The organism is Leucobacter sp. (genome assembly GCF_053528595.1).
The window spans coordinates 1-56,827 of sequence record NZ_JAIVPF010000040.1 but is presented as its reverse complement, the minus strand read 5'-3'; the positions used below and the strand labels follow the sequence as shown (position 1 = coordinate 56,827).

52 protein-coding genes and 1 tRNA gene (1 of these 53 cut by a window edge) are annotated in these 56,827 nt (G+C 70.4%); 34 read left to right on the top strand and 19 right to left on the bottom strand.

Annotated features, from left to right (window positions below):
• The 6 genes from ACWKZU_RS08555 to ACWKZU_RS08530 form a co-directional block, all read left to right on the top strand.
• A protein-coding gene (locus tag ACWKZU_RS08555) for a hypothetical protein (protein WP_449281900.1) crosses the window boundary here: on the top strand, positions 1-1,316 show its 3' portion. The gene continues 1,234 nt to the left of window position 1, outside the view; the window shows 1,316 of its 2,550 coding nt (coding positions 1,235-2,550); its start codon lies off the left edge, out of view; its stop codon occupies positions 1,314-1,316.
• Positions 1,317-1,324: 8 nt separating this feature from the next.
• Entirely contained in the window at positions 1,325-2,311 is a 987-nt protein-coding gene (locus tag ACWKZU_RS08550; protein WP_449281899.1) for a dipeptidase, read from the top strand.
• Positions 2,312-2,332: 21 nt separating this feature from the next.
• Entirely contained in the window at positions 2,333-3,130 is a 798-nt protein-coding gene (locus tag ACWKZU_RS08545; protein WP_449281898.1) for an amino acid ABC transporter ATP-binding protein, read from the top strand.
• A gap of 1 nt (position 3,131) precedes the next feature.
• Entirely contained in the window at positions 3,132-3,776 is a 645-nt protein-coding gene (locus ACWKZU_RS08540) for an amino acid ABC transporter permease (protein WP_449281897.1), read from the top strand.
• Complete coding sequence (locus ACWKZU_RS08535; protein WP_449281896.1) at positions 3,773-4,510, top strand: amino acid ABC transporter permease; 738 nt, start codon at positions 3,773-3,775, stop codon at positions 4,508-4,510. The genes ACWKZU_RS08540 and ACWKZU_RS08535 overlap by 4 nt, the downstream gene beginning before the upstream one ends.
• A gap of 135 nt (positions 4,511-4,645) precedes the next feature.
• Complete coding sequence (locus tag ACWKZU_RS08530) at positions 4,646-5,503, top strand: substrate-binding periplasmic protein (protein WP_449281895.1); 858 nt, start codon at positions 4,646-4,648, stop codon at positions 5,501-5,503.
• Between the two features lie 75 nt (positions 5,504-5,578).
• On the opposite strand, the gene ACWKZU_RS08525 is transcribed toward ACWKZU_RS08530, so the two are convergent.
• Positions 5,579-6,718: an NADH:flavin oxidoreductase/NADH oxidase gene (locus ACWKZU_RS08525; RefSeq protein ID WP_449281894.1), complete on the bottom strand. Its 1,140-nt coding sequence runs from the start codon at positions 6,716-6,718 to the stop codon at positions 5,579-5,581.
• Positions 6,719-6,846: 128 nt separating this feature from the next.
• On the opposite strand from ACWKZU_RS08525, the gene ACWKZU_RS08520 reads away from it, so the two are divergent.
• The 11 genes from ACWKZU_RS08520 to ACWKZU_RS08470 all read left to right on the top strand — a co-directional run bounded on the left by ACWKZU_RS08520 (position 6,847) and on the right by ACWKZU_RS08470 (position 20,569).
• On the top strand, positions 6,847-8,691 hold the full coding sequence (locus tag ACWKZU_RS08520; RefSeq protein ID WP_449281893.1) for an ABC transporter ATP-binding protein: 1,845 nt from the start codon (positions 6,847-6,849) through the stop codon (positions 8,689-8,691).
• A gap of 113 nt (positions 8,692-8,804) precedes the next feature.
• Positions 8,805-10,217, top strand: a complete 1,413-nt coding sequence (locus ACWKZU_RS08515) for a DUF2130 domain-containing protein (protein ID WP_449281892.1) — start codon at positions 8,805-8,807, stop codon at positions 10,215-10,217.
• 20 nt (positions 10,218-10,237) lie between these two features.
• A complete protein-coding gene (locus ACWKZU_RS08510) occupies positions 10,238-12,859 on the top strand; it encodes a DEAD/DEAH box helicase (RefSeq protein ID WP_449281891.1) in 2,622 nt (873 codons plus the stop codon).
• A gap of 187 nt (positions 12,860-13,046) precedes the next feature.
• A complete protein-coding gene (wecB, locus tag ACWKZU_RS08505) occupies positions 13,047-14,462 on the top strand; it encodes a non-hydrolyzing UDP-N-acetylglucosamine 2-epimerase (protein ID WP_449281890.1) in 1,416 nt (471 codons plus the stop codon).
• Positions 14,455-15,903, top strand: coding sequence for a glycosyltransferase (locus tag ACWKZU_RS08500; RefSeq protein WP_449281889.1), 1,449 nt, complete (start codon positions 14,455-14,457; stop codon positions 15,901-15,903). The genes wecB and ACWKZU_RS08500 overlap by 8 nt, the downstream gene beginning before the upstream one ends.
• Positions 15,904-15,923: 20 nt before the next feature.
• Positions 15,924-16,511 carry a TetR/AcrR family transcriptional regulator gene (locus tag ACWKZU_RS08495; protein WP_449281888.1) on the top strand — a complete coding sequence of 196 codons (588 nt, stop codon included), beginning with the start codon at positions 15,924-15,926 and terminating at the stop codon, positions 16,509-16,511.
• 125 nt (positions 16,512-16,636) lie between these two features.
• Positions 16,637-17,563, top strand: a complete 927-nt coding sequence (locus ACWKZU_RS08490) for an ABC transporter ATP-binding protein (protein ID WP_449281887.1) — start codon at positions 16,637-16,639, stop codon at positions 17,561-17,563.
• Positions 17,560-18,294 (top strand): ABC transporter permease, encoded by a 735-nt coding sequence (locus tag ACWKZU_RS08485; protein WP_449281886.1) that lies wholly within the window; start codon positions 17,560-17,562, stop codon positions 18,292-18,294. Before ACWKZU_RS08490 ends, ACWKZU_RS08485 begins: the two co-directional genes overlap by 4 nt.
• Before the next feature lie 108 nt (positions 18,295-18,402).
• On the top strand, positions 18,403-18,774 hold the full coding sequence (locus ACWKZU_RS08480) for a nuclear transport factor 2 family protein (RefSeq protein ID WP_449281885.1): 372 nt from the start codon (positions 18,403-18,405) through the stop codon (positions 18,772-18,774).
• 63 nt (positions 18,775-18,837) lie between these two features.
• The gene (gene deoC / locus ACWKZU_RS08475) at positions 18,838-19,545 is read left to right on the top strand and encodes a deoxyribose-phosphate aldolase (RefSeq protein ID WP_449281884.1); all 708 of its coding nucleotides are present in this window, start codon (positions 18,838-18,840) and stop codon (positions 19,543-19,545) included.
• Between the two features lie 55 nt (positions 19,546-19,600).
• Positions 19,601-20,569: a Ppx/GppA phosphatase family protein gene (locus tag ACWKZU_RS08470; RefSeq protein ID WP_449281883.1), complete on the top strand. Its 969-nt coding sequence runs from the start codon at positions 19,601-19,603 to the stop codon at positions 20,567-20,569.
• A 40-nt stretch (positions 20,570-20,609) separates the two neighbouring features.
• Here ACWKZU_RS08470 and ACWKZU_RS08465 read toward each other — a convergent pair whose 3' ends face one another.
• Positions 20,610-21,530, bottom strand: a complete 921-nt coding sequence (locus tag ACWKZU_RS08465; RefSeq protein WP_449281882.1) for a LysR family transcriptional regulator — start codon at positions 21,528-21,530, stop codon at positions 20,610-20,612.
• 122 nt (positions 21,531-21,652) lie between these two features.
• Between ACWKZU_RS08465 and ACWKZU_RS08460 the strand changes: the two genes are divergently transcribed.
• From ACWKZU_RS08460 to ACWKZU_RS08430, 7 genes are all read left to right on the top strand, one after another.
• A complete protein-coding gene (locus ACWKZU_RS08460) occupies positions 21,653-23,299 on the top strand; it encodes an aminotransferase class I/II-fold pyridoxal phosphate-dependent enzyme (protein WP_449281881.1) in 1,647 nt (548 codons plus the stop codon).
• 104 nt (positions 23,300-23,403) lie between these two features.
• Entirely contained in the window at positions 23,404-24,969 is a 1,566-nt protein-coding gene (locus tag ACWKZU_RS08455; protein WP_449281880.1) for an amino acid permease, read from the top strand.
• Positions 24,966-25,895 (top strand): universal stress protein, encoded by a 930-nt coding sequence (locus tag ACWKZU_RS08450; protein ID WP_449281879.1) that lies wholly within the window; start codon positions 24,966-24,968, stop codon positions 25,893-25,895. Before ACWKZU_RS08455 ends, ACWKZU_RS08450 begins: the two co-directional genes overlap by 4 nt.
• A gap of 143 nt (positions 25,896-26,038) precedes the next feature.
• Positions 26,039-26,512, top strand: coding sequence for a hypothetical protein (locus ACWKZU_RS08445; RefSeq protein ID WP_449281878.1), 474 nt, complete (start codon positions 26,039-26,041; stop codon positions 26,510-26,512).
• A 58-nt stretch (positions 26,513-26,570) separates the two neighbouring features.
• Positions 26,571-26,801: a type II toxin-antitoxin system Phd/YefM family antitoxin gene (locus tag ACWKZU_RS08440; protein WP_449281877.1), complete on the top strand. Its 231-nt coding sequence runs from the start codon at positions 26,571-26,573 to the stop codon at positions 26,799-26,801.
• On the top strand, positions 26,798-27,187 hold the full coding sequence (locus ACWKZU_RS08435; protein ID WP_449281876.1) for a type II toxin-antitoxin system VapC family toxin: 390 nt from the start codon (positions 26,798-26,800) through the stop codon (positions 27,185-27,187). Before ACWKZU_RS08440 ends, ACWKZU_RS08435 begins: the two co-directional genes overlap by 4 nt.
• A gap of 147 nt (positions 27,188-27,334) precedes the next feature.
• Positions 27,335-27,409: transfer RNA gene (locus tag ACWKZU_RS08430), tRNA-Gln, on the top strand.
• Positions 27,410-27,461: 52 nt separating this feature from the next.
• Here the strand turns inward: ACWKZU_RS08430 and ACWKZU_RS08425 are convergent.
• Genes ACWKZU_RS08425 through ACWKZU_RS08405 form a run of 5 tightly spaced genes read right to left on the bottom strand, consistent with a single transcriptional unit; the run spans position 27,462 to position 32,339 of the window.
• Positions 27,462-28,361, bottom strand: a complete 900-nt coding sequence (locus ACWKZU_RS08425; protein WP_449281875.1) for a polysaccharide deacetylase family protein — start codon at positions 28,359-28,361, stop codon at positions 27,462-27,464.
• The gene (gene speB, locus ACWKZU_RS08420) at positions 28,358-29,311 is read right to left on the bottom strand and encodes an agmatinase (protein ID WP_449281874.1); all 954 of its coding nucleotides are present in this window, start codon (positions 29,309-29,311) and stop codon (positions 28,358-28,360) included. The genes ACWKZU_RS08425 and speB overlap by 4 nt, the downstream gene beginning before the upstream one ends.
• Positions 29,312-29,350: 39 nt before the next feature.
• On the bottom strand, positions 29,351-30,139 hold the full coding sequence (locus ACWKZU_RS08415; RefSeq protein WP_449281873.1) for an SDR family NAD(P)-dependent oxidoreductase: 789 nt from the start codon (positions 30,137-30,139) through the stop codon (positions 29,351-29,353).
• Positions 30,139-30,831 (bottom strand): SDR family NAD(P)-dependent oxidoreductase, encoded by a 693-nt coding sequence (locus tag ACWKZU_RS08410; protein WP_449281872.1) that lies wholly within the window; start codon positions 30,829-30,831, stop codon positions 30,139-30,141. Before ACWKZU_RS08410 ends, ACWKZU_RS08415 begins: the two co-directional genes overlap by 1 nt.
• Positions 30,828-32,339 (bottom strand): APC family permease, encoded by a 1,512-nt coding sequence (locus tag ACWKZU_RS08405; RefSeq protein ID WP_449281871.1) that lies wholly within the window; start codon positions 32,337-32,339, stop codon positions 30,828-30,830. Before ACWKZU_RS08405 ends, ACWKZU_RS08410 begins: the two co-directional genes overlap by 4 nt.
• Before the next feature lie 127 nt (positions 32,340-32,466).
• Between ACWKZU_RS08405 and ACWKZU_RS08400 the strand changes: the two genes are divergently transcribed.
• The gene (locus ACWKZU_RS08400) at positions 32,467-33,837 is read left to right on the top strand and encodes a PucR family transcriptional regulator (protein WP_449281870.1); all 1,371 of its coding nucleotides are present in this window, start codon (positions 32,467-32,469) and stop codon (positions 33,835-33,837) included.
• Positions 33,838-33,889: 52 nt separating this feature from the next.
• Here the strand turns inward: ACWKZU_RS08400 and ACWKZU_RS08395 are convergent, their stop codons facing one another.
• Positions 33,890-35,329: an LLM class flavin-dependent oxidoreductase gene (locus tag ACWKZU_RS08395; RefSeq protein WP_449281869.1), complete on the bottom strand. Its 1,440-nt coding sequence runs from the start codon at positions 35,327-35,329 to the stop codon at positions 33,890-33,892.
• A gap of 261 nt (positions 35,330-35,590) precedes the next feature.
• The gene (gene msrB, locus ACWKZU_RS08390) at positions 35,591-35,992 is read right to left on the bottom strand and encodes a peptide-methionine (R)-S-oxide reductase MsrB (protein ID WP_449281868.1); all 402 of its coding nucleotides are present in this window, start codon (positions 35,990-35,992) and stop codon (positions 35,591-35,593) included.
• A 123-nt stretch (positions 35,993-36,115) separates the two neighbouring features.
• Between msrB and ACWKZU_RS08385 the strand changes: the two genes are divergently transcribed.
• Positions 36,116-36,646 (top strand): 2-phosphosulfolactate phosphatase, encoded by a 531-nt coding sequence (locus ACWKZU_RS08385; RefSeq protein WP_449281867.1) that lies wholly within the window; start codon positions 36,116-36,118, stop codon positions 36,644-36,646.
• Between the two features lie 171 nt (positions 36,647-36,817).
• On the opposite strand, the gene ACWKZU_RS08380 is transcribed toward ACWKZU_RS08385, so the two are convergent.
• The 6 genes from ACWKZU_RS08380 to ACWKZU_RS08355 all read right to left on the bottom strand — a co-directional run bounded on the left by ACWKZU_RS08380 (position 36,818) and on the right by ACWKZU_RS08355 (position 43,658).
• A complete protein-coding gene (locus tag ACWKZU_RS08380) occupies positions 36,818-37,384 on the bottom strand; it encodes a CoA-binding protein (RefSeq protein ID WP_449281866.1) in 567 nt (188 codons plus the stop codon).
• Positions 37,381-38,715 (bottom strand): O-acetylhomoserine aminocarboxypropyltransferase/cysteine synthase family protein, encoded by a 1,335-nt coding sequence (locus ACWKZU_RS08375; RefSeq protein WP_449281865.1) that lies wholly within the window; start codon positions 38,713-38,715, stop codon positions 37,381-37,383. The genes ACWKZU_RS08380 and ACWKZU_RS08375 overlap by 4 nt, the downstream gene beginning before the upstream one ends.
• Positions 38,712-40,766, bottom strand: coding sequence for an acetate--CoA ligase (gene acs, locus ACWKZU_RS08370; protein ID WP_449281911.1), 2,055 nt, complete (start codon positions 40,764-40,766; stop codon positions 38,712-38,714). Before acs ends, ACWKZU_RS08375 begins: the two co-directional genes overlap by 4 nt.
• A gap of 83 nt (positions 40,767-40,849) precedes the next feature.
• Positions 40,850-41,689, bottom strand: coding sequence for an ABC transporter permease (locus ACWKZU_RS08365; RefSeq protein WP_449281864.1), 840 nt, complete (start codon positions 41,687-41,689; stop codon positions 40,850-40,852).
• Entirely contained in the window at positions 41,686-42,711 is a 1,026-nt protein-coding gene (locus ACWKZU_RS08360) for an aliphatic sulfonate ABC transporter substrate-binding protein (protein ID WP_449281863.1), read from the bottom strand. The genes ACWKZU_RS08365 and ACWKZU_RS08360 overlap by 4 nt, the downstream gene beginning before the upstream one ends.
• Positions 42,708-43,658: an ABC transporter ATP-binding protein gene (locus tag ACWKZU_RS08355; protein WP_449281862.1), complete on the bottom strand. Its 951-nt coding sequence runs from the start codon at positions 43,656-43,658 to the stop codon at positions 42,708-42,710. Before ACWKZU_RS08355 ends, ACWKZU_RS08360 begins: the two co-directional genes overlap by 4 nt.
• A gap of 304 nt (positions 43,659-43,962) precedes the next feature.
• On the opposite strand from ACWKZU_RS08355, the gene ACWKZU_RS08350 reads away from it, so the two are divergent.
• Positions 43,963-44,454, top strand: a complete 492-nt coding sequence (locus ACWKZU_RS08350; protein ID WP_449281861.1) for a DUF6389 family protein — start codon at positions 43,963-43,965, stop codon at positions 44,452-44,454.
• 25 nt (positions 44,455-44,479) lie between these two features.
• Here ACWKZU_RS08350 and ACWKZU_RS08345 read toward each other — a convergent pair whose 3' ends face one another.
• Complete coding sequence (locus tag ACWKZU_RS08345) at positions 44,480-45,163, bottom strand: hypothetical protein (RefSeq protein WP_449281860.1); 684 nt, start codon at positions 45,161-45,163, stop codon at positions 44,480-44,482.
• Positions 45,164-45,433: 270 nt separating this feature from the next.
• Between ACWKZU_RS08345 and ACWKZU_RS08340 the strand changes: the two genes are divergently transcribed.
• The 3 genes from ACWKZU_RS08340 to ACWKZU_RS08330 all read left to right on the top strand — a co-directional run bounded on the left by ACWKZU_RS08340 (position 45,434) and on the right by ACWKZU_RS08330 (position 47,175).
• Entirely contained in the window at positions 45,434-46,135 is a 702-nt protein-coding gene (locus tag ACWKZU_RS08340; RefSeq protein ID WP_449281859.1) for a DUF6498-containing protein, read from the top strand.
• 50 nt (positions 46,136-46,185) lie between these two features.
• On the top strand, positions 46,186-46,557 hold the full coding sequence (locus ACWKZU_RS08335) for a VOC family protein (RefSeq protein ID WP_449281858.1): 372 nt from the start codon (positions 46,186-46,188) through the stop codon (positions 46,555-46,557).
• A gap of 126 nt (positions 46,558-46,683) precedes the next feature.
• Positions 46,684-47,175 (top strand): hypothetical protein, encoded by a 492-nt coding sequence (locus ACWKZU_RS08330; protein WP_449281857.1) that lies wholly within the window; start codon positions 46,684-46,686, stop codon positions 47,173-47,175.
• A 97-nt stretch (positions 47,176-47,272) separates the two neighbouring features.
• On the opposite strand, the gene ACWKZU_RS08325 is transcribed toward ACWKZU_RS08330, so the two are convergent.
• From ACWKZU_RS08325 to ACWKZU_RS08315, 3 genes are all read right to left on the bottom strand, one after another.
• Positions 47,273-48,214 (bottom strand): DUF4031 domain-containing protein, encoded by a 942-nt coding sequence (locus ACWKZU_RS08325; RefSeq protein WP_449281856.1) that lies wholly within the window; start codon positions 48,212-48,214, stop codon positions 47,273-47,275.
• A 227-nt stretch (positions 48,215-48,441) separates the two neighbouring features.
• Entirely contained in the window at positions 48,442-48,912 is a 471-nt protein-coding gene (locus tag ACWKZU_RS08320; RefSeq protein ID WP_449281855.1) for a SixA phosphatase family protein, read from the bottom strand.
• Between the two features lie 123 nt (positions 48,913-49,035).
• Positions 49,036-50,076, bottom strand: coding sequence for a restriction endonuclease (locus tag ACWKZU_RS08315; protein ID WP_449281854.1), 1,041 nt, complete (start codon positions 50,074-50,076; stop codon positions 49,036-49,038).
• 314 nt (positions 50,077-50,390) lie between these two features.
• On the opposite strand from ACWKZU_RS08315, the gene ACWKZU_RS08310 reads away from it, so the two are divergent.
• The 4 genes from ACWKZU_RS08310 to ACWKZU_RS08295 all read left to right on the top strand — a co-directional run.
• Positions 50,391-50,582, top strand: a complete 192-nt coding sequence (locus ACWKZU_RS08310) for a helix-turn-helix transcriptional regulator (RefSeq protein ID WP_449281853.1) — start codon at positions 50,391-50,393, stop codon at positions 50,580-50,582.
• The gene (locus ACWKZU_RS08305; protein ID WP_449281852.1) at positions 50,575-51,819 is read left to right on the top strand and encodes a tyrosine-type recombinase/integrase; all 1,245 of its coding nucleotides are present in this window, start codon (positions 50,575-50,577) and stop codon (positions 51,817-51,819) included. Before ACWKZU_RS08310 ends, ACWKZU_RS08305 begins: the two co-directional genes overlap by 8 nt.
• 560 nt (positions 51,820-52,379) lie before the next feature.
• Entirely contained in the window at positions 52,380-55,817 is a 3,438-nt protein-coding gene (mobF, locus tag ACWKZU_RS08300; protein ID WP_449281851.1) for a MobF family relaxase, read from the top strand.
• A gap of 159 nt (positions 55,818-55,976) precedes the next feature.
• Positions 55,977-56,827: type I restriction-modification system subunit M (locus ACWKZU_RS08295; RefSeq protein ID WP_449281850.1), on the top strand; the 851-nt coding region annotated here is incomplete at its 3' end.

Sequence of the window (56,827 nt, the reverse complement as noted above, 5' to 3'; positions counted from 1 at the left end):
AGCTGCCGCTGAACGATCCCGACCACCGGGACCGCACCTGGTACCAGTCCCGCGCCGCCGAGGAGCCGCGGTCGGGCCCCGCCGAGGAGGTCCCGGGGGCGCACGAGGTGATCCCGAACTACCCGTCGCGCGCCCGCGAACTCCTCCGCGTCCTCGACGCGAGCGATCCGGACGCCCCGGTGGGGGCGATCCTCGCCGAGCACCCCCACCTCGAGCACATGGCGCGCTCCGCGCTCGCGCTGCGGGGCCTGCCGTACGCGGTGCCGTACGCCGACCCCCACGACATCGACTTCGTGCCGGTCTGGCTCGTGCGCCTCATGAACGCGTTCGTCCACGGGCTCGACCGCACCGAGGACTTCCTCAACCGGTCGGTGCTCGGCCTCATCTTCGACGGCGCGCCCTTCCGCGACGAGCTCGCGTCGGCCCACTCGGACACCTGGTGGTGGACCTACCGCGCGGCCGGATCGGCCGGGGCCGCGGCGCCGGCCGCAGGGGCCGGGGCGCGCGCGACGGCGCTGCCCGCACTCACCCCCAGGGAGAGCGCCATCGTCGCCCCGGAGCACCCCTCGGGCGAGCGGATCACGATGAAGTTCCGCGAGCTCCGCCTCGCCTCGGGCCGCGCGATGCAGGCCCTGGGCGTACCCGAGGGATCCTGGCACGGCGCGCGGGACTTCTTCGTCACCTCGCTGGTGGCGGATCATGCCGCGGCCCGCGGCTTCGGAGACGCGCTCGCCCGTTCGATCGCGCCCGACGGATCGGCGCCCGAGTGGCGCCCTCCGACGGTCGCGCCGTCGGAGGGGCTCGTCGTGCTCGCCTGCCACGGGCAGAGCCTGCACGTCGTCGGCCACGTCCTCGTGCACGCGATCGCCTCGGCCGCGACCGCGGCGGGCGTCGAGGTGCGGCTCGAGGACTTCGCACCGGACCACGCGGAGGCGGGGCTCGCTCTCGCGCTCGCGCGGGTCGGCGTCGAGCTCGAGCGGATCCACGAGGCCGGTCCCGGCGCCTACCGCGCCCGCGTCCCGGGGGACCCCGAGGCCACCCGCGCCCGCTACCGCACCGCCTTCCGCGCGCTGATCCTCGACGGCCTCGAGGTCCCCGCGCAGCAGTGGTGGAACGTCTACTACCCGGCCAACGCCGGTCTCTATCCGGACACGCCGCTGTCCCGGCAGCACACCGGCACCGTCAAGGACGTCTACGTGCCCGGCCAGCGCCTGACGCGGCTCTTCGACCCCGAGGAGGTCGAGCGCTCCGCCGACCCGAACCGCGATACCGACCACTTCATCCCACTGCACACCGACCACCCCGCATCCGTCTGAGGAGAATGATGATCTACGTCGACAGCCTGCTCTGCTCCCCGCTCGAGACCGAACGACCCGGCAACCGGCAGTACCTGGAGGAGGTCGCCGCGGGCGGGCTCGGCGCCATCACGGTCACGGTCGGATTCTGGGAGGACGCCACCGAGTCCATGGACCAGATCGTGAAGTGGCGCGACATGGCCGAGGACAACGCCGACCTCGTCGAGATCGCCTATCGCGCGAGCGACATCCGGCGCATCGCCGAGTCGGGTCGCACGGCCATCATCCTGGGATTCCAGAACGTGTCCTTCCTGCAGGGGCGCCTCGGCTACGTCGAGCTCTTCGCCCGCATGGGCACGCGCGTCGGCCAGCTGACCTACAACATCCAGAACGACCTCGGCGGCAGCTGCTACGAGCCGCACGACAGCGGCCTCTCCCGCTACGGCGCGTACGTGGTGCAGGAGATGAACCGCTGCGGGATGGCGATCGACCTCTCCCACGTCGGAGAGCGGACCACGCTCGACGCCATCGAGGCGTCGAGCCAGCCCGTCGCCATCACGCACGCGAACCCCGCCAGCCTGGCGCCGCACCCCCGCAACAAGTCGGACCGCGTGCTCGACGCGCTGCGCGACCGCCGCGGTGTCATCGGCGTCTCCGTCTACCGCAACCTGGTGGGGGAGTACACGACGCCGCAGCGGTGGTCCGAACTCGTCGCCTGGACCGTCGACCGGGTCGGGATCGAGCACGTCGGGATCGGCACCGACCTCGACCAGAACGGCGGCTTCGAGTACGTCGAGTGGATGCGGCAGGGCCGATGGGCCCGCGAGATCCAGTACGGCGCCTCGAGCGCGTCGAAGCCCGGTCCGACGCCGCCGCTCGACTGGTTCCGCTCGCCCGCGCAGTTCCCGAACGCCGAGCAGTGCCTCCGCGAGCGGGGGTTCGACGAGGGCGAGGTCGCCGCGATCATGGGCGAGAACTGGCTGCGCTTCTACGACGAAGTGTTCCGAGAGATCTAGGCCCGAACAGGAGAAGCACCCATGGCAATGATCGATACGTCAACGACGACGTACACCGGATCCACCCTGCGGCCGTTCCTCAACGCGGAGCGGATCGTCAAGCGCTTCGGCGCGCACCGCGCCATCGACGACGTGTCGCTGGCCGTCGGCCGGGGCGAGGTCATCTCGGTGATCGGCCCCTCCGGCGCCGGGAAGAGCACCTTCCTGCGCTGTCTGAACCTGCTCGAGATCCCCGACTCCGGGGTGCTCGCGATCGGCGACGACGAGCTCTCGTTCGGCGAGGCTCCTCCGAGGCGCGCGGAGGTCGCGCGGCTGCGCCGCCAGGCCGGCATGGTGTTCCAGTCGTTCAACCTCTTCCCGCACCTCACCGCCGCCGAGAACATCGAGCTCGCGCAGAAGCGCGTGCTCGGACGCACCCCGGCCGAGGCGAGGGATCGCGCTCGGGCGCTGCTCGAGCGGGTGGGGCTCGCGGCGAAGGCAGACGCGTACCCGAGCCAGTGCTCGGGGGGTCAGCAGCAGCGCATCGCGATCGCCCGAGCGCTCGCGATGGACCCGGAGCTCATGCTCTTCGACGAACCGACGTCCGGGCTGGACCCCGAGGTCGGCGCCGAGATCCTGAGCGTGATGCGGGAGCTCGCGGACTCGGGCATGACGATGCTCATCGCCACGCACGAGATGGAGTTCGCGCGGCACGTCTCGAACCGCGTCGTGGTGATGGTCGACGGCGCGATCGTGGAGCAGGGCCAGCCCGAGCAGATCATGACCGAGCCGAGGAGCGAGCGCGTCCAGCGCTTCCTCTCGGCGGTGCTGGGGCGATGACATGGGCGAAGCACTGCTCGCCATCGTCCTCGCGGCCGGCATGACCGTCCTCCTCACCGCGGTCTCGGGCGCGGTCGGGATCGTGCTCGGCGCACCCGTGATGCTGCTCTCCCGGAGCCGCTTCGCGCCCGTCCGCGCGTGCTACTGGGCGTTCGTGCACGTCGTGCGCGGCGTGCCCACGCTCGTGTGGCTCTTCATCGCCTTCTTCGGCATCACCCAGCTCGGCATCACGCTCACGGCCGTCGCGTCCGCGATGATCACGCTCAGCGTCATCGCGGTCGCGAGCATGGCCGAGATCTACCGCGGCGGACTGAACGCGATCACCCAGGGGCAGTGGGAGGCGAGCGCGGCGCTCGGGCTCGGGCCGTGGAGCACGGCCCGGGACGTCCTCTTCCCGCAGCTGTTCCGGGCCGTCTCGCCGACCGTCGCCACCTATCTCGTGGGGCTCATCAAGGAATCGGCTCTCGCCTCGACGATCGGCGTCGCCGAGATCACCTTCGTCGCGGGCCTGCAGGTGCAGTACTTCGGCGACGGCCTCACCTTCTTCGCCTTCGCGGGCCTGGTCTACCTGGCGCTCAGCGTGCCCCTCGGCGCGCTGTCGCGGGTGATCCACGCCCGCCTGACCCGGAGGTACGCGGTCCTGTGAACGACTTCTCCTGGCTCTGGGACTGGCCGACGCACGTCCCGAATCTCCTCCCCGGCCTGGCTGTGGCGATCCTCCTCACCGTCGCCTCCTGCGTCATCGGGTATCCGCTCGGGTTCTTCCTGGCGCTCCTCTCCGAGTCCCGCAACGCCTGGATCCGCTGGACCGCGATCGTGCTCGTGGAGACCGGGCGCGGCGTTCCGGCGCTCGTGCTGCTCTACCTCGTGTACCGCGGGCTCCCGCAGCTCGGCGTGCTGCTCGACGCCCTGCCGGCCGCCGTCGTGGCGCTCACCGTCACCGCGGCCGCGTACTCGGCCGAGATGATCCGCGCGAGCATCGCGGCGCTGCCGCCGGGGCAGACGGACGCGGCCGACGCGCTCGGCCTCGGGCCCGCGGACCGGTTCCGCTTCGTGATCCTGCCGCAGGCGGCGAGGATCTCGATCCCCCCGCTCGTCAACCTCACGATCACGATGTTCCACATCACGTCTCTCGCGAGCGTGATCACGGTCGCGGAGATCATGCACGCCGCGTATCTCAGCGGCGCGATCAGCTGGCGGTACATGTCCGTGTACATCGCCGCAGCCTTCGTGTACGCCGTCATCGCGATCCCGGGCGCGATCTTCGCCGGCCGCCTCGAGCGGAGGCTCTCGGGAGGGCGCCCCCGGGCTCGCGGGCGGCGCCGGCGCGCCGCGGTCGCCGCGGCCCCCGAGGTCCCGGCCGTCCCCGCGCGCGTCTAGGCGGCCGTCGCGCGCCGTTCGCGCCCGGCTCCTCGAGAGACCCGATCCGCAGGCACCGGCCGTTCCCGCCCGACCCATCGCATCACCCACCGACGCATCACCCACCACCCACCACACCGAACCCAGGAGGCATCAATGAAGAACCGACTGATCCAGGCCGCCGCGCTCAGCGCGGTCGCCGCGCTGCTGCTGTCGGGCTGCAGCGCCTCGTCCGAGCCCTCGAACGCGGCGAGCGAGAACTGCACGCCGGTGCACGAGGGCCTCGAGACGATCACGCCGGGCGTGCTCACCGTCGCCCACTACGACTACCCGCCGTTCGCGTACATGGAGGACGGCGAGTTCGTCGGGATCGAGGGCGAGATCATCAACCGCATCGCCGAGATGGAGTGCCTCGACGTGAAACTGGTCCCCGGGGACTCCTCGGCGATGATCACCTCCGTGCAGACCGGCCGCGCCGACACGACCCTCGGCAGCTGGTACCGCACCGCCGAGCGCGCGGAGGTCGTCCGCCTCAGCGCCCCCGTCGTCACCTCCCCGCTCTCGATCGTGTCGACGACGGGCATCAGCACGGTCGACGAGATCGCGGAGCTCGACGCCGTGGGCGCGGGGCAGGCGCTCGTCGGCATCGAGGAGCTGCAGGCGCTGCTCGGCAGCCGGCTCAAGCTGTACTCGACGAACGACGCCGAGTTCGCCGACTTCCAGTCGGGCCGGATCGACGGGGCCGTGCTCGGTCTCGGCGCCGCGGTCACGCTGCTGGGGCTCTACCCCGTCGAGGGGGCGACGGTGCAGCCGATCGAGCCGGATCCGCGGCTGTCGGCCACGGTCAACGTCGGGCAGACCAACTTCCCGGTGAATCTGGAGAACGACGGGCTCGGCGAGGCGATCGACGCGAACATCGCCGCGCTCCGGGAAGAGGGGTTCATCGCCGAGCTCGCCGAGAAGTACGGCTTCCCCGCCGAGATCGCGGATCCGGGCGAGCCCAACCTGCTGTGAGCGGCGCCGGTGCGGGCGGCGGGCGGCCGTCGCCCGCACCGGTCCTCCGCGACGACCTCCGTCGTCGCGACGGCCTCAGAACCGCGCGCGCCGGTACTGCGGCGGCACGAGCTCCACGGCGGAGGGCGCCCGCAGCTCGTGGGCCCAGCGGACGGGCAGGTGCGGATCGGCGAGCAGGGGACGCCCCAGCGAGACGACGTCGGCCTGGCCGGAGGCGAGGATCCCCTCCGCCTGCGCCGCCGAGGTGATGAGCCCGACGGCGCTCACCGGCAGCGGGCCGCGGCGCAGCCGCTCGGCGAGCGGCACCTGGTACGACGGTCCGACGGGGATGCTCGCGTCGGTCGTGTTGCCGCCGGAGGACGCGTCGACGAGGTCCGCGCCGTCCTCGGCGAGCCACTCCGCCACCGTCGCGGCCTCCTCGACGTGGAAGCCGCCCGCGGTCGCGAGCGCCCCCGGCCGTGCCGCCGGGGCGCCGCTCCCGTCGGGTCCGGCGCCCACCCACTCCGTGGCCGAGACGCGCACCACGATCGGCAGCGCCGGGTGCCGATCCCGGATCGCGCGCACGACCTCCCGCAGCAGGCGGGCGCGGCCCGCGAGATCCCCGCCGTAGCCGTCGTCGCGCCGGTTGGAGAGCGGCGAGAGGAACTCGTGGATGAGGTACCCGTGGGCGGCGTGCACCTCGACGACGTCGATCCCGGCCTCCACGGCGCGGTCGGCGGCCTCCGCGAAGTCCCGGAGCACCCGCTCGATGCCCGCCGCGTCGAGCGCCCGCGGCGTCGCCAGATCTCCGAACGGGATCGCCGAGGGCGCGACGGTCTCCCAGCCGCCCGCGCCGAGCGGCACCGATCCCTCGGGGAATCCCGGCAGCCACGGGTGGGTGGACGCCTTGCGGCCGGCGTGGGCCAGCTGCACGCCGAAGCGGGCGCCGTGCGCGTGCACGATGCCTGCGAGGCGCGCGAACGCGGCGGTCTGGTCCGCGTTCCACAGTCCGAGATCGCGAGGCGAGATGCGCCCCTCCGGCGCGACCGCCGTCGCCTCGGCCATCACCAGGCCCGCGCCGCCGCGGGCGAGGCCGCCGAGATGCTGCACGTGCCAGTCGCGCGGGATCCCGTCCTCCTCGGGCACCGAGTACTGGCACATGGGCGCCACCCACAGCCGGTTGCGCAGCTCGAGGTCTCGGAGGCGGATCGGGCGGAAGAGGTGCGGGTCGGCCATGGCTGGCGAGTCTACTCCTCCCGGCACCGGGGAAGAATCCGCGGCGCAGAACGTTGCACCCCGTGACGGCACCCCGTCGACCGCACCCGTCGGCCCACCCGGCACGACCGCACTGGAGGCACTCCGCATTGACCCCGCTCCTGCGCATCCTGAGGTTCACCCGATCCCTCACCCCCTACTACATCGGCATCATGATCGCCGCCGCGGTGGTGACCGCCGCGGGCCTCGCCGTGCCCTTCATCACGGGCCGCGCCACCGACGTGATCGTGAGCGCGGTGGGCTCCTCGACCTCCGGCGGCGAGGAGGCGCTGGCGGATGTCGCCGGTGAGGCGATCCGCCTCGTCGTGCTCCTGGCGATCGCGCTGCTGGCGGTGAGCCTGGTCGAGGCGGGCATCGGCAACGTGGGCGGCTACTGGGGCGACGTGATGAGCGCGAAGATGCGCACGATCCTCTCGACGCGATACTTCGAGCAGCTGCTCGCGCTGCCGCAGCGCTACTACGACAACGAGCTCACGGGCACCATCGTGGCGCGCCTGAACCGCTCGATCTCCGAGATCACGAACTTCATGAAGACGTTCTCCAACATGTTCGTGACGCTGCTGCTCACGACCATCTCGGTGCTGGTCATCAGCGCCTGGTACTACTGGCCGCTCGCGGTGCTGCTGATCATCGCCTACCCCGTCTACCTGTGGCTGACCGCGCTCACGAGCCGCAGATGGCAGCGCCTGGAGGGGGAGAAGAACGAGCACGTCGACGTCGCCTCGGGACGCTTCGCCGAGGTCGTGGGGCAGATGCGCGTGGTCAAGTCGTTCGTGCGCGAGCGCAGCGAGCTCGACGCGTTCAGCCGCCGCTTCTCGAGCACCGAGCACCTCACCGCGCAGCAGTCGCGCCACTGGCACACGATGGACGCGCTGCGTCAGGGCGTGCTGCATGCCATCTTCTTCGTGCTGTACGCGATCATCTTCGTGCGCACGGTCGGCGGGCACTTCACGCCGGGCGAGATGGTGATGCTGATCCAGCTCATGGCGATGGCGAGGCAGCCGGTCATGAGCCTCAGCTGGGTGGTCGACACCGCGCAGCGCGCGATCGCGGGATCGAAGTCGTACTTCGAGGTCATGGATCTCGACCCGATGCGGGTCGACGGCGGCGGGGAACGGCCCCGCGAGCCGCGGGCCTGCTTCAAGCCCGAGGCCGAGGGCGATCCGGATCGCCCGGCCGTGTCGTTCCGCGACGTGCGCTTCGGCTACGACGATGACGACGACGTGCTCTCGGGCATCTCCTTCGACGTGGCGCCGGGGGAGCGGATCGCGTTCGTCGGCGAGTCGGGCGGCGGCAAGACCACGATCACGAACCTGCTGATGGGGCTGTACGGGGTGCGCTCGGGCCGCATCGAGGTGGCCGGCGCGGGCGAGGACCTGGACGAGCTGCGCCGCAGCGTCGGCGTCGTGTTCCAGGAGCCGAACCTGTTCTCGGGCACGATCGCCGAGAACATCGCCTACGGGCGGCCGGAGGCGACGCGCGAGGAGATCGAGGCGGTGGCGCGGCGGGCGGCCGTCGACACGTTCGTGAGCCGCTTCCCGAACGGCTACGACACGCTGATCGGCGAGCGCGGCGTGAAGCTCTCGGGCGGGCAGAAGCAGCGGATCGCGGTGGCGCGGGCGATGCTGAAGGACGCGCCGATCCTGGTGCTCGACGAGGCGACCTCGGCCCTCGACACCAAGTCGGAGCGCCTGGTGCAGACCGGTCTCGAGGACCTGATGCGGGGGCGCACGAGCCTGATCATCGCGCACCGCCTCTCCACGATCGCCGAGGTGGACCGCATCGTCACGCTGCGCGAGGGCCGCATCGACGAGGTCGGCACCCCGGCGGAGCTCGCCGCGTCGGGCGGGATCTACGCCGAGCTGCTCGAGCTGCAGCACTCGACGGCGAAGGCCGACCGCAAGCGCATGCGCGAGTTCGAGGTGGTGGGGTAGGGGTTCCACCCGTTCCGCGGGTTCCCCAGCGGCGGCCGCCGGCTCCGCGAATGTCGGAGGTCTGTGCCAGGGTTGAAGGGTCCCACCGAACGCGAGACCCGAAGGAGGAGCCGATGCACGAGATCAAGTGCCCGCACTGCGGACGGGCGTTCACCGTCGACGAGGCCGGCTACGCCGATATCCTCAAGCAGGTCCGCGACGCCGAGTTCGAGCAGCAGCTGCACGAGCGTCTCGAGACAGCCGAGCGCGAGAAGCTGAGCGCGCTCGAGCTGGCGAGGGCCGAGGCGGCGACCGAGCTGCAGCGGGCGGCCGCCGCGAAGGACACCGAGATCCAGGGCCTGCGGGCGAGGCTCGAGGCGGAGGAGACGGGCCGGCGGCTCGCGGTGGCGGAGGCGCTCGGCGCGGTCGAGAAGGAGCGCGACGCGCTCGCGAGCGAGCTCGAGCAGGCGAAGCAGGAGACGCGGGCGGCGGTGGAGCTGGCCGAGGCGAAACTGGTGGCCGAGCTGCAGCGGGCGGCCGCGACGAAGGACTCGCAGATCCAGGAGCTGCGGGCGAAGCTCGAGGCCGTCGAGCTCTCGCAGGAGCTCGCCCTCTCCGAGGCCGTCGGGGCGGTCGAGCGGGAGCGGGACGAGCTGAAGAGCGGGCTCGAGCGGGCGGCGCTGGAGAAGCAGCTGGCCGAGCGCTCGATGCGGGAGCGCTACGAGGTGCAGCTGCGGGATCGCGAGGAGCAGATCGAGCGGCTCCGCGACATGAAGGCGCGCCTCTCCACGAAGATGATCGGCGAGACCCTCGAGCTGCACTGCGAGCACACCTTCAACCAGGTGCGCGCGATGGCCTTCCCGAACGCGTACTTCGAGAAGGACAACGACGCGCGGACGGGCAGCAAGGGCGACTACATCTTCCGCGACCGCGATCCCGCGGGCGTCGAGATCGTCTCGATCATGTTCGAGATGAAGAACGAGGCCGACGGCACGGCGACGAAGCACCGCAACGAGGACTTCCTCAGGGAGCTCGACAAGGATCGGCGCGAGAAGGGGTGCGAGTACGCGGTACTCGTGTCGCTGCTCGAGCCCGAGAGCGAGCTCTACAACAGCGGCATCGTCGACGTCTCGCACCGGTATCCGAAGATGTACGTGGTGCGCCCGCAGTTCTTCATCCCGCTCATCACGCTGCTGCGCAACGCCGCGCTGAACGCGCTGCAGTACAAGACCGAGCTCGAGCAGGTGCGCGCCCAGAACATCGATATCACGCACTTCGAGGAGCATCTCGACGCCTTCAAGGACGCCTTCGGGCGCAACTACGACCTCGCCTCGCGGCAGTTCCAGGAGGCGATCAAGCGGATCGACACCTCGATCGCCGAGATGCAGAAGGTGAAGGACAACCTGCTGAAGTCCGAGAACAACCTGCGCCTCGCGAACGACAAGGCGCAGGGCGTTACGATCAAGAGGCTCACCCGGGGCAACCCGACGATGCAGGCGAGGTTCGCCGAGCTCGAGAGCGGCGCCGGCACGACCGCCGGCGAGTGAACGGGACGGAACGCGCACGCATGAACCTGGGATCGATCCTCGACGCCGGCTCCTTCGCCGAGGCCGACGAGGCCTTCGCCGCCTTCGAGGAGTGGGCGTGGGAGGAGCGCGCGCTGCGGCTCTACCCCGCCCAGGAGGAGGCGATCCTCGGCATCGCGCTCGGCAGCAACGTGATCCTCGCGACCCCCACCGGCACCGGCAAATCGCTCGTGGCGATGGGCGCCCACTTCATCGCGCTCGCCGAGGGGCGCCGCACGGTCTACACCGCTCCCATCAAGGCGCTCGTGAGCGAGAAGTTCTTCGACCTGGTCGAGGTGTTCGGCGCCGAGAACGTGGGCATGGTCACCGGTGACACCTCCATCAACTCCGAGGCGCCGATCCTCTGCTGCACCGCCGAGATCCTCGCGAACCTCGCCATCCGCGACCGCGCGGCCGGCGGCATCACCCAGGTGGTGATGGACGAGTTCCACTTCTACGCCGAGCCCGAGCGGGGCTGGGCCTGGCAGGTGCCGCTGCTGCTCATGCACGACGCCCAGTTCCTGCTGATGTCGGCCACGCTCGGCGACGTCGCCGAGCTCGCGGCCGACCTCACCCGCCGCACCGGCCGCGACACCGCGCTCGTGACGGGCGTCGAGCGACCGGTGCCGCTCAGCTTCGGCTACGAGGCGGCCCCCGTGCACGAGGTCGTCGAACGGCTGATCGAGGATCGCGAGACCCCGGCCTATCTCGTGCACTTCAACCAGTCCCACGCCGTCGAGCAGGCGCAGGCGCTCGCGAGCATCCGCATCGTGGACCGCGCGGGCCGGGACGAGATCGCCGACGCCATCGGCGGCTTCCGCTTCTCCACAGGCTTCGGCACCACACTCTCGCGGCTCGTGCGCGCGGGCATCGGCGTGCACCACGCCGGCATGCTCCCGCGCTACCGGCGCCTCGTCGAGCAGCTCGCGCAGCGCGGTCTGCTGCGCGTCATCTGCGGCACCGACACCCTCGGCGTCGGCATCAACGTGCCCATCCGCACCGTCGTCATCACCGCGCTCACGAAGTTCGACGGCGAGAGGATGCGCCGCCTCTCGGCGCGCGAGTTCCACCAGATCGCCGGTCGCGCCGGCCGTGCGGGCTTCGACACCGAGGGCGACGTGATCGCGCTGGCCCCCGAGCACGAGATCGAGAACGCGAAGGCGGTCGCGAAGGCCGCGGCGAAGGCCGCGACCGGCAAGGGCGGCAAGTCGAAGCCCGTGAAGAAGAAGGCGCCGCCCCAGGGTTTCGTCGCCTGGAGCGAGCAGACCCTCGAGAAGCTCGTGGCCTCGCAGCCGGAACCGCTCGTCAGCCGCATGCGCGTGACCCACGCGATGGTGCTCGGGGTGATCGGCCGGGGCGAGGAGCACGAGGGCGAGGCGCTCGCCACCATGCGCACGCTCGTGTTCGACAGCCACGAGTCGCGCGCCGTGCAGTACGCCCACGCCCGCACCGCGATCGGCATCTTCCGGACGCTGCGCAGCGGCGGCATCGTCGAGGTGCACGAGGACGCGCGGGGCCACCGCCTCCTGCGTCTCACGGTCGAGCTGCAGGCCAACTTCGCGCTCAACCAGCCGCTCTCGCCCTTCGCGCTCGCGGCCATCGAACTGCTCGATCCCGGATCGGACGACTACCCGCTCGACGTGATCTCCATCATCGAGGCGACGCTCGAGGACCCGCGTGCGATCCTGCGCGCCCAGGAGCACCGCGCCCGGGGCGAGGCCGTCGCCGCCATGAAGGCGGAGGGCATCGAGTACGACGAGCGCATGGAGCTGCTCGAGGAGGTGACCCACCCGCAGCCGCTGAAACCGCTGCTCGACGAGGCGTTCCACGAGTACACGAAACACGTGCCCTGGGCGCGCGACTTCGAGCTGCGCCCCAAGTCGGTGGTGCGCGACATGGTGGAGCGCGCCTTCGGCTTCCGCGACCTCGTCTCCTTCTACCAGCTGGGACGTGCCGAGGGCACCGTGCTGCGCTACCTCAGCGACGCGTTCCGCGCGGTCGAGCGCACCGTTCCCGAACAGGCCAAGAGCCCCGAGCTCGAGGAGCTCATCGAGTGGCTCGGAGAGCTCGTGCGGCAGGTCGACTCGAGTCTCATCGACGAGTGGGAGGAGCTCGCCAATCCGGATCCCGAGGCTCACCGCAGGGCCCGGGAACTGCTCGGACTCGACGCCGATGGCGACTCCGTCGCGCCGCCCACCCGCTCCGTGCTCGCCAACCAGCGGGCCTTCCTGGTCATGCTGCGCAACGCCCTCTTCCGGCGGGTGCAGGCGGCGGCGTTCGAGCGCTACGACGAACTGGCGGAGCTCGACAGCGCCCACGCGGCGGCGCTCGGGGGCGTGGGATCGCAGGGCTTCGGCGAGCAGCGGTGGCGTGAGGCCCTCGCCGGCTACTACACGGAATACGACGAGATCCGCATCGACGCCGACGCGCGCGCCCCGGGGCTGCTCGAGCTCGACCGGGGAGCGGAGGCGACGGGTGCCGGGGTGTGGCGCTTCCGGCAGGTGCTGCTCGACCCCGAGGGCGATCGCGACTGGGGGATCGAGGGCGTCGTCGACCTCGCCGCGTCGGAGGCGGAGGGGGAGCCCGTCGTGCGCGTGGAACGGGTCGGACCGCTCGCCCCGTAGCGCTCGACGGCGCGGGCCGCTCGCCTCGCTGCGGGCGGCGGGCCGGCGGCCGCATGCTCCGATCCGGTGCGCGTCGGCGCCTCGATGCCCTCCGCCAGACCTCCGCCCCGCCCAGGACTCCGCTCAACCGGCGCGGCTCCGCGTAGGATCGAGGTATCCAAGGGGAAACAGGGGAGAGGGGATCGGCGTGATTCCATACGCTGAGCGCACGCGCGTGCTGGTCGTGATCGGGACGAGACCGGAAGCGATCAAGATGATCCCCGTGATCCGCGCGCTGCAGGAATCGGGGACCTTCCGACCCGTCGTCATCGCGACGGGGCAGCACACCGACCTCGTCGACGATCTGATCCATCAGGCAGGCATGCGCGTGGACGCGAACCTGCGCGTCTCCGAACCGCGCGACGGCGTGCGCCCCTCGCTCACCGAGATGTTCGCGAGTGTGATGGTGGGCATCGACCGCATCTGGTCGAGCCAGACGGTGCCCGAGGAGTACCGCGCCGACGGGCGCCGCGAGGTCGGCGGGGCGGTCGCCTGCCTGGTGCACGGCGACACCAGTTCGGCGGCGGCGGCGGCGCTCGCGTCCTTCAACCTCCGCATCCCCGTGGTGCACGTGGAGGCGGGGCTGCGCACCTCGAACCTGCTCGCCCCGTTCCCGGAGGAGGGCAACCGCCAGCTCATCTCGCGCATCGCGGCGCTGCACCTCGCCCCGACCACCACGAACAAGATGAACCTCGTGCGCGAGGGCGTCGACTACGACCGCGTGCTCGTCACGGGCAATACCTCGATCGACATGCTGCGGTGGGCGTCGGATCAGCAGGGCGGCTACGGACCGGGCCTCGAGGCGCTCGAGACCGACCCGGACGCCCGCATCGTGCTCGTCACGGCGCACCGCCGCGAGAACTGGGGAGCGGGGCTCGAGCGGATCGCCTCCGCCGTGCGCCGTCTCAGCGAGCGGTACCCGGAGACCAGTTTCGTGGTGCCGGTGCACCCGAACCCCGTCGCCCGGCAGCCGCTGTTCGACGCGCTGTCGGACCGCCCGAACGCACTGCTCGTCGAGCCGCGGGACTACGCCGACTTCGCCCGCCTGATGGGGGCCGCCCGGGTGATCATCACCGACTCCGGCGGCGTGCAGGAGGAGGCGCCCGCACTGGGCACCCCGGTGCTCGTCGCCCGCGAGACCACGGAGCGCGAGGAGGGCGTGCACGCGGGCACCCTCGTGCTCGTCGGCACCGATCCCGAGCGCATCGTGACCGAGGCGTCGCTGCTGCTCGACGACGACGCCGAACACGCGCGACGCGCGGCGAAGCGCAATCCGTACGGCGACGGCTACGCCTCGGAGCGGATCGTGCGGGCGCTCGACAACATCCTCCGCGACGGGCCGGCGCCCTCCGACCTGGCGAGCGACGGCCTGCGCGACGCCGTGCGGCGCCGTCTGGGCCTGGATCTCGAGGACGACCCGGCCGGGGGCGCCTCCCGCGCGGCGGCGCTCGCGGCGGCTCCGGCGCAGTCCCAGGAATCGGCTTCGGCCGCGGCCTTCGAGTTCGAGACCGAGGGCCTCCCCGACTTCGATCTCGTCTCCCTCGCGGCGCAGCGGCATGGCTGAGCCGGCTCAGGCGCAGCTCCCGTTCCTGCGATGGCTGGAGGAGGTGTTCGCCTATCTCTTCCACATGTACGACGGCACCCCCGCGTGGGCGATCCCGATCTTCTGGGTCGCGCTCGTGCTCATCCTGTGCACCTTCCTCTCGCTGACCGTGCTGATCTCGCGCGCCGCCGCGGTGCGCCGCCGCGAGCGCCGGGAGGGCCCGGGCACACGCGAGCGGTCCGGGGAGGACCGATTCCTCTGGGTGTTCATGGTCCCGGCGCTCAACGAGGAGGTGACGATCGCCGATTCCGTGGGCCGGCTGCTGGAGGTCGAGGTGACCCACAAGTCGATCCTCGTGATCGACGACGGCTCGGACGATCGCACGGGCGAGATCCTCGCCGGCCTCGACGCGCCCGAGCTGACGGTGCTCACGCGCGTGGCGCCGAACGCGCGGCAGGGGAAGTCGGAGGCGCTCAACGACGCCTGGCGGCACCTGCACCGCGATGTGCTGGGCGCCGGCCCCTACGCGGGGTGGGATCCGCAGCGCGTGATCGTGGCGATCGTGGACGCCGACGGCCGCCTCGACCGGGAGGCCTGGCGCGTGTCGCCGCAGTTCGCCGACGCGCGGGTGGGCGGCGTGCAGTCGCTCGTGCGCATCTACAATCGCCACGGATTCCTCACCTGGGCGCAGGATCTCGAGTTCGGCGTGTTCGGCTCGATCTTCCAGCTGGGCCGCATGGCCTGGGGCACCGCCAACATGGGCGGCAACGGCCAGTTCAACCGCCTGGCGGCGCTCGACAGCGTCGCCATCACCGACGACGCGGGGCGCAGGGGGCCGTGGAAGGCGGGCCGGCTGACCGAGGACCAGGACATCGGCCTGCGGCTCATCCACGAGGGCTGGCGCGGTGCGCAGACGAGTGCGGTCAGCATCCACCAGCAGGGGCTCAACTCGCTGTGGGCGCTGTACCGCCAGCGCACCCGCTGGGGCCAGGGCGCGTGGCAGGTGCTCGACCTGATCCCGGCGAGCGTGGGCAACCGCCGCCTCGGCTTCGCGGCGCGCTGCGACCAGTTCTGGTACCTGCTCACCCCCTTCGTGCAGGCCTGGGTCGGGCTGTCGGTGGTGCTGAGCATCGTGTTCCTGGCCATGGGGCTGGTGCAGCCGGAGTGGTCGCTGCTGATCCTCGTGCTGTTCTACCTGTTCTCGGCGGGCCCCGGGATCGCGGGGGTGCTCTTCGCGAGACCCCAGCGCGGTCTCAAGGACTTCGTGCTCAATCTGCTCCTCGCCCATCTCTACCTGATCTACTCGTGGCTCATCTACCCGGTCGTGTACCGCGCGCTGCTGCGCCAGCTGCTGCGCCGCACGAGCTGGGCGAAGACGAAGCGCGAGGCGATCGCGAAGCCGGCCGACGATCCCGGCCGGGTGGGCGGCGCGGGTCCGGGGGCGGCGGGCGGCGCGGGCTGACCCTCGGTAGAGTGGGCGGCATGGCCACGTCGAGAGGGCGCGGGCGGCCGAAGGGCGGAACCGACTCGCGCAAGCGGATCATCGCCGCCGCCGTTGACGAGTTCGGGGCACGGGGATACGAGGGCGCCACGATCCGCTCGATCGCCGAGCGGGCGGGGGTCGACTCGGCGCTCGTGCACCACTATTTCGGCACCAAGGCCGACCTCTTCGCGGAGGCGGCGGGGGTGCCGCTGCGCCCGGACGTCGCGGTGCCCGCCATTCTCGCGGGGCCCCGCGACGAGGTCGGCGAGCGCGTGGTGCGGTTCGTGCTCGAATCCTTCGAGCGGGAGGAGGTGCGCCGTCGCGGGGTGATGCTGCTGCGCGCGGCCGTCGGCGGCAAGCTCGGCGCGCCGGTGCTCGTGGGGTTCCTCTCGCGCGAGCTGCTCTCCCGGGTCGCCGCGCAGCTCGACGTCCCCGACGGCGAGCTGCGCGCGTCGCTCGTCGCCTCCCAGATCGGCGGCCTGCTGATGACGCGCTACGTACTGCGGCTGGGGGTGCTGGCCGACGCCCCCATCGACGAGCTGGTGGTGCGCATCGGCCCCACCGTGCAGCGGTACCTCTTCGACTGAGCTGCGCCCGACCAGGTGCGCCGGATCTCGGGATCCCGGGCATCTCCCTGCGAGCGCGAGTCCGTGCGGTGCCGAGCACGGGCCTCGGGGTTGACGAGGGCCCCAGCGCGACCTAAATTCATTACATGATGAATAAATCGAGCGGCGCGCACGCGGCTGAGCCGGTCGCGGGCCGGGGAGGGGCGGATCCCGGCGCCGGTGCCGGCGCGGATCCCGGTGCCGGCCGGGATCCCGGCCCCGCTCCGGATCCAGCGGTCGAGATCCGGGAGCTGCACGTGCGCCGGAGCCGCACGGCGGTGTTCGAGGGTCTCGACGTCGTGATCCCGCGCGGTGCGATCGTCGGTCTGCTCGGACCCTCCGGGTGCGGCAAGACCACGCTCATGCGGGCGATCGTGGGTGCGCAGAAGATCCGCTCGGGCACGGTGCGGGTGTTCGGCGAGGCGGCCGGATCACGGCGGCTCCGCCGCGTCGTGGCCTACGGCACGCAGGGCGCGGCCGTCTACGGCGACCTCACCGTGCGCCAGAACGTGCGCTACTTCGGGGCACTCGTCGGTGCGAGCCGCGACACCGCGGATCGCCTGATCGAGCGCGTGGGGCTGCGCGCGCAGGCGAATCAGCTGGTCGGCTCGCTGAGCGGCGGTCAGGTCACGCGCGTCTCGCTGGCCGTGGCGCTCGTCGGGGATCCGCAGCTGCTCGTGCTCGACGAGCCGACCGTCGGCCTCGACCCGGTGATCCGCGCCGAGCTGTGGGAGCTCTTCGCGGGGCTCGCGCAGCGCGGGATCACGATGCTCGTCTCGAGCCACGTGATGGACGAGGCGCTGCACTGCGACCGCCTGCTGCTCATGCGGGAGGGGCGGATCATCGCCGACACGACGCCCGCCCAGCTGCTCGCCGACACGGGCGAGCGGGATCCCGAGGCCGCGTTCCTCGCGCTCATCGCGCCCGGGAGAGCCGGCGCGTCTCCGCGGGCCGGGAGCGGCGATGCCGGGACCGGCGGCAGGGCCGCCGGTCCCACACGGGCCGCTGCCGATACGACGGAGGCGGAGCGATGAGCGCCTCGCCGACACTCGCCACCGCGGGACGCGTGCTGACCCAGCTGCGCCACGATCCGCGCTCCGTCATGCTGCTGCTCGTCGCCCCCAGCCTGCTGGTCGGGCTCTTCGCCTGGCTGTTCAGCGAGCAGGAGGGGGTGTTCGACCGCTTCGGCGGCGCGATCCTCGCCCTCTTCCCGTTCATCGTGATGTTTCTGATCACCTCGATCACGACGCTGCGCGAGCGCCGATCCGGCACCCTCGAACGGCTCATGACGACCCCGCTCGGCAAGTGGCAGTTCATCCTCGGCTACGCCCTGGCCTTCGGGGTGCTCGCGCTCGTGCAGGCCGTCGTCACGGTGGGCTTCGCGGTGCTCGTGTGCGGGCTCGAGGTCAGCGGGCCCGTGTGGCAGCTGGCGCTCGTCGCGATCATCGACGCGCTCCTGGGGACGGCCCTCGGCCTGCTGACGAGCGCCTTCGCGCAGACCGAGTTCCAGGCCGTGCAGTGGATGCCCGTGCTCGTCTTCCCGCAGATCATCCTCGGCGGCCTCTTCATGCCACGCGACCAGATGCCGGATGTGCTCACCGCGATCTCGGACTGGCTGCCGCTGAGCCACGCGATCGACGCCATGGAGGCGGTGACGGGCGGAGGAGAGACGTGGGACGTGGCGGGCCCGCTGCTCGTGGTCGGCGCGTTCGTGGTGGTGGCGCTGGTGCTGGCCTCGGGCACGCTGCGCCGCCGCACGCCGTGAGGGCGTCGTCGCGGTGCTGGGCCCGGACGGGACGCGCGGCCTAGACTGGCCCGCAACGGGGGATCCCAGCCCCGCAACGGGGGACCCCCGACCCTCGAGGAGGACCCGATGAGCGATCGAGAGCAGACCGTGCACCGTTACATGGACGGGTTCCGGCGCAGTGATCACGATGCCGTGCTCGCCTGCCTGGCGGATGACGTCGTCTGGTGCATCCACGGCGTGCGCACCACGCGGGGGAAGGCCGAATTCGACAGCGAGATCGAGAACCCCGCGTTCGAGGGAAGCCCCGAGCTCGAGGTCGAACGGGTCGTCGAGGCCGGCGACACGGTCGTGATCGCGGGGACCGGGCGCGGTCACCACCGCGAGCACGGATCCTTCCGCTTCGCCTACTGCGATCTGTTCGCGTTCCGGGGCGAGCTGATCGCGCGGGTCGACTCCTACGTCGTCCCGCTGAGCGAGGGAGCCCCCGCCGCCGGTTGAGCGAGGCGCGTCCGTCCCCCCCGCCTTCCGCGCCCGGCCTGGGAAGTGGCTAGCCTGGACCGCATGACCCTCGACTCCCCGCTCTCGCCGTCGCAGTTCCTGTCCATCGCCGATCACACGCTGCTCGCGCCCGGCACGACGCGCGCCGAGTTGGAGGCGTTCCTCGCCGACGCGCAGGCGCTGGGCGTCGCGCGGGTGTGCGTCAGCCCGTCGCTGCTGCCGGTGGCGGCGCACGCGCTCGGCGGGCTCGAGGCGGTGACGGTGGTGGGCTTCCCGAGCGGCTCGCACCGCGCCGAGGTCAAGGCAGCGGAGGCGGCGCGGGCCGTCGCCGACGGGGCGCACGAGATCGACATGGTGCTGGATCGCGGGCTCGTGCGCGCCGGAGACCGGGCCGGCGTCGAGGCCGAGATCCGCGCCGTGCGGGCGGCCTGCCCGGGCCGCGTGCTCAAGGTGATCATCGAGTCGGCCGCGCTGAGCGACGAGCGGATCGTGGAGGCGTGCCGGGCGGCCGAGGCGGCTGGAGCCGATTTCGTGAAGACCTCGACGGGCTTCGATCCCGCGGGCGGCGCGAGCGTGCACGCGGTGCGCCTCATGGCCCAGACGGTCGGCGGACGGCTGGGCGTGAAGGCGTCGGGCGGGATCCGCACCGCGGCCGCGGTGCGCGAGCTGCGGGCGGCCGGCGCGACGCGCTTCGGGGTGTCGGGCACCGCGGCGATCCTCGAGGGCTGGGAGGCGCCCGCCGCGGACCCCGGCCCCGTCGCCGGGTACTGAGCGAGGGCTCGCGCCGCGACCGCGCAGGGAGACGCCGCCCGGCTAGAATCTCCCCATGCGCCTCGGAGTGATCGACGTCGGATCCAACACCGTCCATCTGCTGGTGGTCGACGCCCACCCCGGGGCGAGCCCCGTGCCGTACCACTCGCAGCGCTCGGTGCTGCGGCTGATGCGCTACCTCGATGCCGACGGCGCCATCGTGGAGGAGGGCGTGCAGCGCATCGTCGAGGCGATCCGCGAGTCGGCGGAGACGGTGCGCGAGATCGGCGTGGACGACATGATCGCCACCGCCACGAGCGCGATCCGCGAGGCTGCGAACGGCGAGGAGGTGCTCGCGCGCATCACCCGCGAGACCGGGGTGACGCTGCGGGTGCTCTCGGGCGAGGACGAGGCGCGGATCACGATGCTCGCGGTGCGCCGCTGGCTCGGCTGGTCGGCGGGTGAGATCCTGCTCTTCGACATCGGCGGCGGTTCGTTCGAAATCGCCCAGGGCGCCGACGAGTACCCCGACGTGCAGGTGTCCCTGCCGCTCGGCGCCGGGCGCACCACCATCAACTATCTGCCCGAGGACCCGCCCACCCGCGAGGCGGTGTCCCTCCTGCGCGCGCACGCGCGCGCCGAGTTCACCCGGGTGCGCGACGAGATCTTCGCCGATCGGCCCCGGCCCAAGCGCGTGGTGGGCACCTCGAAGACGATCCGCTCGCTCGCGCGGCTCGTCGGCGGACCCGCCGATCCGGTGACGGGGGACCTGGCGCAGCTGCACTACGTGGGCCTGCGCGAGTGGGAGCCGACGCTGCGCGACATGCCGGGATCGGTGCGCGAGTACCTGCCGGGCATCACCCCGGAGCGCGGCTACCAGATCATGGCGGGCGCTGTGGTGCTGCGCACCGCGATGAAGGTGTTCGAGGTCGACACGCTCACGATCTCGCCGTGGGCGCTGCGCGAGGGCATCGTGCTGCGCTACATCGATGCCCTCGACGGCCGCGGCGCGGATCCGGTGCGCGAGGAGGGCGCCGCGGGGTGAGTGTCCGGACGGCGCGCGCCTCGGCGATGCCGCCGCGGGATCACTCGAGCGCGTCGACGGCGTGCTCGATCACGGCCGCCAGCTGTCGCACGGCGGTCGAGGGCCGCCGTCCGGGCCCGTCTGCCGGCGCGACCAGCAGCACCGAGCGGACGAACGCCGGATCCTCGATCGGGCGCAGCGCGACGCCCGGGTGCACCGGCCCGCTCGCGAGCTTCGGCATGAAGCTGATTGCCATGTGCGCGGCGACGATGCCGAGCATCACCTGGAAGTCGTCGGTGCGGATCGTCACGTCGAGGGTGTGCCCGGCCCGGGCGAAGGCGCCGACGACGATCTCGTCCATGGGGTCGTTGCGCGAGGTGGCGAGCAGCCAGCGCTCGTCGTGCAGGCCGAGGAGGGACTCGAGATCGATGGTGGAGCGCGCTGCGAGCGGGTGGTCCTCGGGCAGGGCGAGCATGAGCGGATCCCGCAGCACCTCGGTGGCCACGATGTCGGGGCGGAACGGGAGCTCGTAGCCCGGCATGGAGTAGACGAGGGCCGCGTCGAGCTCGCGCTGGTTGATGTGCGCGACGAGGGGACTCACCTCCTCGAGCACGGCGTCGACGTCGATGCCGAGGTCGTTCACCTGCGAGACGATCGAGGGGAGCAGCTTCGCCGCCGCCGTGGGGAAGGTCCCGAAGCGCAGGCGCACCTGCCCCATCCGCGTGAGGTCGCGCGCGTCGCGCAGCGTGCGGTCGGCGAGGGTGAGGATCTCCTGCGCCCGTTCGAGCAGCAGGTGGCCGACGGGGGTGAGCGTGCTGCCGCGCGTGGTGCGATGGAGCACCGGGGCGCCGACGAGCCGTTCGAGGTTGCGCAGGTGGTAGTCGACCGTCGGCTGGCTCCACCCGAGCAGACGCGCCGCGCGGGTGACGGACCCCTCTCGGTGCACCGCTCGCAGCGCCTGGAGCTGGCGGAGGTCGATCATCCCGTCACCTATCCCGTCTCCTGGCCGGCGCGGGCCGGATCCACAGCGTCACATACATGGTATGTGACTTCTGAGACATCTCGGGGATTCCCGCGGCGCCCTCGACTCGTCAGCATGGAGGGATGCTGCAGACCGAAGCTACGAACGCCGTCGTCGGGATCGATGCCGTCCTGGTGACGAGAGACATCGCGACGGGGGAGCCCGGAGCGCCGGCGAGGGCTCCGGAGCGCACGGGAGGCGCCGCCGGGGAGGCGCGCGCCCACCGCGAGGCCTTCCTGCGCCGGCACGCCGAGACCCCGTACGCCGACGCCCTCGACCGCTACGTGGCGCGCGGCCCGGTGCAGCTCATGGTGCCCGGCCACGGCGGCACCGATCGCGGCCTCAGCGGCCGCCTCGCCGACTTCCTCGGGAAGCGCACGCTGCAGCTCGACATCCCGATGCTCATCGACGACGTGGATCTCGGCGAGCACTCGCCGCTCGACCGTGCGCTCGAGCTCGCGGCGGATGCGTGGGGCGCTCGCCGCAGCTGGTTCCTCACCAACGGCGCCTCTCAGGCCAACCGCACCGCCGCGCTCGCCGCCCGCGGCCTGGGCGTGCACATCGTCTCGCAGCGCAGCGCGCACTCGAGCTTCAGCGACGGCGTGCTGGCCGCGGGGCTCATCCCCGATTTCGTCTTCCCGTCGGTCGACGAGCGGCACGGCATGGCGCACGGCGTCTCGCCCGCCGCGCTCGACGAGTCGCTGACCCGCGCCGAGCGCGAGGGGCGCCCCGCCGCCGCCGTCTACATCATCTCCCCGAGCTACTTCGGCTCGGTCTCCGATGTGCGCGGGCTCTCCGAGGTCGCGCACGCCCACGGCGCCCCGCTCATCGTGGACGGCGCCTGGGGGCCGCACTTCGGCTTCCATCCCGAGCTGCCCGAGTCGCCCGCGCGGCTCGGCGCCGACCTGGTGATCTCGAGCACGCACAAGCTCGCGGGATCCCTCACCCAGTCGGCCATGCTGCACCTCGGCCACGGTCCCTTCGCCGACCGGCTCGAACCCCTGATCGAGCGCGCCTTCACGATGACGGCGTCGACCTCGACGAGCGCGATCCTGCGCGCCTCGCTCGACATCGCCCGCCACGCCCTCGCCACGGGGGAGGAGCAGATCGGCCGCTCGGTCGCCGGCGCGCGACGCTTCCGCGAGATGCTGCGCGAGGATCCCCGCTTCCGCGTGGTGAGCGACGACTTCGGCCGCTTCGACGACGTCGTCGACACCGATCTGCTGCGCGTGCCGATCGACGTCTCCTCCACCGGTGTGAGCGGGCACTGGCTGCGCCGGCGCCTCGTCGACGTCGACGGCATCCACTTCGAGATGTCGACGTCCACCTCGCTCGTCGCCGTGATCGGCGCCGGCAAGACGCCCGACTTCGAGCTGGTGCACCGCGCGATGGCCGCGGCCGTCGACTCGGAGGCGGCGGAGGCCGAGCGCGAGGCGAACGCCGCCGCGGGATCCTTCCCCGCCCTGCCCGCGCCCGGCGCGCTGCGCATGATGCCGCGCGACGGCTTCTTCGCGGCCACCGAGGTGGTGCCCGCGGCCGAGGCTGTCGGGCGCGTGTCGGCCGACACGCTCGCCGCCTATCCGCCCGGCATCCCGAACGTGATCCCCGGCGAGGAGATCACCGCCGAGACCGTCGCGTTCCTGCAGGCGGTCGCCGCGTCGCCCACGGGCTACGTGCGCGGCGCGATCGACCCGGGCGTCGCGCGGTTCCGCGTGGTGCGCGCGGGCTGACCCGGGTCCGCCGGCTCCGGGCCCGCGGCCCCTGGACCCCGGGCACGCGCCCGGCAGATGAGAACATAGAACCACGATCTCAGAGACAAGGAAGTCGAACACCGATGGCAAGCACACTCACGCAGCAGCTCTTCCGGGTGAAGCCGGTACCCCGCGACGGGGGTGAGCACGGCACCAAGCTGAAGCGCAGCATCGGCCTCTTCCAGCTCACCATGATCGGCGTCGGCGGCACCATCGGCACCGGCATCTTCTTCATCCTCTCCGAGGCCGTGCCGATCGCCGGCCCCGCCGTGATCTGGTCGTTCGTGATCGCGGGTCTCGTCGCCGGCCTGTCGGTGCTCTGCTACGCGGAGCTCGCGAGCAGCGTCCCGGTGTCGGGATCCTCGTACTCCTACGCCTACAGCACGCTCGGCGAACTGCCCGCGATGGGCGTCGCCGCCTGTCTGCTGCTGGAGTACGGCGTCTCGACGGCCGCGGTGGCGGTCGGCTGGTCGCAGTACGTGAACCAGCTCATCAACAACCTCTTCGGCGTCGAACTGCCGCACGCGCTGCTCTACGCGCCGGAGGAGGGCGGCATCGTCAATCTGCCCGCCATCATCCTCATCATGCTCTGCATGTTCCTCCTGATCCGCGGCACCTCGCACTCAGTCGTGGCCAACACGATCATGGTGCTCATCAAGATCGCGGTGCTGCTCTTCTTCGTGGCCGTCGGCATCACCGGCTGGAACACGGATCACTTCGCCGACTTCGCGCCCTTCGGCTTCGCGGGCGTGATGACGGGCGCCGGCATCATCTTCTTCTCGTTCGTGGGTCTCGACGCCGTCGCCACCGCGGGCGACGAGGCGAAGAACCCGCGCCGCAACCTGCCCATCGCGCTCGTCTCGGCACTCGTGATCGTCACCGGCGTGTACGTGCTCGTCGCCCTCACCGCGCTGGGCGCGCAGGCCACCGGGGAGTTCGAGGGCCAGTCGGCGGGGCTTTCGGCGATCCTCGAGAACATCGTGGGCGCCTCCTGGCCCGGCACCGTGGTCGCCGCGGGCGCCGTGATCTCGATCTTCAGCGTCACGCTCGTGGTGCTCTACGGCCAGACCCGCATCCTCTTCGCGATGTCGCGCGACGGCATGGCGCCCAAGATCTTCCAGCGGGTCAACCCCCGCACGATGACGCCGGTGGCCAACACCGTCATCGTCTCCATCGTGGTGTCGATCCTCGCGGGCGTGCTGCCCATCAACTTCCTCGCCGAGATGACCTCGATCGGCACCCTCGCGGCGTTCCTCGTGGTCTCGATCGCGGTCATGGTGCTGCGCAGGCGCGAGCCCGATCTCGAACGCAAGTTCCGGGTGCCGCTGTATCCCGTCGTCCCGATCCTCTCGATCATCGGCTGCCTCTGGATCATCAAGGACCTGCGCCCCATCACCATCTTCGTGTTCCTCGGCTGGACCGTGCTCGTGCTGGTGTGGTGGTGGTTCACCGGACGCAAGAACTCCGTGCTCGGCGAGCAGATCAAGACCGGCATGATCGTGCTGGTCGGCCCCGGCAAGTACCGCCTGGCCGGCGCCTCCCCGGACGGGGCCGAGGGCGACGAGTTCGCGGACTCCGCTGTCGACGGCTCGGGATCGGGATCCGATCCCTCCCAGCCCGGTGCCTCGCAGCGCGGGGATTCCCGATGAGCATCGTCGTCGGCATCGCGCCGGGGCACGAGCTGCGCGGGCCGCTGCAGCTCGGCGCGATGATCGCGCGCTCGTACGGCCGGCCCCTCGTGGTCGCCGTGGTCAACTCGGCCGCGTGGCCGCCGAATCGCTCGCACGGCGCCGTCGACGGGGAGTACCAGGAGTTCGTGGTCGCCGAGGCGCGGGCCGTGCTCGACGAAGCGCGCGGGATCGTGCCCGACGACCTCGAGGCCGAGTACCTCGTGCACCGGGCGTCGAGCGCGCGCCGCGGGCTGCTGGAGCTGTGCGAGGCGCACGACGCGATGCGCCTCGTGGTGGGCGCGAAGGGCGAGGGCCCCGACGGCGAGATCTCGCTCGGCTCGGTGGTGACCGGGCTGCTGCACGGCTCCCACGTGCCCGTGGCCGTGGCGCCGCGCGGGTACACCGTGCCGGCCTCGGCCCGCCTGGAGCGGATCACCGTGGCCTACAGCGGCTCGGAGACCTCGGGCGACCTGGTGCTGGGGGCCGCGGCCGTGGCCGCCGAGGCGGGATGCGGGATCCGCATCGCGTCGTTCCACGCGCGGCCGCGGGCGTACGCCTCCGCCGCCGTGGGGCTCGACGCGGAGGACGCCGTGATCGCCGAGTGGGAGTCGGTGATCCGCGAGGAGACCGAGGAGCTGCTCGGCGACATCTCGCGCTTCGCGGAGCGGCCGGCCTCGGTGTCGGTGGTGGTCGGCGCCGGCGCGGACTGGCACGAGGCGCTGCGGGCGATCGACTGGGGGGAGGCCGAGGTGCTGCTGGTCGGATCGAGCAGTCTCGGGCCGCTGGCGCGGATCTCGTTGGGCTCCCACGCCGTGAAGATCATGCGGCACTCTCCGGTGCCCGTGGTCGTGGTGCCGCGGCGCGCGACCGAGGAGTACGCGGCGCAGGCCCCGCTCGCCGGCTGAGCGCCGTGGGGCGGGCCCGTCCCGCCGCCCGCCCCGCGCCGCCCTTCGCTCACAACACCCCGCTCCATCTCCTTCCAGGCAACTTCTCCACAGATCGCACTCCCGGCCGCCGCGACGCCCGCCGACCCCGCATGCTGGATCGCATGACCGCTTCAGACACCCGCATCGACCCCGACCGCATCCTCGCCACCGACGCCGATCTGCAGGATCAGCTCGGTCTCGTGCTGGAGCGGGCGACCCACCGCCAGCTCTGGCTGATGCTCGTCGATCACGAGCGCCGACTCGCCGAACCCATCATGCCGATGGACGATCACCCGGAGTCGCCTCACGAGCCCTGCGAGACGAGCGACCTCGGGGTGGTGCCCTTCGCCCGGGTGCTCGTGCACCGCGCCCGCATCGTGTGCGGGCTGGTGGATGCCCGCGAGTTCGTCCTCGTCTGGGAGCGGTGCGGGACGGACCGCTTCACCGACGACGACCGGGAATGGGCCCGGGCCGTCGCGGGGGAGGCCGGGGGAGTCGGCGCCCTCTCGGATGACGGGATCCTGGCCCCGCTGCGCGCCCAGTTCGTCCTCCACGACACGGGGATCCGGCAGCTGACCCCCGATGATTACGCGTAGACGAGCACCGAGACCAACAGCGATTGACCAAGCTTGACCGTCTCCGTAGCCTGGTGGGATGAGGACAGTGAAGGTGCAGTACGCGAAGACGCATCTCTCAGCCCTGCTCGCCGCCGTCGAGCAGGGGGAGGAAGTGGTCATCGCCCGGGGATCCGAGCCCGTGGCGAAGCTGGTCCCGTTCGAGCCGCGTGCAGAGCGGGACCTCGGATTCGTCGCCTACTCCGTGCCCGACAGCTTCTCGGATCCCCTGCCGGAGAGCGAACTCGAGGTCTGGGAGGGCGAGGCGTGAAGTACCTGCTCGACACCCACGCGCTGCTGTGGGCGCTCACCGACCCGGTTCGGCTCGGACCCGAGGCACGTGAGCTCATCGCCGCTCGCGCGTCGCCGCTCGTCGTGTCGGCGGTCTCGGCGTGGGAGATCGCGACGAAGCGGCGGCTGGGCAAGCTTCCGCAGGCCGACGTGCTGGTCGGCGCCTACTCCAGGCACCTCGATCGATTGGGCGCCGAGCGGATGCCGGTGGCGGAGGACCACGCGCTGCTGGCCGGTGGCCTCGGCTGGGAGCATCGGGATCCGTTCGATCGGATGCTCGCCGCCCAGGCGATGGTCGAGTCGATGACGCTGATCACCCACGACCGGGTCTTCTCCGAGCTCCCCGGAGTGGCGGTTCGATGGTGACTGCTCGGGCTCATGCGGCTACCGATGGCCCACCCCGTGGCGTGCGTCGGTCACCGGACCCGCCGGGCGGGGCGTTTTGAGTTCCGCGCAGGAATCGGGTAAAGTTATCTCTCGGTGCTGATCTCCCCGGAGGTCGGATTTCCGCCTTGGGATATGGTGTAATTGGCAACACTACGGTTTCTGGTACCGTCATTCTAGGTTCGAGTCCTGGTATCCCAGCCACAGAAAACCCCGGCTCAGGCCGGGGTTTTCGCGTTCCTGGAGCGCAGCCTCGCTATCCGGCCTCGATGCTCGGCATGCTGCGCGACGGTACGCCCTGTTCTCGGGTATGCCTCGCGATGTCGGAGAGCGAAGCCAGCCACACATCCCGCATATCGGCGACCTCCGCGATGAAACGGCTCAGGGCCATCGCCCGTCCGGGGCGCCCCGAGAGGAACGGATGGTTGGTGAGCACCCAGCATCCGCCGTACTCGCGCATCCCTTCGAGCTCGCTGCGCCAGAGCTCCACGGCGTGGGCCGGTGTCTGGATCGGCCCGAGCTCGGTGACGTCGGGAAGGTAGCAGTACTGCTCCCAGTCGTCGAGCGCCCACTGGATGGGGATCTCCACGATCGATCCGCCGTCCCGACTGCGATCTCTGCTCGGGGAGAGCAGGTAGGGGAAATCGTCGTCCATGAGACTCGAATCGTAGAGGAAGCCGCGTTCGGCGAGAAGCCGGGGCATGTCCCAGGAGAGATCCCACATGGGAGCCCGATACCCCAGGGGACGTTCGCCGATGAGCCGCTCGAGCACCTCCGTGCCGCGGTCGAGCTGCTCCGCCTGTTCGGCGAGACCGAGGCCCGCCGGCTTGCGGTGATGGTAACCGTGATGCGCGATCTCGTGGCCCGCGGACGCGATATCGCGCACCGTCCCCGGGTGCAGCTCCGCGGTCAGCCCGGGGACGAAGAAGGTGCTGCGAACCCCCAGCCGGTCGAGGATGCCGAGGATGCGCCGGACTCCGACGCGCGGACCGTAGGCCTGGTGGGTCATGACGCTCATGCTCTGCGCGGTGGACGGGTCGGCCGCGAGAGCAGCCGACTCGCCGTCGACGTCGAACGAGAACGAAGCCGCGCATCGGGCCCCGCCCGGCCACTCGAACCGGTATTGCGACGCGGGATCTCCGGTCGGCCGATTCATCTCGAGACCCGCCCGCTCATGATGGACACGAGGTCGTAGGCGCAGTGCGAGGCGGCAACCGCCGTGATGCTGGCGTGGTCGTAGGCCGGAGCCACCTCGACCACGTCCGCCCCGACCAGGCGCTTGTCGCGCAGGCCCCGGAGCAGCTCGAGGAGTTCCCGGCTGGTCAGCCCTCCGGCCTCCGGTGTTCCGGTGCCCGGGGCGTGGGCGGGATCCAGCACGTCGATGTCGATGGAGATGTAGAGCGGGGCGTCGCCGACCCGCCTGCTGATGCGCTCGATGATCTCGGTGAACGGCGTCGTGTGGAACTCGCGCGCGTGCACGATGGTGAAGCCGAGTTCGGCATCGTCGGTGAGGTCCTCCGCGCTGTAGAGCGAACCGCGGATCCCCACGTGCGCGGAGTGCTCCTTGAGCAGCAGTCCCTCCTCGATGGCCACCCGGAACGGGGTGCCGTGCGTGACCGGCGTGTTGAAGTACGGCCCCCAGGTGTCGAGGTGCGCGTCGAAGTGCACGAGCGCCATCGGCCCGTGCTCCCGGTGCAGTGCGCGGAGCGAGGCGAGTGCGATGGTGTGGTCTCCGCCCAGCACCACGACCGGGCGGCCTCCCTCGGCCAGCGCCGCAACCCCGGCCTCGATCTCGCGGAGCGCCGTGGCGATATCGAACGGGTTGCAGTCGACATCGCCCGCGTCCACGACCTGCACCGATTCGAAGGGGGCGACGTCGAGTGCCGGGTTGTAGGGCCGGAGCAACCGGGAGGCCTCGCGGATGGCGCCCGGGCCGAATCGGGCGCCCGGCCGGAAGGTGACCCCGGTGTCGAACGGTACTCCGACGACCGCGACGTCGTGCCGCGGAACGTCTCCGATCCGGGGCAGCCTGGCGAAGGTCGTGAAGCCCGCGTAGCGCGGCGAGACCTGGCCGTCGATCGGGGGGACGGGGGCGGGATCGGTCATGGATGGGGTTCCTGTTCTCTCGTCGTGTCTGGATCCGGGTCAGACCCGGCCGCGGGTCGATCCGCCGTTCACCTGCAGGGTCTGGCCGACCACCGTGCGGAGCCCGGGGTCGGCGAGGAACCGCACCGCTGCGGCGACCTCGTCGGGGCGGCCGATGCGGCCGAGCGGGATGCCCCGCGCGTAGTGCTCGTGCATCTGCGCGAGCGGGATCCCCGCCGCGTCGGCGTCCACGTTCAGCTGGGGCGTGTCGATCACTCCCGGGGCGATCGCGTTGACGACGATGCCCTCCGGGGCGAGCTCGTGCCCGAGGCATTTGACGAGCGCGATGAGGCCGGCCTTCGACGCCGCATACGCGGTGGCCTCGGGCCATCCGATCACCCCCCACTCGCTCGAGATGACGATGATCCGGCCGCCGTCGCCCTGCGCGCGCATGACGCGGACGGCCTCCTGGACCAGGGCGAAGGTGCCGAGCAGGTTCGTGTGCGCGACCCGCCACCAGTCCGCGGGGTCGGCGTCGACGAGCGGTGCCATGGTCATGGTGGCGTGATTCGCCACGAGCACGTCGAGTCGGCCGTTCGCGGCCACCGCGTCCCCGATCAGCTCGCGGCATGCCTCGGGCGTGCCCAGATCCTTCACGAGGCCGCTCGCGCCCGTCGCGTCCAGGACGGCCTGCAGCGTCGGGCCGTGCGATCGTGCGTGCGCGAGCACGCTGGCTCCCGCCGATGCGAGGGCCGACACCTGCGCCGCACCGAGGCCGCCGGCGGCACCCGTGACCAGGGCGCTCGCCCCGCGCAGGAGGGAGGACTTGGACGCGGAGAGGGGAGCCATCAGATCACCGCCCCGGAGTTCGGGTGGATGGTCTCGCCGGTGACGAACCCGGCGGCATCGAGCAGGAACTCCACGCACAGCGCCACCTCGTCGGGCTCCGCGAGCGCTCGCGCGGGCAGAGTTGCGAGGTACTCCGGGTCGCGCCAGGGAGAATCCGGTGCGAGCATCGGCGTGTTCGTCGGTCCGGGCGCGACGGCGTTCACCCGGATCCCTGCGGGGGCGACCTCGATCGCGAGGCTCCTCATCGCGCCGAGCACCGCGCCCTTGGCGGCCGCGTAGTGCGAGTCCCGCGCACCGCCTCCGACCGCCAGTTCGCTCGCGACGGCGACGATCGCTCCGGTGCCGCGCTCGATCATCCCGGGCAGTACGGCGCGGGATCCCGCGAAGAATCCGCCCAGGTGCACGCGGAGCATTCGCTCGGCCTGCTCGTCGGCGATCTCGGAGAACGGGACGCTCTCGTAGTGCCCGGCGGCGCTCACCAGCGCGTCGACCGGCCCCAGCTCGCGCTCGATCGTGGCGACGGCCGTCGCCACGTCGAGGTGCTCCGACACGTCGAGCTGCAGCGCGACGTCGACGTGCTCGGCGGCGACCCGGTCCAGGCCGGCGACCCGCCAGCCCGCGTCGCGGAGTCGCCGCGAGATCGCGGAGCCCATACCGCCTGCGGCGCCCGTCACGATGGCGACCCGGCTCATCGGCGGCCCTCGAGATCTCGCGCCCCGGCGGCGGTGCCGGTACCGGCGGCGGCCTCGGCGTCGAGCATGACCGCCGATGTCTCGACGTTCTCGATCCGGCCGCGCACCCGGGCGTAGATCGCGGCACCCACGACCGCGAGTGCCGCCGCCCCGACGATCACCGACCAGTCGAGCCAGGGGTTGCCGTTGATCGCGCGCGGCCACGCGATGTTCACCAGTTCGAGCACCACCCACACGAGCGCGGCGATCGCGACGATCCCGGTCCAGCGGCCGATCGAGAACGGGCCGGGGCGCCAGCGCCTGCGCACCACGGCGACGGCGAACGCGAGGACGGGGAACAGGAAGCTGAGGTAGAAGCCTCCGGACGTGAAGTTCACCATCATCGTATAGAGGTTCTCGGCGACGTTGCTCAGCAGGAAGAGCGCGGTGCCGATCGCCGTCGTGATGAGGATCGGACCCACGGGCTGGCGCTGGGTGCGGCTGAGGCGCGACAGCGCGTTCGAGAAGGGCAGCGCCCGGTCTCGCGCCTTCGCCCAGATGAGGCGCGAGGCGGAGGTCTGGAGGGCGAGGAAGCTCGCGACGAAGCCGATGGCGAAGAGCGCCTGAATGGGGATCGCGAGGTGCGAGCCCAGCTGCGCGGTGAGCACGGCGTAGACCGGATCCACGTCGTAGTCGGGGAGTTCGGTGGCGTTCTCCGGCGTTGCCAGGATGATCGCGAGGCTCGAGAACATGACGACCGCGGCGATGAAGCTGATCGAGAACAGCACCGCCTTCGGCAGATTGCGACGCGGCTCGTGGACCTCCTCGGCGATCGATCCGGCGCTCTCGAAGCCGACGAAGGAGAACCCGATGAACACCACGGCGAGGAGGAACGGGCCGCCGAGCGAGAAGAATCCGTCGGCGGCGCCGATGCTGGCCCCGCCGTCGAAGAGGATCGAGAGATCGTGCTCCCGATGCGCGATGAGCAACCAGATGCCCAGCCCGATCGAACCGATGATCTCGGCGACGATGCTCGCGATCATGAAGCCCTTGAGGATCCCGCGTCCCGAGAGGTTGATCACGGTGCCGATCACGAGCACGATGAACGCGATCAGGGCGATCTGCGTGCCGCTGGCGCCGTGCATGCCGATGATGTTCGCGATGAAGCCGGCGGCGCCCAGCGCCACCGTGGCCATGGCGATCACCAGCGTCCAGATGTAGAACCAGCCCGCGAACCAGCCGAATCCAGCGCCGAGCAGGCGGTTGGCCCACTGGTAGATCGACCCCTCGAGAGGCCACTTCGACACCAGCATGGCGAACACCAGGGCGACGAGGAACTGGCCGGCGAAGACGATGAGGAACCCCCACCAGAACGACGGGCCTGCGGTCGCGATGGCCAGGCCGAAGATGCCGTAGAGTGCGACGATCGGGGAGATGAACGCGAACGCGAAGGCGAACGCGGCCCCGAAGCTGAACTCTCTGCGCAGCGTGTGTGCGCCCGCCGCGGGGCGAGCAGTGCTCGTAGTCAAGATGGTCTCCTTTGGCCAGGACAGGGGCGAACGCACTCATTATCCACTTCTCCAGCACATGGGTGCGGAAACGCGGGAGAGACCTCCATGAGATCGTCGATCCGCTGGAGGAAGCTACAATGCCCGTATGATCTCGACTCAGGAGGATGCCGGGGCGCTCGTGACGATCGGCGATCTGGTCGCGGATGCGTCGCTGGTCATCACGGCGGTGGTCCTACGGCCCGGCGCGTCGGAACGCCCGGTGTCCTGGGTGCACGCCACCGAACAGCTCGATCCCCGGCCCCACCTGCGCCGACATGAACTCGTCTGCACACTCGGAAGCGCCCTGGTGCGGCCCGGCTCCGCGGAGGTGTTCGTCGCCGCGCTCGCGGACGCAGGCGTCTCGGGGATCGCGCTCGGGCTGGGCGAGGTGCATCTCGAACCGCCCGGAGAACTCGTGCGAGCCTGCGAGCGCGCCGAGATGCCGCTGCTCCTGCTCGACCACGGCGTCCCGTTCCTCGCGGTGAACGATGTCGTGCTGGAGCGCCGCACCCAGATCGAGAGCGAGACGCGGCGCAGGGAGACCGCACTGATCTCCCGGTTGCTGACGATGGCCAGGGAGGGAGCCGGCGAGACCGCGCTCCTGGAAGAGGCCGAGCAGGTGCTCGGCGGCAGCCTGACACGCGTGACGGCCCCGGAACGCGGGATCGAGTGGGCAGGGGAACCGGGCGGCGCGACGAACGAGTTCCTGCAGCAGCTGCAGAGCGTCATCGAGTTCACCGGCTTGGAACATGCGCGAGAGGCATCCGATCAGCAGCAGCGCCTCGGACAGCTGATCGATCTGATCGCGGGCGGGCTGGCGCTTCCGGCGGCGATTCTGCCCGAGATCGAAGCGCACGGGCTGGAGCGCGAACGGCTCGGAGTGTCCTGCTGGCCGAGCGGGAGCGAAGGGGCGCTGAGCCGGCGCGGGGCGATCGGACTGATCGGGGTGACTCCCCACGAGGTGGTCCTCATCTCGGAGCCGGGGCTCGAGGAGTCGTTTCGCGATCTGGGGCTGGTGTGCGGGTACAGCTCGATCGTCGATCTCGCCGGGCTGCGACGAGCACTCAGCGAAGCGCGATCCGCGTTGCGCCTCGCGAGAAGCCGCGGGGGCGTGGCCGGACCCGAGCAGCTCGTCACCCTGGAGGCGCTTCTCGAGCAGCAACCGGCCGAACAGCTGAACCCGTTCATCGAGCAGCTCATCGCACCGATCCTGCAGGCCGAGGAGCAGGGCCGGGGAGAGCTCCTGACCACCCTCCGGACATTCATCGCCGCAGACCGGCACCTCCAGGTCACGGCGGACCGGCTGTACGTGCACGTCAACACGGTGCGGCACCGGATGAAACGCATCCGGGAGCTCAGCGGACGAGATCCGCTCTCCCCGTCCGATCTCGTCGATCTGCGGATCGCGCTGTGGGCGCTCGAACGGCGGAAAGCCGTGCAGCATCGGCTGATCAGGCCGCTCAGCCGCGAGCGATGAGCCGTCGCGACGGGGGAGGTGCGCGCCCGTTCCGGCGGGCCGCCCCGCGAGATCAGCGCGCCGTCACCAGGGCGTCGTCCCGGATCGAGTCGTCGACCGTGGAGAGCGGTGCGCCGACGCGGTAGAGGGCGCCGCGGTGGTCCTGGGGCAGACGATCGCCCTCGCCGAAGAGCTTGTTGCGCAGCGTGCCGGGCGCGTACTCCGTGTGGTAGACGCCGCGCCGCTGCAGCTCGGGCACCACGTGCTCGACCACGTCTTCGAAGGTGCCCGGCGTGACCGCGTAGGCGAGGTTGAAGCCGTCGATGCCGGTCTCGGCGACGATCCGCTCCATCTCGTCGGCGACCGTGGACGGCGAGCCCACGATCGTGGCACCGAGGCCGGCGATGCCGTTGCGCTCGACCATGTCGCGCACGGTCCACGCGCGGCCGTCGGGGTTGTCGGCCTGGAAGGCGGCGACCGTCGACTGGATCGCGTTGCTCTCCACATTGCCGAGCGGCTCGTCGAGGTCGTACTTCGACAGGTCGATGCCCATCCACCCCGACAGGAAGGTGAGCGCCCCCTCGGGGCTGACGTACGACAGGTACTCCTCGTGCTTGGCCTGCGCGAGCTCGTCGGTCTCGTCGACGATGATCGTGAGGAGCAGGTAGATCTTGGCCGCGTCGGGCGAGCGGCCGGCTTCGACGAGCGCGGCGCGGATCGCGTCGACGCTCTTCCTGGCGACCGCGTTCGTGGGCGACGCGATGAAGATCGCCTCGGCGTGCCGCGCGGCGAAGCGGATCCCGCGGGGCGACGCCCCCGCCTGGAACACCAGGGGAGTGCGCTGCGGTGAGGGCTCGGAGAGATGGATCCCCGGCACCTTGAAGTGCGTGCCGTGGTGGCCGATGTGGTGCACCTTGTCGGGCTCGGCGAACACACCGCGCTCGCGATCCCGCACCACGGCGTCGTCCTCCCACGAGCCCTCGAGCAGCTTGTAGACCACCTCGAGATACTCGTCGGCGTGGTCGTAGCGCTGGTCGTGCTCGAGCTGGTCGTCCTGCCCCAGGTTGCGGGCGGCCGACGGCAGGTACCCGGTCACCACGTTCCAGCCCACGCGTCCCTTCGTGAGGTGGTCGAGCGTCGAGAGCCGCCGCGCGAACGGCACCGGGTGCTCGAAGGCGGTTCCGGCGGTGATCCCGAAGCCCACGTGCTCGGTGACGGCCGCCATCACCGCCGCCAGCTGCACGGGATCGTTCACGGGCACCTGCGCACCGTTGCGGATGGCGGCGATGTCGTTGCCGCCGAAGACGTCGTAGGTGCCGAGCACGTCGGCGATGAAGATGCTGTCGAACAGTCCGCGCTCGGCGACGCGCGCCAGGTGGGTCCAGTACTCGATGTCCTTGTAGCGCCACGCCTGATCGTCGGGGTGGCGCCAGAGCCCGGAGCTCTGATGCGCCACGCAGTTCATGTCGAAGGCGTTGAGTCTGATCTGCTTGCGCTGCGATGCTGCTGGCACGGGTGATGCTCCTTCGGGACGGGGCGCCCGGTCGCGATCGACGCGGCGGGCTCCTCAGAAGGTACCGAAGGTCGCGGCGCGGGTCATGCTCTGTGCCGCTGTGTTACTTCGAGCGACGTTGTGTTTCACCGCCGCTTGCGCAGGGGTGGAGCGCGGGTTCGGGCCACGGGGTCGACCTCGAATCCGCTGCGCTCCGCTCGACCGGGGTGCTGGATCGGGGTGCTCGTCCGGCGGCGGTCGTCCGGCGGTGGCGCCCGGCTCCTAGTCCTCCGGCTTGAAGTTCAGCGACAGCGAGTTCATGCAGTAGCGCTGGCCGGTGGGGGTGCCGAAGCCGTCGGGGAAGACGTGGCCCAGGTGGCCGCCGCAGCGGGCGCAGCGCACCTCGGTGCGCTCCATGCCGAGCGAGTGATCCTCGAGCAGCTCGACCGCCTCGGGGCGCACCGAGTCGTAGAAGCTGGGCCAGCCGCAGTGCGAATCGAACTTGGTGCCGCTCTCGAAGAGCTCGTTGCCGCAGCCGGCGCACGTGTAGAAGCCCGCGCGCTCCTCGTCGAGCAGCTCGCCCGTCCAGGCGCGTTCGGTCGCCGACTCGCGCAGCACCGCGTACTGCTCCTCACCGAGCTCCTCGCGCCATTCCTCTTCGGACTTCTCGACTTCGTATGCCATGCCCACGATTCTACCGCTTCGCCTCCGTCGCACCACGGCGAAGGCCGCCCCGCAACGGGCTTCATGACGCCGCGTGACGACTGGGCCGGATCACCGCTCGACGCCGGCCCTAATCTGGAGTTCATGACCGACTCGCGCTCGCAATCGACCTATCAAGTGCGCCTCGCGTGGGGATCCGAGGGGCTCGCCCGGCTGGCCGAGGCGGGTGTGGTCGTGATCGTCGACGCGATCCCCGACGCCCGCGGCTCCTCGGAGGCGCTCCTCGAGCAGGCCGCCGCGCTGCCGCACGGCCCGGCGGTGTTCGCGGCATCGCTGCGCAACGCCACCGCGACGGCGAAGGCGATCACCGACGAGCAGCTGGCTCGCGGCGGCCGCACGGCGATCAACCTCGTGCTCGCGGGCGACGACGGCGATTTCGCGGTCGAGGACTACCTCGCGGCGGGCGCCATCGGCGACGCGCTCTCGGCCCTCGGCATCGACCACTCCGCGCCCGACGTCGCTGTGGCGACCGAGGGTTTCCGTCCGCTCACGCGCGCGCTCAAGCACCTGCTCTCCGCGAGCGCCTCGGGCCTCGACCTCTCCGCGGCGGGCCGCCGCGACGAGGTCAGGGCCGCGGCCGAGCTCGACGTCGAGGACGAGGCGCGGCGGGTCTGACTGTAGGGGACGCGACGGTTCCGCTGGCTGAGCGAGCGAAGCGAGTGCTGAGCGAGGAGCGCAGCGACGAGACGAAGCATCGAAACCAAGGAAACACCCGGGTTTCGACTCGCTTCGCTCGCTCAACCGGCGTCGCTCCCGCTCAACCGGCGTTCACCGGCGTGCCCGGGGCTACCGCGCGACGACCTGGCGCTTCGACGAGATCACGCCGGTGTCGAAGCCGGCGAGGTGCAGTCCGCCGTGGAAGCGGGCGTGCTCGATCTTCACGCAGCGGTCCATGACCACCTCGAGGCCGGCCTCCTCCGCGATCGCGGCGGCCTCCTCGTTCCACGAGCCGAGCTGCAGCCACAGCGCCTTCGCGCCGACCTCGACCGCCTCGCGGGCGACGCCGGGCAGATCCTCGTCCTTGCGGAACACGTCGACGATGTCGGGCACGACGGGCAGTTCGGCGAGCGAGGCGTAGGCCTTGCGGCCCAGGATCTCGTCGGCGCGCGGGTTCACGAAGTACACGTCGTACGGCGAGCTCGACAGCAGGTACGTGGCCACGAAGTAGCTCGCGCGCGCGGGATTGCTCGACGCGCCGACGATCGCGATGGACTTCGCACGGCTGAGGATCCCGAGGCGGGCGGCGGCGGTCGGCCCCTGCCAGGTGCGCTCGGCGTGCGCCGGCCCCGGGGTCGGCGCCGGGAGCGCGCAGGCGGCGCCGGCCGAGGGCGAGACGGGGGTGGTGTCGCTCATCGCTTCTCTCCTGTCGCGAGGGTGAGGGCCTGATCCAGATCCCACACGATGTCCTCCGGATCCTCGATGCCCACGGAGATCCGGATGAGGTCGGCCGGCACGCCGGCGGCCTCGAGCTGTTCGGGGGTGAGCTGCTGGTGCGTCGTCGACCCGGGGTGGATCACGAGCGTGCGCGCGTCGCCGATGTTGGCGAGGTGGCTTGCCAGCTGCAGCGACTCGATCAGCTTCTCACCGGTGGCGCGGGCGGCCTGCAGGCGCTCGGCCTCCGAGTCGAAGGACCCCGAGGGTCGCACGCCGAACGCGAACACCGATCCGGGGCCGAGGGGGAAGTACTTCTGAGCGCGGTCCCGGTGGGGGTGCCCGTCGAGGCCGGCCCACGTCACGAACGACACGCGCGGATCGCTCGCCAGCCACTCGGCCACGATGCGGGCGTTGGCCACGTGCGCGTCGATGCGCTGGGGGAGCGTCTCGACGCCCTGCAGCAGGTTGAAGGCGGCCTGCGGGCTGAGGGCCGGGCCGATGTCGCGCAGCTGCTCGCTGCGGAGCTTCGTGAGGAAGCCGTACTCGCCGAAGTTGTCCCACCACTTGATGCCGCCGTAGGACTCGACGGGCTCGGTCATCGAGGGGAACTTGCCGTTGCCCCAGTCGAAGGTGCCGGCCTCGACGACGATGCCGCCGAGGGTCGTGCCGTGACCGCCCAGGAACTTCGTGACCGAGTGGATCACGATGTCGGCGCCGTGCTCGATCGGGCGCAGCAGGTACGGCGTCGCGAGGGTGGCGTCGACGACGAGGGGGATCCCAGCCTCGTGCGCGACGGCCGCGAGGCCCTCGAGGTCGGAGATCTCGCCGCCGGGGTTGCCGATCGCCTCGACGTAGAGCACCTTCGTGTTGGCCCGGATCGCCCTGCGGAACTCCTCGGGATCGGAGCTGGCCACGAAGGTGGTGTCGACGCCGAAGCGGCGCAGCGTCACGTCGAGCTGCGTCACGGTGCCGCCGTAGAGCTGCGCCGAGGCGACGACATGGTCGCCCTGGCCCACGAGCGCGGCGAAGGTGATGAACTCGGCCGACATGCCGCTCGCCGTGGCGACCGCGCCGATGCCGCCCTCGAGCGAGGCGACGCGCTCCTCGAGCGCGGCGACTGTCGGGTTGCCGATGCGCGAGTAGATGTTGCCGTACTTCTGCAGCGCGAAGAGGTTCGCCGCGTCCTTCGCGTCGTCGAACACGAACGACGTGGTCTGGTAGATCGGCACGGCGCGCGCGCCGGTGGTCGCGTCGGGCGTTCCGCCCGCGTGGAGGGCTCGGGTGCGGAACCCGAACTGGTGCTCGCTCATGTGGTCTCCTTCGCTGAAAGATGAAGCTGCCTGGCCCGGCTCACGGCCTCGCGCACGCCGTCGACGGCCCAGGGGTTCTGCAGACTGGTCGTATCGCCGAGCGTATCGCCCTGCCACAGCTGCGCGAGCAGCCGCCGCAGGATCTTGCCCGAGCGGGTCTTGGGCAGCTCGGGCACGCGCACGATGATCTTCGGCTTCGCGATCGGGCCGATGTCGCGCGCGACCTGGGCGCGCAGCTCGTCGTGGGCGGCCGCGCCCGCCGCCCCGTCGACGACGAACGCGGCGACGGCCTGGCCGGTGAGCGGGTCGGAGACCCCGGTCACGCCGGCCTCGCCGACCGCCGGGTGCGCCACGAGCGACGACTCGATCTCGATCGTCGAGAGGCGGTGGCCCGACACGTTCACGACGTCGTCGAGGCGGCCGAGGATCCAGATGCAGCCGTCGGCGTCGATCGTGGCGCCGTCGCCGGCCACGTAGTAGGCGCCATGCTCGCCGTGCCCCGCGAACGGCGCCCAGTAGGAGTCGCGGTAGCGCTCCGGGTCGCCCCAGACGGTGCGTGCCATGCCCGGCCACGGGCGGCGCGCGACGAGCGTTCCCGAGCGGCCGGGGGCGACGGGATCGCCGGCCTCGTCGACCACCGCGATGTCGATCCCCGGCAGCGCGACGGTCGCCGATCCGGGCTTCAGCGTCGTGACTCCGGGCAGGGGAGCGATCATGGCCGCGCCCGTCTCCGACTGCCACCACGTATCGACCACGGGCGTCTCGCCGCGCCCGAAGTTGCGTCGGAACCACACCCACGCCTCGGGGTTGATCGCCTCGCCGACGGTGCCGAGCAGGCGGATCGAGGAGAGGTCGTGGCCGCCCGGCTGTCCGGCCCCCGGCAGCTCGTCGCCGAACCAGGTCATGAAGGTGCGGATCAGCGTGGGCGCCGTGTAGTACACGGTGACGCCGTAGCGCTCGATGATCTCGAGGTGCCGCTCGCGGTGCGGGGCGTCGGGCGTGCCCTCGTAGATCACCTGCGTGAGGCCGTTGGAGAGCGGCCCGTAGATCTCGTAGGTGTGCGCCGTGACCCACGCGAGGTCGGCGGTGCACCAGTGCACGTCGTCGGGCTTCGCGTCGAAGTGCGCCCAGTGCGCCCAGCTCGCTTGGGTGAGGTAGCCGCCCGAGGTGTGCACGAGACCCTTGGGCTTGCCGGTGGTGCCCGAGGTGTAGATGACGAAGAGCGGATGCTCGGCGTCGAAGGCCCGGGGCTCGTGCGCGTCGGGCTGCGCCTCGACCGCGTCGTGCCACCAGAGATCGCGACCCTCGGTCCAGGGCACGTCCTGCCCGGTGCGGCGCACGACGAGCACGTGCTCGAGCCCGGCCAGATCCCGCGCCGCCTCGTCGGCGATCGACTTGACCTCGACCTGCTTGCCGCGCCGGTGCTGGCCGTCGCTCGTGACGAGCAGCTTCGCGCCGGTGTCCTCCAGGCGGAAGCGCACGGCCTCGGCCGAGAACCCGCCGAAGACGAGCGAGTGCACGGCGCCGATCCTCGCGCAGGCGAGCGCGATGACGACGGTCTCGACGAGCACCGGCAGATAGACGACCACCCGGTCGCCCGGCTCGATGCCGAGCGCGGTGAGGCCGTTCGCGGCGCGCGCCACCCGGCGCTGCAGCTCGTCGTAGGTGATCGCCTGCCGGTCGCCCGGCTCGCCCTCGAAGAACAGCGCGACCCTGTCGCCGCGCCCCGCGGCGACGTGCCGGTCGACGCAGTTGACGGCGACGTTGAGCCGGCCGCCCGCGAACCAGGTCGCCTCCGGGACGCTGAGCTCTCCCGGGGCACCGTCCGCGCCGGGAACCGCGACCGGCGGGGCCCATGTGTGCGCCGTGCGCCACGGCTCGGCCCACTCGAGGCGCTCGGCCGCGCGCTCCCAGAACGCGATCGGATCCGCGTTCGCGAGCTCGTAGATCGAGGCGTCGACGTTGGCCTGCGCGGCGAACCCGGGGGAGGGGGCGAAGGATCGCGTCTCGCTGAGGCGCGCTTCGGTGCCGGCCTCAGTGCCGGTGTCGATCGCGATCCCGCGATCCGTCTCGATGCGGGGACCCGCCTCGGTGCCCGCGCTCGCCGCCGTTCCGTTCGTATCCGCCCCGGTCGTCACATCCACCTCTTCAGCACGGCCTTCTCGAACAGCACGAGGATCGCGTTCGTGATCGTGCCGAGCAGCGCCAGCAGCACGATGGCGAGCAGGATCCGGTCCACGCGACCGGTCTGCTGCGAGTCGTTGAGCATCCAGCCGAGGCCCATCGACGCGGCGATCAGCTCGGCGGCGACGAGGAACAGCCAGGCCTGGGCGAGCGCGAGGCGCAGGCCCGAGACGACCGATGGCACGACGGCGGGCAGCTGCACGGTGCGGAACAGCGACCAGCCGCGCAGGCCGAAGGTGCGGCCCGCCTCGACGAGCTGCGGGTTCACGTGGCGCAGGGCGTCGGCCACCGTGGTGTAGACGGGGAAGAAGGCGCCGATCGCGATGAGGATGATCTTCGACTCCTCACCGACCTGGAACCACAGGATCAGCAGCGGCACCCACGCGAGCGACGGCACGGCGCGCAGGGCGACGAGCATCGGCGCGAGCAGCACGGCGCCGGCGCGCGACAGGCCGACGACCGCGGCGAAGGCGAGGGCGATGACCGACCCGAAGAGGAAGCCGATGAAGACGCGCTGCACCGAGATCGCGATGTGGAGCCAGAGCTGACCGCGCTCGACCAGCTCGATGCCGGCCTCGACGACCGACCACGGCCCCGGCAGGCGGTACGGCGGCACGATCCCCGTCGCCGTGACGAACTGCCACACCGCGAGGATGAGGACCGGAACGACGAAGCCGCCCGCGACCCTCACCCACGTACGCGACCACAGGGGTGCGCGCTGCTGCGCCACCCCTGCGGTGCCGACCCCGCGCTCGGAAGAGCCCGCGATCGCGGTCGATCCATCGGTCATTCGGTCGCCTTGAGCGCGAACTCGTCGTGCACGATCGTGGCGATGGCCTCGTCGATCGCCTCCTGGCCGCCGGCGACGTCGCCGGACTCGGCGATGATCGGCGAGATCTTGGTCAGCACCGCCACCTGCGCCTCTCCGGGCACACCCGAGACGTCGAGGTTGGAGCGCTCGGCGATCACGGTCTTCGCGACCTCGAGGTCGATCGACGCGGCGTCGGCGAGCAGCTGCGCCACCTCGTCGGGGTGCTCGAGCGCCCAGGCGCGGGCCTCCTCGTAGGCGTCGACGACCACCTGGGCCACGTCGGCGTGATCGGTGATGAACTCCTCGGTGGCGTTGAGGAAGCCGTAGGTGTTGAAGTCGACGTTGCGGTAGATCAGCTGGGCGCCCGACTCGGCCTCGGCCGCCGCCATGATCGGATCGAGCCCGCTCCACGCCTGCACCGAGCCGCCGTCGAGCAGCGCCCGGCCGTCGGCGTGCTGCACGTTCTGCACCTCGACGTCGTCGACGCCGAGACCGGCCTCCTCGAGCGCCTGCAGCAGGAAGAAGTAGGGATCCGTGCCCTTGGTCGCAGCGACCGACTGGCCCTTCAACTGGGCCACGTCGGTGATGTCGCTGTCGGCGCCGACCACGATGGCCGACCACTCCGGCTGCGAGTAGATGTCGATCACCTGGATGGGGGAGCCGTTGGCGCGGGCGAAGAGTGCGGCCGATCCGGCCGTCGATCCCACGTCGATGGATCCGGAGCGCAGCATCTCGTTGGCCTTGTTGCTGCCGGCCGACTGCAGCCACTCCACGTCGACCGAGTCGCCGAGGGCCTCCTCGATGAGGCCCTGATCCTTGACGACGAGGCTGAGCGGGTTGTAGGTCGCCCAGTCGATCGAGAGCGTGCTCGTCGACCACTCGCCGCCCTCGGCGGGCGCGGCGTTCGCGCCGCCCTCGCCCTGCACGCAGCCGGTCAGGGCGAGGGCCAGGGCTCCCGCGACGGCGGCGGCGGGGACGAGACGTCGGGTGATGATGCTCATGCGTACTCCTGGGTCGTGATCTTGTGAACGCCCAGCCCGTCGAGCAGGCTGGTGCGCAGGTCGGTGAAGGTGCGCGCGCCGCGATCGCGCGGGCGCGCGCCGGGGACGGATACGAGGCGGGCGATCGACCCGTTCGTGCGGGGCGCATCGGCGGTGGTCTCGGGGGCGAGCTCGGGCGTGCGGGCCGAGCCGAGCGCGCTCAGGCCCGAGGTGGAGCCGAGCGCGACGACCTTGGCGCGCGGGCGCTCCGGCTCGGCCTGCGCGGCGTGCAGGTTGCGCAGCAGCAGCACGTGGTCGGCGAGGTAGAGGGCCTCTTCGACGTCGTGGGTGACGAGCACGACCGTGGTCGGCTGCGCGCGGTGGATGTCGAGCAGCAGGTCGTGCATCTTGAGCCGGGTGAGCGCGTCGAGGGCGCCGAAGGGCTCGTCGAGCAGCAGCACGCGCGGGCTGCGGGCGAGCGCGCGGGCGAGCGAGGCGCGCTGCGCCATGCCGCCCGAGACCTCGCGCGGGCGCTGCTCGGCGGCGTGGGTGAGGCCGACGAGCTCCAGCAGCTCGGCGACGCGCTCCTTCGCCTGGCGGCCGCGGGTGCCGCGCGGCAGGCCGATCGCGACGTTCTGCGCGATCGTGCGCCACGGGAGCAGGCGCGGCTCCTGGAAGGCGATCGCGGTGGAGTCGTCGTGGGCGCGCACCTCCTCGCCGTCGAGCGTGATCGCGCCGACGGTGGGGGAATCGAGCCCGCCGATGAGCCGCAGCAGCGTCGATTTGCCGCATCCCGAGGGGCCGACGACGGCGATGATCTCGCCGGCGGTCACGTCGAGGGTCAGATTCCGCAACACGGTGCGGGCGCCGTCCTTCGTGGGGAAGGTGCGTTCCACGCCGGCGACGTGCACCCGGCCCGCGGGCGCGGTCGTGGGCGCAGCCGCGGGCGTTCCGACGTGTTCGGGCATAGTCATCTACCCTGCCGGGTCGCGGCGGGATCGCGAAAGGCGGCCGTAACACAGTGACGCAATCGGTCGGGGTTCTCGGTCTTGCCGCGGTCGTTCCGGTCGTCCTGCCGCTCGGCGAACCGCGCGGCCAGGCATCTTTCGTCATCCTGCGCGAGCTTGCGAGTCGCAGGATCCGCACTCCGCGTACGACACTCAGCCCTTGGCCGCCGTCATCATGCGTGAGCGGACGGGTGCGCCGCCGAGCCCGCGTACGGGTGCACCCGGGTGCGCGGCTGATGCCGTGCGCCCGGATATCGTTGATGGCGTGAGCGTCGAAGAGGGATCGATCGAGCCCGAGCCGGGTGAGCAGGAGACTGGGTTGACCGCCGAGCCGGCGGTGGACGGGCACCGCGGTGCACTGCAGCGGATCCTCTCCGAGTTCTCCGCGGAGACGGCCACCCGGCTCTCGCAGCTCTCCGACGCGGCGGACGAGGCCGGGGCCGGCGTCGAGGGGATCGTGATCGACGTCTTCGTCGACCAGGACGGTGAGGGACCGTTCGATGTCTGGGCGCGCTTCGAGGGGCGCGACGCGTTCGTGCTCGACCGACGCTTCGACGACCGGCGTCACCTGTTCGGCGTGGTGTGGGGCGAGGACGGCTGGGAGCCGGAGGTGCCCTCCCGGCCGCGCGGATGGACCCGTGACGACCTCGAGGCGGCCGTCGTCGACGCTGTGGCGGAGTGGATCGAACTCCTGCTGCCCGCGGGAGCGCCCGCGGACCGGTGGCGCATCGGCGCCCCCGGCGAGTTCTTCGGTTGAGCGCGGCGGCCGTGACGAGTAGCGGCTACGCCGAGAGCGGCGACGGGATCCTCGTGGAGCGATAGCCGTCGCCGGTGCGCATCGGCTCCCAGCGGCGCCAGTGCTTCGTCGACAGCCGCACCGGCGCGTGGGCCTGCACGTGCAATGCTGCCGGGCCGAGCCGATCGTCGGCGGGGAAGGCGAGCCACAGCGAGAGGGAGGATGACGTGGTGCCGATTGCGGCGCGGATCCCCGAGTCGCCGAGCACCCGCCCGTATCCATCCACCGCGAAGCGAGCGGTGTCGGCGGCGGCCACTCCCGGGTACGGCTCTCCGGCGTCCGGGTCGACGAGTCGCGTCGGCGCCGTGACGATCAGCACGGCGAGGGACCTCCCGTACCGAGTGACGTCGTCGGCGCCTGCCTCGTCGAGCGCGCCGAGGATCGCCCCGGCGTGCTCGTCGCGCACCGACCACTCCCGGTGGGTCCGCGCCGAGTTCCGGGGCCCGCCGAGCAGGCCCCGGGCGAACTCCTCCCACTGCCCCGCGCGGGCGTCGTCTCCGCCCGCCCAGAGCTGGAACCTCAGCGCGGGCGGCTGTTCCGTGCGTGTGCACGCGTCGAGGAAGCTCTGCACCTGCGCGTGCGCGGCCGAGGGCCTGCGGGTGCGGAGCGAGTGGGCCCCGCCGGCGGAGGCCGGCAGCCCGTCGTAGGTCACGATCGCGGGGCGGGTCACGAGAACGAGTCTAGAGTGCGGGTCCGCTGGATCCGCGTTCCTGCCACGTCGTCTTCCGCGGGCTTGCCTCGGGTCACCTGCGCAGGTTTGCACCTCGCCATCCGGCGCCAGCTTGCCCTCGTCATCCTGCGCGGGCTTGCACCCGGTCATCCTGCGCGGGCTTGCACCCGGTCATCCTGCGCGAAGCCGACCCCGGTCATTCCGCGCGCAGTCGGACCCCGTCATCCTGCGCGCAGTCGCAGGATCCACCTCTGCACCTACGATGGTCGGGTGACCTCGCGCATCGCCACCTTCGCCGCGTACGTCGTGCTGCCGATCGTGGGGATCCTGTTCTTCGGGTGGGACTGGCGCGCGGTGATCGTGCTCTACTGGCTTGAGAATGTGACGCTCGGCCTGCGCAACGTCACCGCTATGATCCGCACCGAGCGGCTCAGCGATCCCGGCCAGCGGGCGGTCACCGTGAACAAAATGCCGGCGACGAGCGCCGCGGCGAAACCGATGCTGATCGTGTTCTTCGTGTTCCACTACGGCATCTTCACGCTGGTGCACGGCGTCTTCGTGTTCCTGATCGTGCTGGGGGTGTTCGCACCGTTCCGGGGCGGTGGCGGGGACACCGGTGGGTTCGCCGGTTTCGGCGGGATCGGCGGCTTCGGCGGGGCCGATTCGGGATCGATCGACTGGGGCGGGATCCTGCTCGTGTGGGGCGTCGCCAGCGTCGTGCAGCTCGTGCTCGACCTCTTCCGGCCGCGCGCGAGCCTGCCTTCCGCGAGCACGCTCTTCGCGAGTCCGTACGGCAGGATCATCGCGCTGCACCTGACGATCCTCGGCGGTGCCTGGCTCATCGAGAGCCTGGGCTGGCCGCCCGCGGCGGCGATCCTGCTCGTGGCGCTGCACTTCGCGACCGACCTGTGGAACCCGTTCGGCGGGCGGAAGCGCGCCGCCGGGGCGCCGAGCGGTACCATCCAGGGCTGACCGGGTCTGCGCCGCGGCCGTCGCGACTCCGCCCCGGTAGGCTGGCGGGCATGGCTGCGCGTCTCTCCGAACTGATCATCGACTCGCTGGATCCGCAGCGGCTCGCGGACTTCTGGTGCGAGGTGCTCGGCTTCGTCGTGCTCGACACCGACGACGGCGCGATCGAGATCGGGCCGGAGTCGGGCTTCGGCGGGCTGCAGCCGACCCTGGTCTTCGTGCCGGTCGCCGAGCCCAAGACGGGCAAGCTGCGCCTGCACTTCGACATCAATCCGACGGACCGGGATCAGGACGCCGAGCTCGAGCGGCTGCTCGCCCTCGGGGCTCGCCCGGCCGACATCGGCCAGGGCGAGGGCGCCCAGTGGCACGTGCTGCTCGACCCGGAGGACAACGAGTTCTGCCTCCTCCACAAGCGCCTCGACTGACCGTCCCCGCCGGTTGAGCGAACACCCGCCGGTTGAGCGGAGCGCAGCGAGCGCCGTGCTGAGCGAGGAGCGCAGCGACGAGACGAAGTATCGAAACCCCAGCACCCCACCTGCCAGACTAACCCCATGCCCTCATCACGAACCCCGCTCTCGACCCTCACGGGAGTCGCGCTCATCGTCGTGCCGCTCCTCGCGTGGGTGCTGAAATCCTTCTCCACCGGTTGGATGATGGTGATCATCATCCTCGGGCCGATCCTGCTACTGCTCGCTGGCTACGCGCTGCAGATCGTGATCGCCTCGCAGGGCTTCTTCTCGAAGCGGGAGCTGTTCGGCAGCGCGCGGCTGCGTGCGATGATCGCTGCGTGGCTCACCTCGCTCGGGGTGCTGCTGCTCGGTGTCTTCATGCCCGACGGCGGGGATATGTACTTCGGCTCGACCTTCCAGGTGTGGATGGGCGCGTACGGTCCGAACGCCGACGCGGTGCACGCGGCGACCGACGGCCTGAACTCGGTCGTCGCGACGGCGGCGGCGCTGCTGTGGCTCGCGGCTTTCGCCTGGCTGGTGGTCGAGTGGATCGTGGCGCTCGTCCGCCGGCGCCGCCTCGCGCGCTCCGCTTGAGCCCACCGTCATTCTGCGCGACGAAGGAGCGGAGTCGAAACGTGATCCCGCCGCTGGTTGAGCGCAGCACAGCGGAGTCGAAACCCGATCCCGCGCCTTACACGCCTGCCGCCCTCAACCGCTCGATCTCTTGCGTCACGTTCTCCCGCGCCCGCCGTTCCCAGAGCAGCCGGGCCGCGCCGGTGCGGTAGATCGCGGGTTGTTTCAGGTAACTGCTGAGGATGCTGGATCGGCCGACCGCGAAGTCGGCTTCGGGCACGTGCGCGTATTCGGCACGCACTGCCACGGAGTACTGTTCGTAGCGGTGCGGGGGAGCGGCGAAGATCGAGAGGTCCGCGTCGAGCAGGTGGGCGAGCGGCGCCGCGGGATCCGGAACCTCGCGCGCCGGGATCGTGGCGACGATGAACTCGCCCACCTGGCTCACCAGGCTCGGGTCGATGCTGAGTCCGCTGAGGGAGGTCGTCGCGAGGTGCGCGGAGCCCAGCTCGTCGGACTCGGGGGTGCCGGTGTAGACGGCGTCGTGGAACCAGGCCGCCAGCAGCGTGGCGGGGGAGAGGCGCTCGCCGCGGGTGGCGAGGTGGTCGAGGGCGAGCAGCACGTCTTCGAGGTGTCGCTCGTCGTGGTAGCTGCGGTGGGGTTCGTTCCAGCGGGCGATGAGGTGCTCGCCGAGGTGGTGCCAGTCGTCGGCGCGGTGGGAGTCGGCGGTGCCGAGCGTCGCGCCGAGTTCCGTCCACTCGGCGTGCAGGTACTGTCGGCGGCGCATCGGTGTGACGGTCTCGCGCTCCACCTGCCGTACACGCAGGCCCGCATTGCGCAGCTCGTGCACGACGTCCTTGGCGGTCACCGCCTGCGCGCCGAGAGCGACGGCCTGCTCGTATCGCGCGGCGGGCACGTCGTAGTGGTCGAGGTCGAAGCTGCGGCGGGGGATCCCGAGGCGCTTGGCGAAGGCGTGCAGCTCGTCGTAGTCGCTGTCGGAGACGAGGTGGCTCCACAGCGTGCCGTGCGCGGGCCACGCGGGCGGGTCGATCAGGATCGCCATCCCCACAGCGTACTGCGCCGACCCGCCGGTTGAGCGAGCGCAGCGAGTCGAAACCAAGGTGCGCCGCACATCCGTCATCCTGCGTGCGCGAAACGCTGAGGCAGAACGCGCCAGCGTTCTGCGCATTTCGCGGTGGCGCTACTGCGCAAGGCGAGTCGCGGGATCCATACGCGAACCGCCGGTTGAGCGGGCGAAGCGAGTCGAAACCTGATTCGGTGACCCGAGTCCTACCGCGGCGTATACAACCCCCATCGATCCGCCACTCGACCCGCAACCTCATCCCACGACCCGGCATCCCATTCGAACTGAGCCACGGCACACGTCGGCATGTGCTCGATCCCGCCGCCCGACAGTCGCGCCGCAAGATCGGAGATCCCGGGATTGTGAGCTACCACCATCACGGAACCCGCGCCGGCCTCGACCGCTTTCGTCAGCAGCGTCGAGCCGGGCGCGGCATACAGCTCCGGATCGAGCTCAACCTCGACCCCGAGCGCCGCCCCGAAGGCCCTTGCCGTGGTCCGCGCCCGCACGGCTGTGCTCGAGATGATGCACTCCACCTCCGCGCCCGCCTGAGCGAGCCGCTCGGCCATCGCGGGAGCATCTCGCTCGCCCCGCCCATTGAGCGGACGCTCGTGGTCGTCGAGCTCGGGAACACCCCAGTCGGACTTCGCGTGCCGCACCAAGATGAGTTCGATCATTTGTGAGCCTCCTCGTATGCGACAGTGAGGGTATCCCTGATGTGTCCCGTCCGCGTATCTCCCTGATGGTGTGGAGTGCTCCCGACGTGTAGCGGACTCGCGAAGCGCCTGTGGAGTGTCCTTCTAGTCTGCCAGCATCCATACTCGCCGCAGTGGCAGATCCGCACGAATATCTTCAGGCAACTGGGGGTACACCCGCAGCACGGCATCGACGACATCTTCCGCCGTCCAGAGGCGCAGACGGAATCTCTCCCGCTGAAGTGACTGTCTTGCTGGTCCGGATACCCCGTCCCAAGACACAAGCAATCCTTGTTCGGCGTTTCCCACGTGTTGCATTGCTCCAAGAAGATCTCGAACGACCTGATCCGAGACCTGGCCACCGGATTTGACCTGCACGATCAGACGCGGGCTGTCCATTCCGAGGAGTCCGCGACCCGCAACAATATCGACCCCTCCGTCCGCACCGCCCGTCGAGGGAGCGCACACAAATCCTTCTGCCTCAAGCACCGCAGAGACCAGGACGGTCAGTTCGTGCCCCTTAAAAGTCTCAGAGATCTTGGTTCTGATTTGGTCTCGGGCGGCCTCTTCTATGTCCGGCTGGATCTCCGGCTCGTTCACCTCTGCATCAGACGGCGCGGAGAGAGCTGGTTTCGCTTCGAAGGGTAGCTGGCCGGGATCAATGCGTGTTTCCATGAGGGCTTTCAACCGATCGAAAGCGTGCCCGCGACTCGGAGAGAAAACGGTGAGTGCACTGCCCAAGGTGTAGAGAAGATCTTGCTTGACAGCCACTCGGGGGAGGTCCGTTACGCTCCACGCGACGTGTACGACATGGCGCCGAGCTGGGTCGGTCTCGTCCGCCAGATACTCGTAACCGGCCGTTACGGTGCCCAACGCTATCTCGCGGGTCGTTTTCAAAGGCAAAGCCATCAGATGCCCAGGTTTGATCCGAGCACGCAGGGCCCATAGCTGTGCGGTGTAGTTGGTGATCGTTCCTGGTGCTGCGCCAGCAAACGTCGCCTCAACTATGGCCGCGATATCTTCGCGAGATTCGCATTCGGTCAGATCCGGCACTTCTTCCCAGCCGCCGCCCCCAAGGTTCTGCTGAAGCGCCCAGGAATCTCTTTCTCCATAGCGACCTGTGCGAACCACCCAAGCTTCCGTCATGGGGCGATTATCCCAGCTATGGAGAGCTTGTCGGAAAACTGCAAGTTCTTCTTCGATGTGCGGATCCTTGCATAGGTTGCTTTGGAGTCAGTTGTTCTTGGTTCGAGTCCAGGTACCCCAGCGCAAGACTCCTCAGATTCCGCGGGAATCGGAGGAGTTTCATGTTTCCTGGTCCCTCGAAAACCGGCCGCGGGGTCCTAAACGGGGTCCAAAACCCCCTTCGAAGGGTGCTCGCCGAGGCGCGGCACGGGTTGTTCCGTGCCGCCCGCGCGCTGGCCGCAACGGCTGTGGTGTGGCGAGCGCACCTATGGGGTATGGATACCCGAGACGAGCCCCTGATCATGACCGGCGAGCAGGTCGCCGAGCTGCTGCAGGTCTCGCCGCGCACCATCGAGGAATGGCGGCAGACGAACAACGGCCCTCCCTTCCGTCGCGTCGGACGCCACGTGCGCTACCTGCGCCCCGAGGTACTCGCCTGGTTCCAGGAGCTGGTGCGACATGGCTAGGCCGAGACTGGAACCCGGCGAGATCGGTGCGATCCAGATCCGCACCCTCGCATCCGACCGTGTGCAGGCCACCGCGAAGATGCGCGACGAGGTCGGCGAGCTGCGCCGACTGAAAGCCACCGGCGACACCGAGGATGAGGCGCGGACAGGTCTCGCGAAGCAAGCCGAGGACATCCGCTACCGCACCGTCGGCCCCGTGCTCGCCCTGGACGCCACGATCGCCCAGGCCTGCGAGGTGTTCGTCTACGAGAAGGAGCAGTCGCAGACCGTCGAGGACACCACAATGGAGTCCTACCGCTCGACCATCAGACACGTTGTGAACCCCGCCTGCGGCAACCTGCCGCTGAAGGATCTCAGCGTGCTGCGCTGCAACCGCATCCTCCAGTCGATCCGCGAGCAGAAGTCGCTGTCTGCCGCAAGACGCGCCAGGAGCGTGCTCTCACAGGTGTGCCAGACCGGCATCGAGCACGAGGTGCTCACCGCGAATCCGATCCGCGACGCGAGGCGGCTGCCGCTGCCGGAGAAGAAGGAATCGGTGCTGAACCCCGCGCAGGTAATGCTGGTGCAGAGCCTCATCCACGACTGGCGCAAAGATGGTGACGGTTACGGGCCGCGCCCGAACGTCGCGGTGCTGGAGCATGTGATGTGGATCATGATCGGCACCAGCGCCCGCATCGGCGAAGTGCTCGGCCTACGCCGCTGCGATGTGGACGTGACCTCACGCCCCGCGACGGTGCTCATCGCCGGCACCATCAAGCAGAGCAAAGCGAACGGGCTGTATCGGAAGAACACCCCGAAATGCTCGCGGCAGAAGCGCCGCGTCGCGCTGCCGAGCTTCTCCGCCGCCGCGATCCGCCGTCAACTCGCGACCGCTGATCGCGACCCGGAGGCGTTCCTGTTCTCGACCAAGACCGGCCGACCGCTCAGCGTCAGCAACTACGAGCGCCTGCTGCGCACCTTTGTCGACGACAACGCGGAAGCCCTGCAGCAGGCGGGCATCGATCCGACCGAGTTCTCGACCCACATCTTCCGCCGCACCACCGCGACGATCATCGACGCCGCGGCAGGCATCACCCTCGCCTCGCGCCTGCTCGGTCACGCGAACGAGCAGGTCACCCGCAGCAACTACATCGTCACCGCCGAGATGGTCGACCCCGTCACCGCCGACATCATGGACGACGCGTTCACGGCGATGCTCGGCACCGCGGGCAGCAGCCTCGAAAGTGACCTGCTGTGAAGGCTGGGAGTGCGCCCGGGTGTGCTGGCCGTTTGCTTGCCGTACCTGTCAGAGTGAGCTACGGTACTTGCACCGCGGTCATGTCCGCACGGGCTGGCGAACAGGTCCTCTGCTCGCCGCAAGGTCGAAAACCACGGTGGTGTCGAGTCGACACCACCGCAAAAGGCCCCGGCGTGGGCGTGCCGAATCGGCACCCCCACGGCTCCGGCAAATTTCCGCCACCGTGACTCCCGCTCCGGAAACCTCGGCTACTGGCCTCCCAACTGTGGGGACGCCGAGGGGCTCCTGACGGTGGTGGAAATTTTCCCGGACCATGTCGCTCCTCTCCGGAAGCTGACCCTCCGCTTCGTCTCATCCTGACAAGCGCTCAGCGTTGTCAACCGCAGAAGCTGCTGCGATGCCACGTGATCCTCATCACGCTCTGTCGCGATCCGAAGCTCACGCCTCTGAGGCACCGCTTCTCAATTCTCCTGCTGCCCGACAACTGATTCATGGACGTATGCCACCGATGGTGGGGCGTGCGCACCTCTCTCATGAGACGACTCGTGAGGAGGCCAGAGATGAAGGGTGGCGTGATCCTGTTCCGCAGCACCGGTGCCGCGGCGCGCCGTTACCTGGAGTCGGACAGGTCGACCGCCGACGAGTACTACCTGGAGGGCGGCACCGCGCTCGCCGAGTTCGCCGTGAGCGGCCACGACGGCGAAGTCATCGAAGCGAGAACGCTCGATCCCGAAGGCTACGCAGCCTGGGTCGATTGGATCAATCCGATCACGGGCACCTCGATGGGAACGCCCCGAGCAGCAAGCGACAGGTCAAAGGAGTCGCCGCGCTTCGCGGAGATGGTCATCAATGCACCGAAGTCGCTCTCGATCGCCGCTGCTTTGCATCCGGAAGTCTCCGACGCACTCGATGCAGCACAACAGGATGCAGCTTCGGAGATCCGCTGTTGGCTCGCCGAGCACTCCGTCACTCGGATCGGCCCGCGGAACGCGCGCGAGATCGTGCCGGTGCAGCAGTTGCAGACGGTCACCGTCGCGCACAAGACCAGCCGTTCCGGTGATCCGCACCGGCACATTCACTTCCAGATCGGCACTCGCGTCTACGCCGCAGGCAAGTGGCGCGGCCTCGACACGGCGGCACTGTTCAAGCAGCAGGGTGCGATTCGCGCGCTCGGCGCCGCGGTCATCGCCGCGCACCCGCAGCTTGCCGCCGTGCTCGACCAGCACGGTCTCACGCTCGACCCGGTGACCGGTGAAGTGGCCGAGCTGGAGCCGTTCAACGCGGTCATGTCGAAGCGGGGCGCGCAGGTGGAGCGTAATCTCGCCCGCTTCGAAGCCGAGTGGGACGCCGCCCATCCGGGCGAGGAGGCTGGCTCTGTCGTGCGGGCCCGACTGAAGGCGAAGGCATGGGAGCACGAGCGACCGGGCAAGAAGCCCACCGTACTTGGCAGCGAAGCGGGCTGGCGCACCGAGCTCGAAGACGCCGGCTACACACCGGGCCTGTCCCGTGCACGGCGCGTTGCATCTGTCACGCTGGATGAGTTGCACATCGAGGAGATCGCATCGCGTGCGCTCGACCGCTGCGCCGCAGGAGCGTCGGCGTGGACGGTGCACACGGTGCGCGAGCATGTCACAAGGATCACGACCGAGCACGGCGTGCAGGCTGCTCCGAGCGAGTTGCGGGAGTTCGTGCAACTGGCGACGCAGCTTGCCGCGGAGGATTGCTTCTCCGTGCTCCCGCCCGGCGCACCGACGCCGGAGCACGTCGCGCATCTCACATCGCTGCGCGTGGTCGCAGCAGAAACGGAGCTGCGCGACCTGCTCACTGCACGTGCGGAACAGTCACGCCGTCGCATGCCCGATGTGCATGACCTTGCTGTGCAGGCGAGACTGGATGAGGATCAGGAGCGCGCAGCTTCCGCCGTCGCATCCACCAATCCGCTTGTCGTGATCGAAGGCGCGGCCGGATCGGGCAAGACCACGATGCTCAAGACTGCTATTGCCGCCGCAATTAACGAGGGCCGCTCGACGCGAGTCGTGACGCCAACGAAGAAGGCCGCCGACGTGGCAGCCCAAGAACTCGGTATCCCCACCGACTCCGTTGCGGCGCTCGTCTACGCGCACGGATTCCGGTGGAACAGCGACGGTGTGTGGACGCGCCTTCGGCCCGGTGACACCGACCCCGAAACCGGCAACATCTACCGCGGACCAGTGAAAGAAGCACGGCTTACAGAGGGTGAGCAGATCGTCGTCGACGAAGCCGGAATGCTCGACCAAGACAGCGCACTCGCACTGTTGCGCATCGCCGACGAAGCCGGCGCAACCATTGCCCTCGTCGGCGATCGCGCGCAACTCCCCGCCGTCGGGCGCGGTGGTGTGCTCGACTTCGCCGCTCGTCTCACTCCAACCGTCGTAGATATGACCAGCCTGCATCGCTTCACCGACGATGACTATGCTGCGCTCACGCTTGAACTGCGGCGGGGCCGCAACCCCGCCGCAGTCTTCGACCAGCTCAACGCGCTCGGGCTCATCAAGCTGCACGAGAGCGACGATGACATGCAGGAGGCCATCGCGAAGACTGCGTGCATGGAGGACGCGATCACCGCCGCCACGAACGACGAAGCACGGACGCTGAACGAACGCATCCGCGCCGAGCGCATCAACCGTAACGAGGTCGACGACGAGCGGACCGTGTTCGGCAGCGACACCCTCCCGATCGGAGCCGGGGACGTGATCCAGACCCGTCGCAACGAGTCCACGCTTGGCGTCGCCAACCGGCAGATGTGGGAGGTTCAGCATGTGGGCGACGACGGTGCGTTGACGGTCGTGGAGATCGGCAACGGTCGGAAGCAGCACCGCACCGTGACACTGCCCGCGGAGTACGTGACCGAGGATGCGCACCTGGCTTATGCCGTCACCGCCTACGGTGTCCAGGGCGCGACTGTGAACGCTTCGCACATGGTACTCACCGAGGGGCTCGACGCCGCTGGCGTCTACGTTGGCATGACCCGCGGCAGAGCGACGAACACCTTGCACGTCGTCGCCGCCGATCTCGACGACGCGAAGCAGCAGTTCGTCGAAGCACTCGACCGAGACCGCGCCGACCGCGGCTTGGAAGAGGCCACCGAACGCGCCCGCGAAGCTGTCGTAGGTCTCGTCGCGAACGGGCCTATGTCCATCGTGGACGCAGAGCGCGACCGCGTCGTCGAGCGGATCGCGAAGGCCGATGCGGAGCGAGCGCACTGGGTATCGGCAGCCGCCACGTTGCGTGACCAGTCCGAGCGGCACAAGGCCGAGTACGAGCCGCCGCGCGAGCTGGCGGCAGCCGCCGATGCGAAGGTTGCCGCACTTCTCCCGGGTGTTGTGGAATCGCTTGCCCAGGAAGCGGCGACGGGCGGTGCCGAGTTCCTGGCCGCGCAGCGGGCTGCATACACAGCACACCGCGCGAAAGCGAACGCACCCCGTTTCCGTAAGCGCTCCGCTACCCGCGCCGCGAAAGACGCAGACGCTCGCCGCGAGGCGGCAGAGCGGATCGTGCACGGTAGGTGGCAGAGCATTCCGCACAGCGAGAGTGGCCTCGCCGCGTGGGCCGAGGCAGTCGCCCAGCGTCATGCCGACCACGCGCCCGAGATCATCGAAGCACGCGCGGAAGCTGCGCAGGCCCATCAGATCGCCCAGGAGGTTGCCGCGAGGCACTCGCGAGAACAATCGGCGCTGTATGAGCGGGTGCTCGGCAACCGCCGGCCAAGTGCGGTCGCTGGGCGGGTGAATGCCCTGCGCGAGCAGGCCGCCCTTGATCTCCTCCACCTCGCCCAACTTGATGCACTCCCGCCAGATGAAGCGGTGCAGCTCGTCCGCGAGCGTGCCGCCCAGGACGTGGCCCAGCGTCTCGGCGGCGAGACGGCCCGCCGTGCCGAAGAGACACACGAAGGCCGCTTTGCGTGGACTCGGTACCGAGACAGCGACCCGCACCGACCGCCTCCACGACTTGGTCTGTAGCAGATAAGCGACTGTGGGTATCAGTGGGGTCGCTGTTGGAATGCCACGACTCCGCCAAGCGGCGCGGCACTCTATAGGCGTCGGCGACCGCCGGTAGCGTAAGACACGGCACTATGAGCACAACTTAAGACGCGCCCTCGGCGCGGAGGAGACCAGCAGATGGCGCGCGCGGCGAAGCCGAAACCACAGAAGACCTTGGAACAGACCCTCTGGGAGGCTGCCGACAAGCTGCGCGGCAACCAGGAGCCGAGCGAGTACAAGCACGTCGTGCTGGGCTTGGTTTTCATCAAGTACATCTCTGACCGTTTCGAAGAGAGACGGGCGACGCTGGAGGCCGAGCTGGCCGCGGAGGGCATCAAGCCCGAGCGGCTGCCCGATTTCCTGGAGGACCGTGACGAGTACACCAGCCACAACGTGTTCTGGGTGCCGGAGCTTGCGCGCTGGAGCTACATCCAGTCCGTGGCGAAGCAGCCCGAGATCGGGCAGCAGATCGACCAAGCGATGGATCTCATCGAGAAGGAGAACCCGACACTTCGCGGCGTGCTCCCACGCAACTACGGACGCGACGGCCTCGACAAGCGCCGTCTGGGCGAGTTGGTCGACCTGATCGGTTCGATCGGCTTCACCGAGACGGACGACCACGGCGCCGACGACGTGCTGGGCCGGGTCTACGAGTACTTCCTCGGTCAGTTCGCGGGCAAAGAGACCGGCAAGGATGCCGGAGCGTTCTATACGCCGCGCTCTGTGGTGAAAACGCTGGTGGAGATGCTCGAGCCGTACAAGGGCCGCGTGTATGACCCTGCTGCTGGCTCGGGCGGCATGTTCGTGCAGTCGGCCGAGTTTGTGAAGGCACACGGCGGCAAGCGCACCGACATCTCCGTCTATGGGCAGGAGTTCACCGACACCACGTGGAAGCTCGCGAAGATGAACCTCGCGCTGCGGGGCATCGAAGCTGACATGGGGCCACGCTCGGCTGACTCGTTCACAGAGGACTTGCACCCTGACCTGCG

Coding starts and splice junctions, on each gene's coding strand:
- ACWKZU_RS08550 (WP_449281899.1), top strand. CDS start 1,325: ATGATCTACGTCGACAGCCTGCTCTGCTCCCCGCTCGAGACCGAACGA.
- ACWKZU_RS08545 (WP_449281898.1), top strand. CDS start 2,333: ATGGCAATGATCGATACGTCAACGACGACGTACACCGGATCCACCCTG.
- ACWKZU_RS08540 (WP_449281897.1), top strand. CDS start 3,132: ATGGGCGAAGCACTGCTCGCCATCGTCCTCGCGGCCGGCATGACCGTC.
- ACWKZU_RS08530 (WP_449281895.1), top strand. CDS start 4,646: ATGAAGAACCGACTGATCCAGGCCGCCGCGCTCAGCGCGGTCGCCGCG.
- ACWKZU_RS08525 (WP_449281894.1), bottom strand. CDS start 6,718: ATGGCCGACCCGCACCTCTTCCGCCCGATCCGCCTCCGAGACCTCGAG.
- ACWKZU_RS08515 (WP_449281892.1), top strand. CDS start 8,805: ATGCACGAGATCAAGTGCCCGCACTGCGGACGGGCGTTCACCGTCGAC.
- ACWKZU_RS08510 (WP_449281891.1), top strand. CDS start 10,238: ATGAACCTGGGATCGATCCTCGACGCCGGCTCCTTCGCCGAGGCCGAC.
- ACWKZU_RS08500 (WP_449281889.1), top strand. CDS start 14,455: ATGGCTGAGCCGGCTCAGGCGCAGCTCCCGTTCCTGCGATGGCTGGAG.
- ACWKZU_RS08495 (WP_449281888.1), top strand. CDS start 15,924: ATGGCCACGTCGAGAGGGCGCGGGCGGCCGAAGGGCGGAACCGACTCG.
- ACWKZU_RS08490 (WP_449281887.1), top strand. CDS start 16,637: ATGATGAATAAATCGAGCGGCGCGCACGCGGCTGAGCCGGTCGCGGGC.
- ACWKZU_RS08485 (WP_449281886.1), top strand. CDS start 17,560: ATGAGCGCCTCGCCGACACTCGCCACCGCGGGACGCGTGCTGACCCAG.
- ACWKZU_RS08480 (WP_449281885.1), top strand. CDS start 18,403: ATGAGCGATCGAGAGCAGACCGTGCACCGTTACATGGACGGGTTCCGG.
- deoC (WP_449281884.1), top strand. CDS start 18,838: ATGACCCTCGACTCCCCGCTCTCGCCGTCGCAGTTCCTGTCCATCGCC.
- ACWKZU_RS08470 (WP_449281883.1), top strand. CDS start 19,601: ATGCGCCTCGGAGTGATCGACGTCGGATCCAACACCGTCCATCTGCTG.
- ACWKZU_RS08465 (WP_449281882.1), bottom strand. CDS start 21,530: ATGATCGACCTCCGCCAGCTCCAGGCGCTGCGAGCGGTGCACCGAGAG.
- ACWKZU_RS08460 (WP_449281881.1), top strand. CDS start 21,653: ATGCTGCAGACCGAAGCTACGAACGCCGTCGTCGGGATCGATGCCGTC.
- ACWKZU_RS08455 (WP_449281880.1), top strand. CDS start 23,404: ATGGCAAGCACACTCACGCAGCAGCTCTTCCGGGTGAAGCCGGTACCC.
- ACWKZU_RS08450 (WP_449281879.1), top strand. CDS start 24,966: ATGAGCATCGTCGTCGGCATCGCGCCGGGGCACGAGCTGCGCGGGCCG.
- ACWKZU_RS08445 (WP_449281878.1), top strand. CDS start 26,039: ATGACCGCTTCAGACACCCGCATCGACCCCGACCGCATCCTCGCCACC.
- ACWKZU_RS08440 (WP_449281877.1), top strand. CDS start 26,571: ATGAGGACAGTGAAGGTGCAGTACGCGAAGACGCATCTCTCAGCCCTG.
- ACWKZU_RS08425 (WP_449281875.1), bottom strand. CDS start 28,361: ATGAATCGGCCGACCGGAGATCCCGCGTCGCAATACCGGTTCGAGTGG.
- speB (WP_449281874.1), bottom strand. CDS start 29,311: ATGACCGATCCCGCCCCCGTCCCCCCGATCGACGGCCAGGTCTCGCCG.
- ACWKZU_RS08415 (WP_449281873.1), bottom strand. CDS start 30,139: ATGGCTCCCCTCTCCGCGTCCAAGTCCTCCCTCCTGCGCGGGGCGAGC.
- ACWKZU_RS08410 (WP_449281872.1), bottom strand. CDS start 30,831: ATGAGCCGGGTCGCCATCGTGACGGGCGCCGCAGGCGGTATGGGCTCC.
- ACWKZU_RS08400 (WP_449281870.1), top strand. CDS start 32,467: ATGATCTCGACTCAGGAGGATGCCGGGGCGCTCGTGACGATCGGCGAT.
- msrB (WP_449281868.1), bottom strand. CDS start 35,992: ATGGCATACGAAGTCGAGAAGTCCGAAGAGGAATGGCGCGAGGAGCTC.
- ACWKZU_RS08385 (WP_449281867.1), top strand. CDS start 36,116: ATGACCGACTCGCGCTCGCAATCGACCTATCAAGTGCGCCTCGCGTGG.
- ACWKZU_RS08380 (WP_449281866.1), bottom strand. CDS start 37,384: ATGAGCGACACCACCCCCGTCTCGCCCTCGGCCGGCGCCGCCTGCGCG.
- ACWKZU_RS08375 (WP_449281865.1), bottom strand. CDS start 38,715: ATGAGCGAGCACCAGTTCGGGTTCCGCACCCGAGCCCTCCACGCGGGC.
- ACWKZU_RS08365 (WP_449281864.1), bottom strand. CDS start 41,689: ATGACCGATGGATCGACCGCGATCGCGGGCTCTTCCGAGCGCGGGGTC.
- ACWKZU_RS08360 (WP_449281863.1), bottom strand. CDS start 42,711: ATGAGCATCATCACCCGACGTCTCGTCCCCGCCGCCGCCGTCGCGGGA.
- ACWKZU_RS08355 (WP_449281862.1), bottom strand. CDS start 43,658: ATGCCCGAACACGTCGGAACGCCCGCGGCTGCGCCCACGACCGCGCCC.
- ACWKZU_RS08335 (WP_449281858.1), top strand. CDS start 46,186: ATGGCTGCGCGTCTCTCCGAACTGATCATCGACTCGCTGGATCCGCAG.
- ACWKZU_RS08330 (WP_449281857.1), top strand. CDS start 46,684: ATGCCCTCATCACGAACCCCGCTCTCGACCCTCACGGGAGTCGCGCTC.
- ACWKZU_RS08325 (WP_449281856.1), bottom strand. CDS start 48,214: ATGGCGATCCTGATCGACCCGCCCGCGTGGCCCGCGCACGGCACGCTG.
- ACWKZU_RS08320 (WP_449281855.1), bottom strand. CDS start 48,912: ATGATCGAACTCATCTTGGTGCGGCACGCGAAGTCCGACTGGGGTGTT.
- ACWKZU_RS08315 (WP_449281854.1), bottom strand. CDS start 50,076: ATGACGGAAGCTTGGGTGGTTCGCACAGGTCGCTATGGAGAAAGAGAT.
- ACWKZU_RS08310 (WP_449281853.1), top strand. CDS start 50,391: ATGGATACCCGAGACGAGCCCCTGATCATGACCGGCGAGCAGGTCGCC.
- ACWKZU_RS08305 (WP_449281852.1), top strand. CDS start 50,575: ATGGCTAGGCCGAGACTGGAACCCGGCGAGATCGGTGCGATCCAGATC.
- mobF (WP_449281851.1), top strand. CDS start 52,380: ATGAAGGGTGGCGTGATCCTGTTCCGCAGCACCGGTGCCGCGGCGCGC.